The organism is Allobosea thiooxidans (genome assembly GCF_900168195.1).
In the GTDB taxonomy this organism is placed as follows: domain Bacteria; phylum Pseudomonadota; class Alphaproteobacteria; order Rhizobiales; family Beijerinckiaceae; genus Allobosea; species Allobosea thiooxidans.
Window position 1 is genome coordinate 1 of record NZ_FUYX01000006.1, and the last position, 55,158, is coordinate 55,158.

55 protein-coding genes, 1 pseudogene and 1 riboswitch (1 of these 57 only partly in view) are annotated in these 55,158 nt (G+C 67.0%); of the genes and pseudogenes, 34 read left to right on the forward strand and 22 right to left on the reverse strand.

Features of this window, described 5'->3' with window-relative positions; translation table 11 throughout:
* Positions 1–252 precede the first annotated feature (252 nt).
* On the reverse strand, positions 253–1,305 hold the full coding sequence (locus B5Y19_RS12520; RefSeq protein WP_079590925.1) for an IS110 family RNA-guided transposase: 1,053 nt from the start codon (positions 1,303–1,305) through the stop codon (positions 253–255).
* A 62-nt stretch (positions 1,306–1,367) separates the two neighbouring features.
* Between B5Y19_RS12520 and B5Y19_RS12525 the strand changes: the two are divergent.
* Positions 1,368–2,210, forward strand: a pseudogene (locus B5Y19_RS12525) (IS3 family transposase); the annotation flags it as partial.
* Between the two features lie 624 nt (positions 2,211–2,834).
* Here the strand turns inward: B5Y19_RS12525 and B5Y19_RS12530 are convergent.
* The gene (locus B5Y19_RS12530) at positions 2,835–4,652 is read right to left on the reverse strand and encodes a hypothetical protein (RefSeq protein WP_139384376.1); all 1,818 of its coding nucleotides are present in this window, start codon (positions 4,650–4,652) and stop codon (positions 2,835–2,837) included.
* Between the two features lie 212 nt (positions 4,653–4,864).
* Between B5Y19_RS12530 and B5Y19_RS12535 the strand changes: the two genes are divergently transcribed.
* Positions 4,865–5,626 carry a polysaccharide deacetylase family protein gene (locus tag B5Y19_RS12535; protein ID WP_079591545.1) on the forward strand — a complete coding sequence of 254 codons (762 nt, stop codon included), beginning with the start codon at positions 4,865–4,867 and terminating at the stop codon, positions 5,624–5,626.
* A gap of 27 nt (positions 5,627–5,653) precedes the next feature.
* Here the strand turns inward: B5Y19_RS12535 and asnB are convergent, their stop codons facing one another.
* Together asnB and B5Y19_RS12545 are read right to left on the reverse strand one after the other, a co-directional pair.
* Positions 5,654–7,651 (reverse strand): asparagine synthase (glutamine-hydrolyzing), encoded by a 1,998-nt coding sequence (gene asnB / locus B5Y19_RS12540; RefSeq protein ID WP_139384377.1) that lies wholly within the window; start codon positions 7,649–7,651, stop codon positions 5,654–5,656.
* A 64-nt stretch (positions 7,652–7,715) separates the two neighbouring features.
* Complete coding sequence (locus tag B5Y19_RS12545) at positions 7,716–7,940, reverse strand: helix-turn-helix domain-containing protein (protein ID WP_079591547.1); 225 nt, start codon at positions 7,938–7,940, stop codon at positions 7,716–7,718.
* 117 nt (positions 7,941–8,057) lie between these two features.
* Here B5Y19_RS12545 and B5Y19_RS12550 point away from each other — a divergent pair, with 117 nt between their 5' ends.
* The 5 genes from B5Y19_RS12550 to B5Y19_RS12570 all read left to right on the forward strand — a co-directional run bounded on the left by B5Y19_RS12550 (position 8,058) and on the right by B5Y19_RS12570 (position 10,701).
* Entirely contained in the window at positions 8,058–8,363 is a 306-nt protein-coding gene (locus B5Y19_RS12550; protein WP_079591548.1) for a hypothetical protein, read from the forward strand.
* A 185-nt stretch (positions 8,364–8,548) separates the two neighbouring features.
* A complete protein-coding gene (locus B5Y19_RS12555; protein ID WP_079591549.1) occupies positions 8,549–9,289 on the forward strand; it encodes an ERF family protein in 741 nt (246 codons plus the stop codon).
* Between the two features lie 2 nt (positions 9,290–9,291).
* Complete coding sequence (locus B5Y19_RS12560) at positions 9,292–9,915, forward strand: lambda exonuclease family protein (RefSeq protein ID WP_079591550.1); 624 nt, start codon at positions 9,292–9,294, stop codon at positions 9,913–9,915.
* Positions 9,915–10,310 carry a hypothetical protein gene (locus tag B5Y19_RS25690; protein WP_139384378.1) on the forward strand — a complete coding sequence of 132 codons (396 nt, stop codon included), beginning with the start codon at positions 9,915–9,917 and terminating at the stop codon, positions 10,308–10,310. The genes B5Y19_RS12560 and B5Y19_RS25690 overlap by 1 nt, the downstream gene beginning before the upstream one ends.
* A gap of 136 nt (positions 10,311–10,446) precedes the next feature.
* Positions 10,447–10,701: a hypothetical protein gene (locus B5Y19_RS12570; protein WP_079591552.1), complete on the forward strand. Its 255-nt coding sequence runs from the start codon at positions 10,447–10,449 to the stop codon at positions 10,699–10,701.
* Positions 10,702–10,717: 16 nt separating this feature from the next.
* Here B5Y19_RS12570 and terL read toward each other — a convergent pair whose 3' ends face one another.
* The 3 genes from terL to B5Y19_RS12585 are packed head-to-tail and all read right to left on the reverse strand — an operon-like array spanning position 10,718 to position 13,980.
* The gene (gene terL / locus B5Y19_RS12575; RefSeq protein WP_079591553.1) at positions 10,718–12,154 is read right to left on the reverse strand and encodes a phage terminase large subunit; all 1,437 of its coding nucleotides are present in this window, start codon (positions 12,152–12,154) and stop codon (positions 10,718–10,720) included.
* On the reverse strand, positions 12,147–12,542 hold the full coding sequence (locus B5Y19_RS12580; protein ID WP_139384379.1) for a DUF5681 domain-containing protein: 396 nt from the start codon (positions 12,540–12,542) through the stop codon (positions 12,147–12,149). Before B5Y19_RS12580 ends, terL begins: the two co-directional genes overlap by 8 nt.
* The gene (locus tag B5Y19_RS12585) at positions 12,532–13,980 is read right to left on the reverse strand and encodes a site-specific DNA-methyltransferase (RefSeq protein ID WP_079591555.1); all 1,449 of its coding nucleotides are present in this window, start codon (positions 13,978–13,980) and stop codon (positions 12,532–12,534) included. Before B5Y19_RS12585 ends, B5Y19_RS12580 begins: the two co-directional genes overlap by 11 nt.
* A 638-nt stretch (positions 13,981–14,618) precedes the next feature.
* On the opposite strand from B5Y19_RS12585, the gene B5Y19_RS12590 reads away from it, so the two are divergent.
* Both B5Y19_RS12590 and B5Y19_RS12595 read left to right on the forward strand, forming a co-directional pair.
* Positions 14,619–16,283 (forward strand): GMC family oxidoreductase, encoded by a 1,665-nt coding sequence (locus B5Y19_RS12590; protein ID WP_079591556.1) that lies wholly within the window; start codon positions 14,619–14,621, stop codon positions 16,281–16,283.
* Positions 16,284–16,448: 165 nt separating this feature from the next.
* Positions 16,449–16,973: a hypothetical protein gene (locus B5Y19_RS12595; RefSeq protein ID WP_079591598.1), complete on the forward strand. Its 525-nt coding sequence runs from the start codon at positions 16,449–16,451 to the stop codon at positions 16,971–16,973.
* A gap of 11 nt (positions 16,974–16,984) precedes the next feature.
* On the opposite strand, the gene B5Y19_RS12600 is transcribed toward B5Y19_RS12595, so the two are convergent.
* From B5Y19_RS12600 to cobD, 3 genes are all read right to left on the reverse strand, one after another.
* A complete protein-coding gene (locus tag B5Y19_RS12600) occupies positions 16,985–18,205 on the reverse strand; it encodes an MFS transporter (protein WP_079591557.1) in 1,221 nt (406 codons plus the stop codon).
* 15 nt (positions 18,206–18,220) lie between these two features.
* Positions 18,221–19,192 (reverse strand): D-2-hydroxyacid dehydrogenase, encoded by a 972-nt coding sequence (locus tag B5Y19_RS12605; protein ID WP_055729233.1) that lies wholly within the window; start codon positions 19,190–19,192, stop codon positions 18,221–18,223.
* Positions 19,193–19,273: 81 nt separating this feature from the next.
* Complete coding sequence (gene cobD / locus B5Y19_RS12610; RefSeq protein ID WP_079591558.1) at positions 19,274–20,299, reverse strand: threonine-phosphate decarboxylase CobD; 1,026 nt, start codon at positions 20,297–20,299, stop codon at positions 19,274–19,276.
* Between cobD and cbiB the strand changes: the two genes are divergently transcribed.
* Complete coding sequence (cbiB, locus tag B5Y19_RS12615; RefSeq protein ID WP_079591559.1) at positions 20,298–21,275, forward strand: adenosylcobinamide-phosphate synthase CbiB; 978 nt, start codon at positions 20,298–20,300, stop codon at positions 21,273–21,275. The two genes, cobD and cbiB, sit on opposite strands and share 2 nt — an antisense overlap.
* 184 nt (positions 21,276–21,459) lie before the next feature.
* Here cbiB and B5Y19_RS12620 read toward each other — a convergent pair whose 3' ends face one another.
* On the reverse strand, positions 21,460–23,115 hold the full coding sequence (locus B5Y19_RS12620; RefSeq protein WP_079591560.1) for an acyl-CoA dehydrogenase family protein: 1,656 nt from the start codon (positions 23,113–23,115) through the stop codon (positions 21,460–21,462).
* Complete coding sequence (locus B5Y19_RS12625) at positions 23,112–23,732, reverse strand: TetR/AcrR family transcriptional regulator (RefSeq protein ID WP_055729237.1); 621 nt, start codon at positions 23,730–23,732, stop codon at positions 23,112–23,114. Before B5Y19_RS12625 ends, B5Y19_RS12620 begins: the two co-directional genes overlap by 4 nt.
* A gap of 542 nt (positions 23,733–24,274) precedes the next feature.
* Between B5Y19_RS12625 and B5Y19_RS12630 the strand changes: the two genes are divergently transcribed.
* Both B5Y19_RS12630 and cax read left to right on the forward strand, forming a co-directional pair.
* The gene (locus B5Y19_RS12630) at positions 24,275–24,607 is read left to right on the forward strand and encodes a potassium channel family protein (protein ID WP_055729238.1); all 333 of its coding nucleotides are present in this window, start codon (positions 24,275–24,277) and stop codon (positions 24,605–24,607) included.
* Positions 24,608–24,623: 16 nt separating this feature from the next.
* A complete protein-coding gene (gene cax / locus B5Y19_RS12635) occupies positions 24,624–25,730 on the forward strand; it encodes a calcium/proton exchanger (protein WP_055729239.1) in 1,107 nt (368 codons plus the stop codon).
* A gap of 16 nt (positions 25,731–25,746) precedes the next feature.
* On the opposite strand, the gene cobO is transcribed toward cax, so the two are convergent.
* Both cobO and cobU read right to left on the reverse strand, forming a co-directional pair.
* Positions 25,747–26,355 (reverse strand): cob(I)yrinic acid a,c-diamide adenosyltransferase, encoded by a 609-nt coding sequence (gene cobO / locus B5Y19_RS12640; protein WP_055729240.1) that lies wholly within the window; start codon positions 26,353–26,355, stop codon positions 25,747–25,749.
* Positions 26,355–26,867 carry a bifunctional adenosylcobinamide kinase/adenosylcobinamide-phosphate guanylyltransferase gene (cobU, locus tag B5Y19_RS12645; RefSeq protein WP_055729241.1) on the reverse strand — a complete coding sequence of 171 codons (513 nt, stop codon included), beginning with the start codon at positions 26,865–26,867 and terminating at the stop codon, positions 26,355–26,357. Before cobU ends, cobO begins: the two co-directional genes overlap by 1 nt.
* Before the next feature lie 152 nt (positions 26,868–27,019).
* Positions 27,020–27,205, forward strand: a riboswitch (cobalamin riboswitch).
* Positions 27,206–27,242: 37 nt separating this feature from the next.
* Between cobU and B5Y19_RS12650 the strand changes: the two genes are divergently transcribed.
* The 9 genes from B5Y19_RS12650 to cobJ are packed head-to-tail and all read left to right on the forward strand — an operon-like array spanning position 27,243 to position 36,589.
* A complete protein-coding gene (locus tag B5Y19_RS12650; RefSeq protein WP_079591561.1) occupies positions 27,243–27,419 on the forward strand; it encodes a CbtB domain-containing protein in 177 nt (58 codons plus the stop codon).
* Between the two features lie 12 nt (positions 27,420–27,431).
* Complete coding sequence (locus B5Y19_RS12655) at positions 27,432–28,172, forward strand: CbtA family protein (protein WP_055729242.1); 741 nt, start codon at positions 27,432–27,434, stop codon at positions 28,170–28,172.
* A 37-nt stretch (positions 28,173–28,209) separates the two neighbouring features.
* On the forward strand, positions 28,210–28,599 hold the full coding sequence (locus B5Y19_RS12660; RefSeq protein WP_055729243.1) for a DUF1636 family protein: 390 nt from the start codon (positions 28,210–28,212) through the stop codon (positions 28,597–28,599).
* A 4-nt stretch (positions 28,600–28,603) separates the two neighbouring features.
* On the forward strand, positions 28,604–29,659 hold the full coding sequence (cobW, locus tag B5Y19_RS12665) for a cobalamin biosynthesis protein CobW (RefSeq protein ID WP_055729244.1): 1,056 nt from the start codon (positions 28,604–28,606) through the stop codon (positions 29,657–29,659).
* A gap of 9 nt (positions 29,660–29,668) precedes the next feature.
* A complete protein-coding gene (cobN, locus tag B5Y19_RS12670) occupies positions 29,669–33,142 on the forward strand; it encodes a cobaltochelatase subunit CobN (protein WP_055729245.1) in 3,474 nt (1,157 codons plus the stop codon).
* 17 nt (positions 33,143–33,159) lie between these two features.
* Positions 33,160–34,428 (forward strand): precorrin-3B synthase, encoded by a 1,269-nt coding sequence (gene cobG, locus B5Y19_RS12675; RefSeq protein ID WP_176168620.1) that lies wholly within the window; start codon positions 33,160–33,162, stop codon positions 34,426–34,428.
* Positions 34,425–35,057 (forward strand): precorrin-8X methylmutase, encoded by a 633-nt coding sequence (locus tag B5Y19_RS12680; RefSeq protein ID WP_055729247.1) that lies wholly within the window; start codon positions 34,425–34,427, stop codon positions 35,055–35,057. The genes cobG and B5Y19_RS12680 overlap by 4 nt, the downstream gene beginning before the upstream one ends.
* A 3-nt stretch (positions 35,058–35,060) precedes the next feature.
* Complete coding sequence (locus B5Y19_RS12685) at positions 35,061–35,801, forward strand: precorrin-2 C(20)-methyltransferase (RefSeq protein ID WP_055729248.1); 741 nt, start codon at positions 35,061–35,063, stop codon at positions 35,799–35,801.
* Positions 35,798–36,589 carry a precorrin-3B C(17)-methyltransferase gene (gene cobJ, locus B5Y19_RS12690; protein WP_055729249.1) on the forward strand — a complete coding sequence of 264 codons (792 nt, stop codon included), beginning with the start codon at positions 35,798–35,800 and terminating at the stop codon, positions 36,587–36,589. Before B5Y19_RS12685 ends, cobJ begins: the two co-directional genes overlap by 4 nt.
* Here cobJ and B5Y19_RS12695 read toward each other — a convergent pair.
* Positions 36,532–37,296: a cobalt-precorrin-6A reductase gene (locus tag B5Y19_RS12695; RefSeq protein ID WP_055729250.1), complete on the reverse strand. Its 765-nt coding sequence runs from the start codon at positions 37,294–37,296 to the stop codon at positions 36,532–36,534. The two genes, cobJ and B5Y19_RS12695, sit on opposite strands and share 58 nt — an antisense overlap.
* Here B5Y19_RS12695 and B5Y19_RS12700 point away from each other — a divergent pair.
* From B5Y19_RS12700 to bluB, 5 genes are read left to right on the forward strand one after another with little or no spacing between them, the layout of a single operon-like run.
* Positions 37,295–38,542: a bifunctional cobalt-precorrin-7 (C(5))-methyltransferase/cobalt-precorrin-6B (C(15))-methyltransferase gene (locus B5Y19_RS12700; protein WP_055729251.1), complete on the forward strand. Its 1,248-nt coding sequence runs from the start codon at positions 37,295–37,297 to the stop codon at positions 38,540–38,542. The genes B5Y19_RS12695 and B5Y19_RS12700 overlap by 2 nt on opposite strands.
* Entirely contained in the window at positions 38,539–38,931 is a 393-nt protein-coding gene (locus B5Y19_RS12705; protein ID WP_055729252.1) for a cobalamin biosynthesis protein, read from the forward strand. Before B5Y19_RS12700 ends, B5Y19_RS12705 begins: the two co-directional genes overlap by 4 nt.
* Before the next feature lie 13 nt (positions 38,932–38,944).
* Entirely contained in the window at positions 38,945–39,709 is a 765-nt protein-coding gene (cobM, locus tag B5Y19_RS12710) for a precorrin-4 C(11)-methyltransferase (RefSeq protein WP_055729253.1), read from the forward strand.
* On the forward strand, positions 39,706–41,034 hold the full coding sequence (locus B5Y19_RS12715) for a cobyrinic acid a,c-diamide synthase CobB (protein ID WP_055729254.1): 1,329 nt from the start codon (positions 39,706–39,708) through the stop codon (positions 41,032–41,034). Before cobM ends, B5Y19_RS12715 begins: the two co-directional genes overlap by 4 nt.
* Positions 41,031–41,648 (forward strand): 5,6-dimethylbenzimidazole synthase, encoded by a 618-nt coding sequence (gene bluB, locus B5Y19_RS12720; protein WP_055729255.1) that lies wholly within the window; start codon positions 41,031–41,033, stop codon positions 41,646–41,648. Before B5Y19_RS12715 ends, bluB begins: the two co-directional genes overlap by 4 nt.
* Positions 41,649–41,723: 75 nt before the next feature.
* Here bluB and B5Y19_RS12725 read toward each other — a convergent pair whose 3' ends face one another.
* Positions 41,724–43,370 (reverse strand): caspase family protein, encoded by a 1,647-nt coding sequence (locus tag B5Y19_RS12725; protein WP_176168621.1) that lies wholly within the window; start codon positions 43,368–43,370, stop codon positions 41,724–41,726.
* A 405-nt stretch (positions 43,371–43,775) separates the two neighbouring features.
* Here B5Y19_RS12725 and B5Y19_RS12730 point away from each other — a divergent pair, with 405 nt between their 5' ends.
* The 5 genes from B5Y19_RS12730 to B5Y19_RS12750 all read left to right on the forward strand — a co-directional run bounded on the left by B5Y19_RS12730 (position 43,776) and on the right by B5Y19_RS12750 (position 48,605).
* Positions 43,776–44,543 carry an ABC transporter ATP-binding protein gene (locus tag B5Y19_RS12730; protein ID WP_055729257.1) on the forward strand — a complete coding sequence of 256 codons (768 nt, stop codon included), beginning with the start codon at positions 43,776–43,778 and terminating at the stop codon, positions 44,541–44,543.
* Positions 44,530–45,276, forward strand: a complete 747-nt coding sequence (locus tag B5Y19_RS12735) for an ABC transporter ATP-binding protein (RefSeq protein WP_055729258.1) — start codon at positions 44,530–44,532, stop codon at positions 45,274–45,276. The genes B5Y19_RS12730 and B5Y19_RS12735 overlap by 14 nt, the downstream gene beginning before the upstream one ends.
* Before the next feature lie 74 nt (positions 45,277–45,350).
* Entirely contained in the window at positions 45,351–46,556 is a 1,206-nt protein-coding gene (locus B5Y19_RS12740; protein WP_055729259.1) for an ABC transporter substrate-binding protein, read from the forward strand.
* 146 nt (positions 46,557–46,702) lie between these two features.
* The gene (locus B5Y19_RS12745) at positions 46,703–47,590 is read left to right on the forward strand and encodes a branched-chain amino acid ABC transporter permease (protein WP_055729260.1); all 888 of its coding nucleotides are present in this window, start codon (positions 46,703–46,705) and stop codon (positions 47,588–47,590) included.
* A gap of 22 nt (positions 47,591–47,612) precedes the next feature.
* Complete coding sequence (locus B5Y19_RS12750) at positions 47,613–48,605, forward strand: branched-chain amino acid ABC transporter permease (RefSeq protein ID WP_055729261.1); 993 nt, start codon at positions 47,613–47,615, stop codon at positions 48,603–48,605.
* A gap of 41 nt (positions 48,606–48,646) precedes the next feature.
* On the opposite strand, the gene B5Y19_RS12755 is transcribed toward B5Y19_RS12750, so the two are convergent.
* On the reverse strand, positions 48,647–49,180 hold the full coding sequence (locus tag B5Y19_RS12755; RefSeq protein ID WP_055729262.1) for a hydrolase: 534 nt from the start codon (positions 49,178–49,180) through the stop codon (positions 48,647–48,649).
* A gap of 132 nt (positions 49,181–49,312) precedes the next feature.
* On the opposite strand from B5Y19_RS12755, the gene B5Y19_RS12760 reads away from it, so the two are divergent.
* The 3 genes from B5Y19_RS12760 (at position 49,313) to B5Y19_RS12770 (ending at position 52,070) form a co-directional block, all read left to right on the forward strand.
* Positions 49,313–49,756 (forward strand): MarR family winged helix-turn-helix transcriptional regulator, encoded by a 444-nt coding sequence (locus B5Y19_RS12760; protein ID WP_055729263.1) that lies wholly within the window; start codon positions 49,313–49,315, stop codon positions 49,754–49,756.
* Between the two features lie 123 nt (positions 49,757–49,879).
* Positions 49,880–51,373, forward strand: coding sequence for an MDR family MFS transporter (locus B5Y19_RS12765; RefSeq protein ID WP_055729264.1), 1,494 nt, complete (start codon positions 49,880–49,882; stop codon positions 51,371–51,373).
* Positions 51,374–51,509: 136 nt separating this feature from the next.
* Positions 51,510–52,070 (forward strand): DUF1269 domain-containing protein, encoded by a 561-nt coding sequence (locus B5Y19_RS12770; RefSeq protein ID WP_055729265.1) that lies wholly within the window; start codon positions 51,510–51,512, stop codon positions 52,068–52,070.
* Positions 52,071–52,197: 127 nt separating this feature from the next.
* On the opposite strand, the gene dapD is transcribed toward B5Y19_RS12770, so the two are convergent.
* The 5 genes from dapD to B5Y19_RS12795 form a co-directional block, all read right to left on the reverse strand.
* Positions 52,198–53,040 (reverse strand): 2,3,4,5-tetrahydropyridine-2,6-dicarboxylate N-succinyltransferase, encoded by an 843-nt coding sequence (dapD, locus tag B5Y19_RS12775; RefSeq protein WP_079591564.1) that lies wholly within the window; start codon positions 53,038–53,040, stop codon positions 52,198–52,200.
* A 57-nt stretch (positions 53,041–53,097) separates the two neighbouring features.
* Positions 53,098–53,856 (reverse strand): precorrin-6A synthase (deacetylating), encoded by a 759-nt coding sequence (gene cobF, locus B5Y19_RS12780; RefSeq protein ID WP_055729267.1) that lies wholly within the window; start codon positions 53,854–53,856, stop codon positions 53,098–53,100.
* A gap of 53 nt (positions 53,857–53,909) precedes the next feature.
* Complete coding sequence (locus B5Y19_RS12785; RefSeq protein ID WP_055729268.1) at positions 53,910–54,227, reverse strand: hypothetical protein; 318 nt, start codon at positions 54,225–54,227, stop codon at positions 53,910–53,912.
* Positions 54,217–54,501, reverse strand: coding sequence for a hypothetical protein (locus tag B5Y19_RS12790; protein ID WP_055729269.1), 285 nt, complete (start codon positions 54,499–54,501; stop codon positions 54,217–54,219). Before B5Y19_RS12790 ends, B5Y19_RS12785 begins: the two co-directional genes overlap by 11 nt.
* A 154-nt stretch (positions 54,502–54,655) precedes the next feature.
* On the reverse strand, positions 54,656–55,158 hold the 3' portion of the coding sequence (locus B5Y19_RS12795) for a VOC family protein (RefSeq protein ID WP_055729270.1). The gene runs 277 nt beyond the window's last position; 503 of the gene's 780 nt are visible here — the last part of the coding sequence; its start codon lies beyond the right edge, outside the window; the stop codon is at positions 54,656–54,658.

Below are 55,158 nucleotides of genomic sequence, written 5' to 3' on the forward strand. Positions count from 1 at the left end.
CGAAATGTATGGTCCGCTCCGTCATTGCAAGGCGATTTGGAGGGCTGCTGACGATTGACAGTTTGCGTAAATGTATCCGGCCTCTCGCGAGTGGGCTGCTGTTGCAGCCAGGCCATGATGAGATGCGCGCATGCCGTTCCCACTAAGCTGGTTCGGGCGCGGAGCCCGCTTTCGACCGAAGGGCTTACGGCATGCCGATCGACTGTCTCGTCATCATTCTCCCGAGCCTCGCAATCTGCTTCCCGGGCGCTTCTACGGCATGAACGCAGGATCGCGTCGTTCGTAGAGCGCCCCCGGCTTCTGGATGATCACCCACGCAATGCGAGCGATCTTGTTGGCCAAGGCGACAGTCACCTTGTTGATGTGCATGCGCTGCTCCAGCGCATCGAGCCAGGCCCCGAGGGCGTGGCGTGTCCGATCCAGATGCATCAGACAGGATCGTGCGCCGTGGATCAGCAGGCGTCGGACATAGCCGTTGCCGCGCTTGCTGATCCCCAACAGGGTCTGCTTGCCGCCGGTTGAGTGTTCCCGCGGCACGAGTCCGAGCCAGGCTGCGAGGTCGCGCGCCCTCCTGAACTGGACGCCGCGGCCGACGGCCGCCAGGAGCGCGGAGGCGCCGAGGGGGCCGATGCCGGGAACCGTCATCAACCGCCGGGCGACGTCATCGCGCTGAACCAGCGCTTCGATCTCACGTGTGATCTGGGCGATCCGACCTTCGAGGCGCTCCAGGTCTTCGAACAAGCCTGTCACCAATCGGCGTATCGCCGGCGATAGATCATTCTCCTCATCGGCCACGACTCGCGGCAGATCCAGCTTGAAAACACCGGCGCCTTGCCTGATGGCGACACCATATTCGAGACAGAAGCCACGCATCTGGGTGATCAGGCGCGTGCGCTGCATCACCATCTGGTCCCGCACGCGATGCAAAGACTGGACGTCGATCTGCTCGATTGCCTTGACCTCGACGAACCGCATGGATGGGCGCGTCACCGCCTCCGCAATCGCTTCGGCATCCAGCGTGTCCGACTTGTTCGACTTCAGATATGGCTTCACGAATTGCGCAGGCATGATGCGCACGCGATGGCCGAGACCTTGGAGCTTGCGCGCGAGCCACTGCGAGCCAGGGCAGGCCTCCATGCCGACGAGAGCCGGCGCCGCGCGATCGAAGAACGCCAGCAAGGTCTCGCGCCGGAACTTCATCCGCCGCAGGAGCTGACCGCTCTGATCCACGCCGACGACGTGGAAGATGTTCTTGCCGAGATCCACACCGTAGACGGCGGCATCACAAGACTGATGCTGGCTCATGACTCTTCTCCTCCTGGATCGTCACAGCATGACGGTGGGAGACGGAGCGGACCATCCCATTAGCTCTGAGGCCTGGTCGTAAGCGCGAGCTTGTCGGCGCGATATGTGGCGAGTGGCAGGTGTCGATCCGGCGGGCCTGTGCGGTCCTGGAATTCGACACCTCAAGCTATCACTACAAATCGTGCCGGCCCGACCAGGCCCCCCTGGCAGCCCGGATCAAGGCGATCTGCGAGACCCGCGTTCGCTATGGCTATCGTCGTGTCGACGTGCTGCTGCGGCGCGAGGGTTGGCATGTCAATCAGAAGCGGATTCGAAGGATCTACAATGAGTTAGGCTTGCAACTCCGGAACAAGACGCCCAAGCGTCGGGTCAAGGCGAAGCTGCGCGAGGATCGTGCGCCGGCGACACGGCCGAACGATGTCTGGGCGATGGACTTTGTCCACGACCAGCTCGCCACGGGTCGCAAGATCCGGGTTCTGACGGTGGTCGACACCTTCTCGCGCTTCTCACCGGCGGCCGATCCCCGCTTCAGCTACCGGGCCGAGGATGTCGTCGCCACGCTGGAAAGGGTCTGCGCGAAGCTGGGCTATCCGAAGACGATCCGGGTCGACCAGGGCTCCGAGTTCGTCAGCCGCGATCTCGACCTCTGGGCCTATGCCAAGGGTGTCACCTTGGACTTCTCACGGCCGGGGAAGCCGACGGACAATGCCTTCATCGAGGCGTTCAACGGCCGCTTTCGCAGCGAGTGCCTGAACACGCACTGGTTCCTCACCCTTGCGGATGCGGCCGAAAAGATGGAGGCTTGGGTCAAATACTACAACGAGGATCGGCCGCACGGGGCCATCGGCAACAAGCCTCCGATCCTGCTGCAAAATCCCGGCGGCATACCCAGCCCGCCGCCGTGATCGAAGGCCGGAAACTCCAGCCTCCGGCGCTCCAGCAAATGGTCTCGGATCAGGTCCCAGCAAATGGTCTCGGATCACCATGAACGCCGAGCTGACGACCAAACCACGGATGATACCGATAGAGAACCCCTCGGAACGCGGTCCGGTGGGCGTTCTCAAGCCTCGTTGTATAACGAGGATCGGCCGCAGGGGGCCATTGGCAACAAGCCCCCGATCCTGCGGCAGAATCCCGGCGGAACACCTAGCCTACCGCCGTGATCGAAGGCCGGAAACTCCAGCTTCCGGCGATCCAGGGAATAGTCTCGGATCAGCCTATGCTGCAGATATCCTTCGGCCCACAGGGACCGTGCGCATTGAAGCTGCAAAACCCAGTCACGCAACGTCTACCGCTCAACACCGCCGATCCGGAGGCCGCCTCGTAGCTCACTCCGTCCAGATGGCCAGCCAGAACAGCGCCGGCTCTAGTTGGCGTGCCGCGTAGCTGCAAGGCGTTGAAGAACTAAAACGGTGAAATCGGTTCAGAGCGAAGCGGCAGCAGGCATGACGATAATCCTACTCGCGCCAACAGAACCACGACAAGCCTTTCCTAGTCATTCCCTTAAGCCTGGGCTCGGGACCGTTGTATTATTGGCAGTCAAGGCGTTTAGCGACCGCATCGATCGCCCAAATCTGATTGTGATTTTCGGCCGGCGTCGCTGCCCTCCCATAAGCCGCAACCAACGTCGGCGACAGCGCTGGCGACAGCCCGAACTGGCGCAGTGGTGCCGCCGCCATCGGGTAGATCCAGCCTTGCGAGACGAGTTCCGAAACGTAAGCTGGGAACCAGATTGGTGCTGCATCTCTGAAGGTTCGCATGGTGTCGAGGACTGCCCGAACATCCATGGTGCGGTAGCTGATATGTGCAGTACTGGTCCTAGTCTTGTTGCCCTCCCAGGTCGGCGTATTCACGGAAGTCCCTGAAGCCGCGCTCCAACCTTCCTGGCAGGGGCCCGCGCAATATTGCCACACACGCGGGCGGTTCTCTGAGACCTCGGCGGCAAGAAAGGAGGCGGTCATCCTGCGGACAGTGTCCTGAAGATTAGAAGAAATCGGCCTCAGACTGTGCAGTTCGGCCAATCCCTCAATCCAGCCGCTCTGATAGTTCCAGGGCGTATTGGCGCCATCGAGCCAGAAAGGCGCGCCGCGCTTAATGAAAAGCTGCACGCCATCGAGGCGCTCGACCGAACGGTCGAAATTCGTCATTTCCTCTCGTAAGTTGGCCGCCAGGTGATCGTCTGCGAGCAACCCCATCCTCATGGCCCGCCCAACCACCCTGGCCATGCGACCGAGATGAACCATGGAAAGAATATCAACCCGTTCGAGCGAATATCGGCGCGACCAGAACCAGGGCTTGTCAGTTTCGGCGAGGCGCGACCACCAGCCAAGCTCCAGCACAACGCGGCGCCGCATATCCTCGCGCAAGAGGTCGAATCGCGGCTGCGGCAACGCCAGACGTTCAATCACGTCGAGCATACCATCGAGAACATAAACCTGGCCCCAAGGCAATCGGCCTTCGTGGTTGTTCATGCCGAGATAGGTCAAGCCGTGCCCCGGCATGCGCGCGATGTCGCGGCGGAGAAGGGGCGCAATCTCGGCACACGTTTCCAGCGCCAAAGGCTGTCCTGTCGGCGCATAGCCCTTAGGTAGCCAATCCGCCGATACATCCCGGCAGTCGCCAAGCGGCCAGATCGCACAATCCTGGTATATCACCTCACCGGCCGCCGGAGGCGAACGGAAACGGTCGTCATAGTCGAGACGGAACAGGCCGCGCGCCGCGCGGCCGACTGCAACAGCCTCGATCAAGACACGTCCAGTCCAGCCCTCGCCCTTGATCTCCGTGAAAGCGATCTGCCCACTGGCATCTTCGGTAAGCCGCACGCACGCCGACTGCGCACAGAGCAGATGTCCATCCGGCAGCGCAAGATCCTGAAACCGAGCATCCATTCCCGACAAAGTCAGTTTGTCGGCGACCTTCTCCAGGCGGAGCGTGTCACCTGCCGGCATCGCCCGGTAGATATCTACTCCCTCGCGCACGACACGTCCCGAACGCCCTGAAGGCATCGTCTCGTCCACATCGTAGACGACGAGATAGGCGTTCTTGCCTATGTTGAAAGCGTGCAGGAAATAGAGCTTGGCGGCCAGGCTCTCGTCGATGCCGAGCGCTCGATACCCGCCTCCTTGCTCGACAGCGGCGGCAATGCCGTCCCGAAGCGCCCAGCGGCCAATCACGAGATTGCCGCCGGACGAACGCTGCAATAGCGCTTGCGGTATAAAATCTCGCGGCAACGATCTGGGCTGCTCACCCTGCGCCCGGTAAGCAAATTGCCGCCCATCGATCGAAACGAGGAGGGTGGAGTTGTCTGGAGTTTGGGTCAGCGGCGCATCGGCCCAAGGCTGGGCCACTGCTGCAGTTGCAAGCAGACACGTCATTACGAGTGCAGTTAATCGCATTTCCAAATCCGCCTGCCAACCACCGCGCTAGTCCTGCGGCATACAGCCCCAATCCTCTTCTAGCAATCACAGCAGGCCTTCATCGATCCTCGGAATAGATCTCAGCTCTGCGCCCCCTTGCATGGCAGGCCCAGAGCAGCCACAAGGGCGTCGTAGGAGTGGTTATGGCGCGCGATTTCACCTTGAAGGCCTATGCAGGTATTGTCGATGCCGCTTTGGCGGCCGGTTATCACCCTGTGGGGGTCGGCGACTGGCTCGACGGGTTTAGGCCGTGCGAGCCTGTTATCGTGTTGCGTCATGACGTCGACCGGCGGCCCGAGCATGCACTGGCGATGGCGCATCTCGAGGCCTCGCGAGGCATTCTAGCGACCTATTATTTTCGGACAGTCGGCAGCGCGTTCAACCCGGCAATCATTCGCGAGATCGCGACGCTGGGCCACGAGATTGGCTATCACTACGAAGACTTTCACCTCGCGAAGTATGATCCCGCCAAGGCCCATGCGCTGTATCTGAAGAACCTCGGCGCGTTGCGCGAGATCGCTCCGATACGAAGCATCGCTATGCACGGCAGCCCGCTGGCGAAGTACAGCAATATGGAGCTCTGGAACCACCGCTCCTTCAGCGAGAGCGGCGTCAAGGACTGCATTCTCTCGGGGGATTGGTCGCAATTCCTGTTCTTCACCGACACCGGCCGCAGCTTCGACGCGCGACTGACTAATTTGCGAGACACTATCGGCGGCAAGCGTGTGCCAGGCGTCGCCAGTTCCGCTGCCGTCGGCGAGCACCTGCAGACATACTGTCCCCCCTTGGTTCAGCTCAGCGTCCACCCGGAGCGATGGTCAGACAGACTGTGGGCCTGGTCACGCCAGCTCGTCGTCGACACTGCGGCCAACGGCGTGAAGGTCGGCTTGCGAATCCTGCGCTGAGACTTCGCGGCCTGTCGGTGGGACGGTTCAGGCTCCGACCCGGAAGCGTTCGCCCCAGAGGCCCAGATTGACGACCCGCCAGAGCAGGAAGTTGACCGGCTTGCGGCCCTCGAGCATATCCGAGGCGAGCGCGCGCAGGCCATCGGCATTGAACAAGCCGGGATAGCGTGCAACCGCCGCCTCGACGCCTTCGGTCATCACGCCCTTCAGAGGCCCGCGAAACCATACCTGTTCCGGCGTGGCGAATCCGAGCTTGTCGCGCCGCCGCAACACCGTCGGCGGTAGGATGGTTTCCATCGCGCGACGCAGCACCCGCTTGGTGTCGCCACCGACGATCTTGTGGTCGTTACCAAGCGCCAGATTGAACTCGACCAACGGACAGTCGAGAAACGGCACCCGCGCCTCGATCGCATGTGCCATCGAATTTCGATCCTCCCAATGCAGCAGCATCGACAGATTCGAGCCATAGGTCAGGTTCAGGCAGAGGCTCCGTAGGTCCGTGACTGCTGGCAGCCCGAGTTCCGAGCGTGCGCGCTCGAAGGCTGTCTCGCTCGCTCCCCGCTCGCGCAGCAGCTCGCCGCCGAGCCAATCATGTTGGGTCAGCGCTCTGTGCCCGTCCCGCAACAGGCCCGCGAGACCAGGCGGTAGCAGCGCGATCAACGCCTGTTGGATCTGCCGGGAGATCGGCACGCCATGCCAAGCCCGACGCTCCTGCATCGCCCGCAGAACGCCGGCCAATCTGAACTGCTTAATCAACACCGCCAAATGGAAGGAAAAGCTATGATGGTAGCCGCCGAGTTGCTCATCGGCCCCTTGGCCGTCCAGCATGACTTTGATGCCGACGCGCTTCGCCTCCTCGAATACGCACCATTGCGCGAAGATTGAAGTCGAGCCGAAAGGCTCGTCCTGATGCCAGGTGATGTCCGAGGCGCGCTGGAACACGTCGTCGGCCTTCGGGAAGATGTAATGCGGCTCGGTGTGCGCATGCGCAACGACGGCATCCATGAACGGCTTCTCGTCGACACTCTTCTCGGCGTAGCAGGCGGAGACGGTGTTGACCTTGGCCCCGCCAGCTTCGGAGCCCATCATTTGCGCCATCAGGCAGACGATCGAGGAGGAATCGAGCCCTCCCGACAGACAGGAGCCGACCGGAACGTCCGAGCGAAGATGCAGCCGGACCGATTCGGTCAGGAGGTCGCGGAAGCGAGCCGCCGCCTCATCCTCGGACAGGGAAATGTCGCCGGCGGCCGCCGGATACCAGCGGCGCGGCCGCGCTTCGATGGCCGCATCGCGGCTTGCATCGATCGTGACGCATTCGCCGCCGCGGAGCTGAAACACGCCCTCGAACATCGTCTCCGAGGTATGATCGGAGATGCCGGAGGCGAGGAAGTCATGGACCCGGGCGACATTCATGCTACCCGACACGCTCGGAAGCCCCAGAAGCTGCTTGATCTCGGAGCCGAAGGCGGCGCCGCGGGGCGTCGTCACCATATAGAGCGGCTTAATGCCATAGCGGTCGCGGGCGCCGAAGAGTTTCTTGTCGCGATCGTCCCAGATCAGGAAGGCGAACATGCCGCGCAGCCGCGGCAGCGCATCCTCGCCCCACAGCGTGTAGGCACGCAGAAGCACCTCCGAATCGGATTCCGAGACGAAGACCTCACCCTTCGCCCGCATCTCCTCGCGCAGCTCGATGTAATTGTAGATCTCGCCGTTGAAGACGAGCCAATAGCGCCGCGACGCATCGCACATCGGCTGCAGGCCGGCATCGGAGACGTCGATGATGGCGAGGCGGCGATGACCGAGAGCCACCGGCCCCTTGGGGCTCGCATAGGTTTCCCAGCCGCGACCATCCGGCCCACGGTGCGCGACGATATCGATCCGTTGCGGATCTGGCTCGAAGCCGATCGACCCGAATATGCCACACATGCGCCAGCCTCGTTGCTGCGGACTCGAGCGATCTCGTCCGCCAGCACAAACAATCTTGCGCTGCCTTATATTGGCGACACCCCAATCGGTCGAGCCCAACGATTTTTCGTTGCCGCTGCCCTTTCACAGTCAGGCCAGCTCGAAGCCCGGTTGATCAAAGCCTTCAGCGCTCACCCTTCAACGCTACGCATGAATCCTCCGCGCCAATGACCACTCCGCCTTCCTCCAGGGCGAGCTTGATGCCCCGCAGGTTGTTATGGGTCGGCACGCGCCTGGCTTTCTCGAAGTCTCGGATGGTTGAGAGGCCGAGATGGGCAACCTTGGCGAGGTCTTGCTGGCTCCAATCGAGGAGGGCTCGAGCAGCGCGGCATTGTGCGGGTGTAATCATGCTGCCGACATAGCTTAGTCAACCTTTTTCGTCGAGCATCGACTTTTCGAGTTGACTGGTGGCGCCATAGGAAGGGAACCGTCCTCTACCGACGATTTTCGTCGCTGGAGGACGGTTATGACCCTTATCCTGGAGTTCGAGCGCAAGCTCATTTTCTACAAGCCTGGCATTCTCCGCTACGCCATGCGGCAGGCGAGCCCTCGGCTTTGCATGTCTCAAAACGTGGCCGAGCGGCGTCAGCTATTGTCGCTATCGCTGAAGCGCGGATGGGCTGAAGCCAGGGCCGAGCTAGCAGCGCTTCAACGGCTACAGTCCGTCGCATCGGAAGACTGCGCCGGACCGTTTCACAATCGCACGAATATCGCGGCCGCTTCGTCACAGGCGGCCTCCCGGCTCACCCTCGGCTATCGCCAGCTGCATTGAGGGTTCGCCATGCATCGCACTTTGCCCCGTCCGCTGATTGTGTCCCCACAGTCACCGTTCGGCGAGATATCCCTTGATCCCCTGCCCTCGACACCCCGGCTCAGCCCGGCGGAGCTCGCCCAAGCCTACCGAGCCTGGTGGTTCGGAACAAATCGCGCCGGGTCTCTCAACGGGAGGACCAAGCGATGACCAGCGCCCTGCGCCATCGGCGCTCCTCCGCAGGATCTCGGCTCACCGAGCTGCGTCGAGCTCCTACGATCACCCCGTTGAGCCTGTTGAGTTCCGCGCTCGACCGCGGCGCGGACGAGCATGTGTTGTCTCAGCTGATCGGCCTGCATGAACGCAGTCGCGGAGAGGAAGCGCGCCGGTCCTTTGAGGCAGCTCTCGCCGCAGCCAAAGCCGAGCTTCCGGTTATCGCCAAGACGCAGATTGCCAGTATCGGAAGCAAACACTATCGCCACGAGGATCTGGCCGAGATCGCCCGTACGATTGGACCGGGGCTGGCACGACACGGGTTGGCCTATCGCTTCCGCTCGAACAGCGAGGACGAGAAGGTTACAATCGTTTGCGTGATCTCGCATCGCGATGGTCATAGCGAAGAGAACAGCCTCTCAGCCGCTGCCGATCACACCGGCGAAAAGAATGCCATCCAGGCGATCGGATCGACGCTGACCTATCTGCAGCGGATGACACTGAAGGCAGCGCTCGGTCTGGCCGCCGCCGATGACGATGACGGCAAGGCTGCAGGGGCCGGCGAAACCATCACCCGCCAGCAAACCCGGGAGCTCTTGGCGCTGATCGACGACGTCGGTGGCGAGCGCGAGGCCCTGCTGCGCTTCTTCAAGATAAACGCCTTCACCGAACTGCCGGCGCGCCGCTTCCGGCAGGCGCTGGTGATGCTCAATGCCAGGAAGGGACGGGTCTGATCATGATCGAGATCATCAACTGCGTTCAAGGTTCGCCGGAATGGGCGCAGGCTCGCCTCGGCATCCCGACCGCTTCCGAATTCTCCTCGATCCTGACCAAGGGACGCGGCGGCGCCGAGAGCCGAACCAGGCAGACATATCTCTACAAGCTCGCAGGTGAACGCGTGACCGGAGAGGTAATGGAGAGCTTCACTTCTCCGCATATGGAACGCGGCAAGCTGATGGAAGAGGAGGCCCGCAGCGCCTACAGCTTCATCACCGGCCTGGATTGCCAGACCATCGGATTCCTGCGTCGTGGGCGGGCCGGCGCCTCGCCGGATGCGCTGATCGGCAAGGACGGCCTGCTCGAGATCAAGACCAAGCTCCCGCATCTCCTGATCGAAGCGCTTCTCAAGGGCGAGTTTCCGCTCGAGCACAAGGCGCAGTGTCAGGGCCAACTCTGGATCGCAGAACGCGACTGGATCGACTTGGCGATCTATTGGCCGGGTCTGCCGATCGTGATCACCAGAGCATATCGCGACGAGGCTTTCATCAACGAACTCAGCGCGGCCGTCACACAATTCAACGAAGAGCTCGATCGGATCGTCGCGCAGGTCGCCGCCTACGGTCGGCTGGAGGCAGCGTGATGAATGGCCGCCGTGAGTTCACCCGCAACCAGAAGGTAGCCATGCTCAAACGAGCCATGGATGTGCGTGGCTGCATCCGCTGTGAAGGCTGCGGCCTTAATGTCTCCGGCAAGGTCGTCGAGTTCGACCATGTCATCCCGGAAGCGCTGATCCTCGACAAGAACCGAGAGCTTTCCATCGAGGACGGCCGAGTGCTCGGCCGTGACTGCTGTCACCGCGCACCCGGGACCAAGACCGCCCGGGACCTGGCCGCGATCGCCGAAGCCAAACGGCGTGAAGCCCGCCATCTCGGCATCCGCCCGCTTCTTTCGCGCGGTTTCCAAAGACCATCGCCTCAAATGAAGGCCTCCCGCCCTCTCGCCAAGCCAGCCGCCTGGCGCCGCGATGATCATTGATCCTGATTGTTCGATGGAGTTCGCATCCGTGTCTTCGACGACCTGTTGTCCACAACCCCGGCGCAACCGGTGGCCGGTGCTCGCCGCCGCCATCATTCTAGCCAATGCCGTTAGCGCATGCGCCCCGCGTACCGCCATGCGCTTCGACCGCTACGACGGGCGCAGCGATGCCGGAGCAGTCGCCCAGTTCCAGCAGGATGATGCCATCTGCAAGGGCGAAGCCGCCAAGGCCCAGGCCATGGCGGCTCCGATCTACATGGGCCATAGTCTCGCCGATGCGATGGAGGCCGGCATGCTGGAAGGTCAGCGCAACCAGGCGCTGCGCCAGATCATGGTCGGCTGCATGGCCGGCCGAGGTTACAGCATGACCGTCGTGACGCTGCAGCCCTAGCACCAAACGCGTCGTGTCAGCCTTGCGGCCGAACACGACGCTGCGGGCGCACGATCCGCTGCGGACGCTCCCTGATGATGGGCGTTCTCGCGATCAGGTACTTGAGAGCCTGACTGGTCGCATCGACCTGGTCATCGTTGCGCGCCAGCGGGAAGGCCAGGAGCTCACCGAGATAGTCGGCAAGCCAGCTGGCCTCACGCGGCAGGAACACCTGCCCCGCCTCGAAGCGAGCGGCCTGCGCCATCAGCCTGGCCCGCTTATCGATCCGCGACTGCTGAAGCAGCGGATGCAGAGTTCCAGTACGCCGCAGGTCCTGCGACAGCGCCCGCCCGAGCTCGGTATCCTCGACCAGCGTCGCGTCAACCGAGTGGGTCCGAGAGAGGTCGATTATCTTGCGGCGAAGCTCCGGTGCTTCCCAGCGACCTCGGACGAGGTCGATCAGATAATAGGTCTGCCCGATAGCCCCCCAGACCATCCCGACCGACCAATCGGAGTGCTCGGCCTGGGTCGAAGCCGTGTCCCAGGACGCAACCTTCAGATCGAACTCAGCCGGCCGCTCGTCGTAATAGTGCAGCCAATCGCGCTTGATGATCTGCCCTTCGGCTGGCAGCGGGTTCTGCTGGTACTGTGCAGAGAAGTTCAACGCACCGAGATTGCGCTTGATCGCCTCGAAATCTGCAAAGCTATCGCGGCCAACGTGCATGATCTCACCCTGGCGACGCCGATAGATCGCCTCCCGCCCCTGGCCGATGCGGTAGCAGCAATCGTTCGGCGCAATGGCGGGGATCGAGAGCACCTCCCAGTCCTCCTTCTCCAGGACATGCCCGACCAGATCATCCTCGTGCAGTCGCTGCATGACGATGACAATGGCGCCGTTCTTACGGTCGTTCAGCCGGGAGTAGAGGGTGCCATCAAAAAAGGCTTGGACACGACGTCGGGCAGCCGCCGACAAGGCGGCTTCAAGCCCGTTGATCGGATCGTCGATCACAATCAGATCGGCGCCGCGCCCCAACACCGAACCGCCAATCGACGAGGCATAACGATAGCCGTGTTCCGTGGTGCGGATCTCCTGGCCCCGATTGGCTTTTATGGCGAAGTCCGGAAAGGCGCGACGATACCAATCGGAGGTCACCACGCTGCGGAAGGCCGCAGCGTGGGTCAGCGAGAGCTCCTGGGCATAACTAATCGCCATGATCCGCTTGCGAGGATCATGGCCCATCAGCCAGGCAGTGAAGGCGATCGTGACGCAGATCGACTTGGCCGAGCGCGGCGGCACATTGATGATCAGCCGCTTGCACTCGCCGCTCCAGACCCGCATCAGCTGATAGGCAATCGCTTCGATATGCCAGTTGTGCTGATAGGCCGTGCCCGGCTCCAGCGCCACAAAGCTCTGCTCGATGAAGCTCGCTAAATCGCGACGCAGGATGGCTGTGAAGAGGGCCTGGTCAATCATTGCCAGCCCCCATCACCGCCGAACGCCGTGCGAGGAAGCGCTGGATCAGCGCCTCCTCCGCTGCTTCGCTCATGGAGCGTTCCGCCTCGGTCTTGTTGTCGTTGGCCATGTCCAACTTGAACAGCAACGCGAACGCAGGGACGTTGCCTTCCATAGCGATCGCGAAGAGGCGCTCACGTGCGACGTCGCGCTTGGTCATCCAGATCTCTTTGCCAGCGCGTTTCGCCCTGACCTTCTGCGACAAGAACGGCTCCTCATCTTCCTTTCGGGTGATGTTCGACGTGCTCTTGCGGCGCCCGGACGGGTTGCCACTCTGGCCCTTCTGGAAGCGGGTTTTCTCGGGCGGTTTTTTATAGCCTACGGCCTGGGGATCATCCTCACGCGACATGGCCCCCTCCAACGTTCTCGTCCGACACCGTGCTGGTGCTGTCGTCGCGACCGCGCTGTGCCGCCATCTCCGCGAAGGTCAGCCCAGTCTCGGCGTGGCGCGCCTCGGCCTTGAACAGCGTCTCCCAGCGGCGGATCGCGCTATCGACATAGAGCGGATCGAGCTCCATCACGTAGCCGCGGCGCTTGGTCTTGGCCGCGGCGATCAGGGTGGTGCCGGAACCGCTGAAGCTGTCGAGGATGATGCCTTTCGGCTTCGAGCAATCCTTGATCGCGTCCATCACCATGGCGCAGGGCTTCACGGTGGGATGGCTCGCCAGCTCAGCCATCCGGCCCTTGCGGAAGCCGTTCACGCCCGCGTAGCTCCACAGCGTGGTGCGGTAGCGGCCGTGCTTGCCGAGCTCGATATTGTTGACGTGCGGCGCCTTGCCCGTCTTCCAGAGCGTGATCAACTCAGTCTGGCTGCGATAGAGCGAACCCATCCCGGCATTGGGCTTGGCCCAGGTGATCACGGACTTGAGCTCGTCGAAGACGCCATAGCCAGCATTCAACATCTCGTGCAGATGCTGACCGTCGATGCAGCTATAAATCAGCGCGCCGTCCTGCGACGCCTCCGCCATCTCAGCGAAGACTGCGTGCAGGAAGCCGGTGAACTCGAGCTTATTCATCTCGCCCGACGCCATCGCAAACTCGCGGTGCTTGGTCCGGCCGAGACCGCCGACATGGCCGTCGATCTTCACATTGTACGGCGGGTCCGTGAACACCATCTGGGCGAGTTCACCGCCCAACAGCTTCCGATAATCCGCGCGCTCGCGCGCATCACCGCACAAGATGCGATGCTCGCCCAGCAGCCAGAGGTCACCGCGCTGCGTCACCGCGACATCCTGCAGCGCCGGCAACGCGTCCGCCGGATCAACCTTCGCCGCGACCGTCGGGCCAGGATCGAGGAGCACATCGATCTGCGCGGTTTCGAAGCCGGTGATCTCGACCTCGAAGTCGAGCTCGATCAGCTCGCCCAACTCCAGCTTCAGGATCTCGTCGTCCCAGCCCGACAACTCGGCGAGACGGTTATCAGCGATCCGCAACGCCCGGATCTGCTGAGGGCCGAGGTGATCGATCAAGATCACCGGAACCGTCTCCATGCCGAGAAGCATTGCCGCCTGATAGCGACCGTGCCCCGCGACGATCTCGCCATCGATGGTCACCAGGATCGGCGTAGTGAAGCTGAACTCCTTGATGCTCTCGGCGATCAGGTGGATCTGCTTCTGCGAGTGCGTGCGCGCATTGCGAACCGACGCTTTCAGATCAGACAGGCGTCGCTCGCTCACCTGCGGCGCGAAAGCCGCCGCAGCACGCGCGAGTTCGGGATCTTTGGTGGAAGAATTGATGCGCCGGCGAACACGCACCGGTCCCGTACGGGGATAATCGGGGGATTCCATAATCTGACGTCCTTCTCGCGAAGGAGGACAACCGAACCAAACACAACCCGCTCATGGCGCAAATACGCACGCCAGGCCCCTGAGAGCAGTTGAAAGCGCCAATCCCCCGACGAGCTCTTTCAACCTTGGTTAGAGTGCGAAACGATGACCTCGAAATGCGCGCGACGATTCGCGCGCAACGAATCGATTAGCCGGCCGCCGATCCGGCGTCAAGACTATATTCCTAAGGAAGGTAGGGTGTCTTTGTACGCTGACCCCTATGGTCCGAGCTTACGAGACAGACATAGGGCAAGGTTCAACGCTTAAACGCTGCTCCCAGCGTCTTTTCTCAAGCTGTACGCAATCCCTGCTCGTTTGGCGAGAATTCCCTGATCGCCAGTGGAAAATTCCCTGCTTCCGAATACGCCTCAACAGCGAATATCGCCACGCAAACAAGCACCTAAACCGAAATGAGCCTGTCCCTGATCGTCGTCTTAGCTCGAAAATCCCTGAAAATTCCCTGATACCAGGGAATTGGAAGCGGCGTGGACACCAACGAATGGTGCATTTCCGCGCGCTGTCGCCCGTCCCCCAGCTATGCCAGATTGCTGATCGGCCACCGAATATAGGGGCCTCCTGATCGCCCTACCGGATAAACCATGCCCGACCACACCTCATCCGACCGCCGCCTGATCGGCGCTTTCGATTACGTCGTGATCGGGGCGGGATCGGCGGGCTGCGTCGTCGCCAATCGGCTGGCGTCCGATCCGGACACCAAGGTCCTGGTCCTCGAAGCCGGCGGCATGGATGACTGGATCTGGTTCCACATCCCGGTCGGTTACCTCTTCGCCATCGGCAATCCCCGTGCGGACTGGCTGTTCCAGACCGAACCGCAGGCCGGGCTCGGCGGGCGGGCCCTGGCCTATCCGCGCGGCAAGGTCGTCGGCGGCTCCTCCGCCATCAACGCCATGGTCTATATGCGCGGTCAGGCGGCCGATTATGACGGCTGGCGCCAGCGCGGGCTGCCCGGCTGGGGCTGGGACGACGTGCTGCCCTATTTTCTCAGGCACGAGGACCATATCGCGCCGCCGCCGGGCGGCCTGCACAAGGCGGGCGGCGAGTGGCGCGTCGAGCATCCGCGCGTGCGCTGGGCGATCCTCGACGCCATCCGCGACGCGGCCGAGGCGGCCGGCATCGCCAAGATCCCGGATTTCAACACCGGCGACAATGAAGGCTCCTCCTATTTCCAGGTGAACCAGCGGCGCGGGCGGCGCCTCAGCGCCTATCGCGCCTTCCTGAAGCCCCTGCTCGAGCAGAAGGAGCGCAGCAATCTCCGGCTCGAGACGCGTGTCCATGTCGAGCGCATCCTCTTCGAAGACGGTCGCGCGAAGGCGGTCGAGTTCACGCATGGACTCGGCACGCCCAGCGAGGAGAAACTGAGGGTCGAGATCCGTGGCGAGGTCGTGCTCTCGGCCGGCGCCGTCGCCTCGCCGCTCCTGCTCGAACGCTCCGGCATCGGTAGCGGAACGCGGTTGCAGAGCCTCGGCATCGAGACGCTGGTCGATGCACCCGGCGTCGGGGAGAACCTGCAGGATCATCTGCAGATCCGGCCGGTCTACAAGGTCCAGGGCGTCAGGACGCTCAACAGCGACTACGCCAGATTGTGGCGCCGGCCGCTGATGGCGCTGCAATGGGCGGCCCTGCGCACCGGGCCGCTGACCATGGCGCCCTCGCAGGTCGGGGCCTTCGCCAAATCCGCTCCGCATTACGCGACCGCGAACCTGCAATATCATTTCCAACCGCTCTCGCTCGACAGCTGGGGCTCGGGGCTGCATCCGTTCGATGCCTTCACCGCGAGCGTCTGCAATCTCCGGCCGACCAGCCGCGGCAGCATCCATCTGCGTTCGGCCGCTCCGCAGGACGCACCCGTGATCTCACCGAACTATTTCGACACGGAAGAAGACCGGCAGGTCGCGGTCGATGCGCTGAAGCTGACGCGCCGGATCGTAGCGCAGGCGCCGCTGGCGCGCTTCCGGCCGGAGGAATACCTGCCGGGCGAAGCAGCCCAGACGGACGAGGCCCTGCTCGAAGCCGCCGCCAAGCTCGGCACCACGATCTTCCACCCGGTCGGCACGGCCCGGATGGGGAGCGATGACGATCCGGGCGCCGTGCTGGATGCGCGGCTGCGAGTGCGCGGCGTCTCGGGGCTCCGCGTCATCGACGCCTCGGTGATGCCGACGATCACCTCGGGCAACACCGCCAACCCGACGATGATGATCGCCGAGAAGGGCGTTGCGATGCTGAAGGAAGATGCGCGCCGGTAGAGCGGCCGCGCAGCGTCATTGCGAGAGAAGCGAAGCAATCCAGGGGGCCGGCTCGACGCGTTCCGCCCAGTCCCCCCTGGATTGCTTCCTCGCTTCGCTCCTCGCAATGACGGGCGCCGAGCGGCATGGAATTGCCGTAAATCCGGGCTTATGAATCCGGCTGCGATGCCCGACGATCTTCCTCCGCCCATATCGGAGCGCAGCCTGCTTAAGCGGGGGCTGCTCGCGGCGTTGCGTGCCGTGCTCACCGTCTTCATCGTCCTCGACGAACTGCTGCGGCCGCTCTATCGGCCGCTGCTCCGCCGGCTCGCGCGATTGCGCGTCATGCGCAGGCTCGAGGAGGCCGTCGCCGCCCTGCCGCGCCCGCTCGTCCTGCTGGCGCTGGCGATCCCCTTCGCCATCGCCGAGCCGCTGAAGCTGTTCGGCCTGCTGCTGTTCGCGCGCGGGCAGTTCTGGGCCGGGCTCGTCGTCACCGCCTTCGCCCATCTGATGAGCTTCGTCTTCGTCGAGCGCATCTATCACGCCGGTCGCGAGAAACTGCTGAGTTATCGCTGGTTCGCCTGGATCATGGGGCAGGTGGTGCGCGTGCGCGATCATGTGCTCGGCTGGGTCAGAGCCACAGCCGCCTATCACCTGGCCATGCGGACGCGCGACGCCGTGCGCCATTGGTGGCGCATGATGTTCGCCTGAGACTCGGGGGCTCAGGCCGAGCGGCTGCGCGCCAGCAGAACAAGCGCCAGGGCAGCGAGGGCCGAGAAGGCGATCAGCAGCAGCGTCGAGACCGCCACCCCGCCCCGCTCCAGCGCGACCGCGAAGACGAGCGGCGCCGCCGCCTTGATGACGAGGCCGGGCGCCGAGAGCTTGCCCATGGTCGCGCCGAAGCCGACCGGCCCGAAAAGCTGCAGCGGGACGGTGCCACGCACGATCGAGCTCAGCCCCATGCTGATGCCGAAGGCGATGGCGAAGAGCCCCGCGACCACCGGCAGCGCCCCGCCGACCAACAGCAAGGCGAGGCCCAGCGGCATGAGCCAGGCGGAAACCCAGGCCGTCGTGACCGGCGAGACCGAGCGGCCGAACAGCATCTCGGCAAGGCGTCCAGCGACCTGCGAAGGGCCCAGCATGGCACCGATGCCGACCGCCACGGCGGCGCTGAGTCCAAAGCCCTGCAGCAGCGCCAGCATGTGGACGGCCATGGCCGAAACGACGAAGCCCTGCAGCGAGAAAGCCAGGGCCAGCAGCAGGAAGGCGCGGCGGCGGGCATCGCCCGTGAGATAGGCCGTCTCGGGCTCCGGCTGCGGCGGCGATGCGACATGGGCGGCGGACGCCACGATCGGCCGCTTGACCCGCCCCGGCAGGAAGACGAGGTGCAGAGGCAGGCAGACCAGGATCTGCGAGAGGCCATAGAGCCGGTAGACGCCGCGCCAGTCGAGCACGGCGAGCAGGCTGCTGGTCAGCGGCCAGAACAGCGTCGAGGCGAAGCCGCCGATCAGGGTGAGCTGGCTGATGGCGCGCCGCGCCTGGCTGCCACGCGCCTGCGTCAGCGCCGCGAAGGCGGCATCGTAGAAGACCGCGGTGGTGACCGCCTGCAGGGCGACCATGGCGAGGACATAGCTGACGATCCCGCGCGCCTCGGCCAGCGCCAGCAGCGAAAGCCCGGCGAGGCCGGAGCCGACCGTCATCACCAGCCGCGTGCCGTAGCGGTCGATCAGGCTGCCGGTCACCGGGGCGACCGCGCCGCCGAGGAAAAGTCCCGCCGCCAGCCCGCCATAGGTCCATTCCGGCGCCCAGCCGAAGCTCTCGGTGATGCGCGGCGCCAGCACTGTGAAGGCGTAGTAGAGCGCGCCGTAGCCGAAGATCTGCGTGACGCCGAGCGCCACGATCACGGACGGCCCGCCGGGCCGCAAGAGTCTTGGCGAAGCCATGGCCGCCCTGCCCGATCAGACGATCTGGTTGCGCAAACCCGCTTCGCCGCGTCCGAGGCGATCCAGATTGTCGAGGAGGATATCGACCACGTTGCCTTCATAGGCGCGGGTCTCCCCGGCGCTGTGCGGCGTCACGATCACCTGCGGCAGGCGCCAGAAGGGCGAGGCGGCGGGCAGAGGCTCCTCATGGAAGCAATCCAGCCCGGCGCCCGCGATCCGGCCGTTGCCGAGCGCGTCGAGCAGTGCCACCTCGTCGACGACGCGGCCGCGCGCGACATTGATCAGGAAGGCAGTCGGCTTCATCGCGCCGAGGATGCGGGCGTCGATCAGCCCTTCCGTCTCGGGGGTCAGCGGGCAGGTCAGCGCGACGAAATCGGCTTCGGCCACTGCCTCGGCCAGCCTGTCGGGATGGATGACGGCCTCGACATGCGGCTGGGGCTCGGGGCTGCGGCGCACGCCGATGACACGCATGTCGAAGGCGGCCGCGAGCTTCGCCAGCCTCAGGCCGATGCGGCCGAGCCCGACCACGACCAGCGTCTTGCCGCCGAGTTCGTCCTCGCGACGGGCGCGATCGCCGATCATTGGGCGCCAGTGCTGCCTGGCCTGGTTGTCGCGGGCGAGATGGATCTGACGGGTGAGCCCGAGGATCAGCGACATGGCGTGCTCGGCCACGGCCCGTTCGTTGCCGCCCTGGGCACTGGCGAGGCGGATGCCGGCCTGGGCGATCGCGACCTTGTCGAACTGGTCGGTGCCGGCACTGATCGACTGGATGAAGCGCAGCCTGGGCAGCTTTGGCAGCAGATCGTTGCGCCACAGGCCGGAGACGACGAGCACGTCGGCTTCCGGAGCCCTTTCGCGGAGATCGTCGAGGTTGCGGACCTCGAAGGAGCGCGCCGAGCGGCCGCGCAACGCGAATTCGTCGCCCAGCTGATAGGCGGCGTGAGCGAAACCGATCGTCAGTTCGCCTTCCGGCGGCAGGAATGCCATGCGTCTTCTCTCCCCGAATCCTTTTCGGTGGACGTTAGCTGGCGTGCCGGCTCCTGTCCCCGCAGCTGCCGCATGCAAGCTTCACGCTGGCGGCGTTGCTTCCGGCGCATCGTCGGCCAGCGCCGTCCGCAGACGCGACCAGCCGGCCTCGTCGCCCGGCAGGCCGAAGCGCAGCCGTTGCGGCGCATTCTGGAAGCGGCGGACATAGATTCCGTGGCGGCCGAGACGGTCGAAGAGCGCCGGGGCCGCCGGCGTCTCGAGCAGGCGGAACAGGCTGGTGCCGCCGGCGATGCGGCCATGCGGGGCGAGCAGCGCATCGAGGCGGGCGGCGTCGCGGGCGCGTTCAGCACCTGTCACGGCGAGCCAATCGGCATCCGCCAGGGCCTGCGCGCCGACATGGAGGGCGGGCCCGGCGACCGACCAGGGGCCGAGCGCCGCCCTGAGCCTTGCGATCGGATCGACGGCGCCGATGGCGAAGCCGAGGCGCAGGCCCGCGAGTCCATAGGTCTTGCCGAAGGAACGCAGCACGATCGTGCCGGCCGGGAGATCCGGCACGATGCTGGTTTCGGGCGTGAAATCGGCGAAGGCCTCGTCGACCACGAGCAGGCCGCCGCGCTCTGTACAGTGCGCCGCGAGGTCCGCGAGCTCCACCCGCGAGAGCACTCGCCCATCGGGATTGTTCGGATTGACCACGATCACGGTTGCGGCCTCCGCGGGTGTCGGCGCCTCGGTGACCGTGAAACCCGCCTTGCGCCAGGCATGGCCGTGCTCGGCATACGTCGGGCCGAGAATGGCGACGGGGCCAGCCGGCGCCAAGCGTGGCAGCAGCTCGATCAGGATCTGCGTGCCGGGGGCCGCGACGATATCCGCCTGCTGCGGCACGCGATAGGCGCTCCGGGCGGCGGCGATCAGCGCCGCCTCGTCATCGGCACCGGGCAGGCGCGTCCAGAGGCTTAACGGCAGCGCTGGAAGCGGATAGGGGATCGGGTTGATCCCGGTGGAGAGATCGACCCAGGGCTGCGGTGCCTCCGGAAAGAGTGCGCGGGCCGTGGCGAGATCGCCGCCGTGCCAGATACCGTCCTCAGCCACGATTGCGCCTGCCCGCATGAATCTCTCCGCCAGCCTGCCGCTGCTCGTGCTCGCGCTTACGATCGAGGCGGCCTTCGGCTATCCGCAGCGCTTCTATGCTGCAATCGGCCATCCCGTCACCTGGATCGGCCAGCTGATCGGCATGCTCGATCGGGTGCTCAATCGCGAAGCGTCCTCCTTCGTCACCCGCAAGGCGATGGGCGTGGTGGCGCTGGCGTTGCTGTTTGCCATCACCATCGCAGCCGCCGGACTGGCCCAGCGCCTGTGCCTGTCCTTCGGACCGCTCGGCCTCATCCCGCTCGCCTTCGTCACCTCGACGCTGATCGCCCAGCGCAGCCTCTACGAGCACGTCGCACGCGTCGCCGAAGGGCTGGAGCAGGAGGGGCTGGCGGGTGGGCGAAAGGCCGTCGCGATGATCGTCGGGCGCAATCCGCAGACGCTGGACGCGGCCGGCGTCGCGCGCGCGGCCATCGAGAGCCTCGCGGAGAACTTTTCCGACGGCATCGTCGCGCCGGCTTTCTGGCTCGGCGTCGGCGGCCTTCCCGGCATCGCCGCCTACAAGGCGATCAACACCGCCGATTCGATGATCGGCCACCGCACCCCGCGCCATCTCGCCTTCGGCTGGGCTGCCGCCCGGCTGGACGATCTCGTCAACCTGCCGGCCTCGCGGCTGACGGCGCTGCTGCTGGTCGCCTCCGCGGCACTCGATCGGGAGGCGGATGCCGCCGGCGCCTGGCGGGCCGTGCGGCGCGATGCCGGCAAGCACCGCTCGCCCAATGCCGGCTGGCCCGAAGCCGCGATGGCGGGGGCGCTCGGCCTCAGGCTCGCCGGGCCGCGCGTCTATGGCGAGACCCGCGTCGAGGATCACTGGATGGGCGACGGCCGGGCCGAGGCCAGCGCCGCCGACATCCGCCGCGCTCTGACGCTCTACAGGCGTTCCTGCCGCCTGCTCTGGACGCTGGCTGCCCTGCTGGCGGCCGTAGTGCTGCTCTGAGCATCGAACGGGGCCCCATGCCGTCGTTCCGGGACGGCATGGCCGATCGGCGACCGACGAACACACTGCACGTCATGCTCGCCCTTGTGGCGAGCATCCACGTCTTGGACGCTCCCCTTCATCGACGAAGACGTGGATGGCCGGGACAAGCCCGACCATGACGGACAATGTCTCGGATCCGGCCTCAATTCGGAACCGGCACGGCGCGCCGCGCAATCGCCTGGAGATCGGCGCCCACAGGCACCGAGCCGAAATGGCCCGACCAGCCGCCAGCCAGCCGCGAGGCGACGAAGGCGTCGGCGACCGCGTGCGGCGCGTTACGGATCAGCAGCGAGGCCGAGAGCCCCAACGCCATGCGCTCGACGAAGCGCCGCGCCAGATGCTCATGCCTGAGCACGTCGACGAGATCGGTCTCCAGCTCCGCGAGGAAGGCGTCATAGCGCGGGTCGCTGCCGCGCGCAGCGCGCAGTTCGTCGAGCAGGGCCGGCACGCAGTCCGGATAGCGGCGGATCGAGCGCAGCACGTCGAGACAGACGACGTTGCCAGTGCCCTCCCAGATGCCGTTGAGCGGCGCTTCGCGGTAGAGCCGGGCCATCAGATGGTCCTCGATGAAGCCATTGCCGCCATGGCATTCAAGCGCCTCGACCACGACCGGCGTGGCACGCTTGCAGTTCCAGTATTTGGCGATCGGCGCGCCGATGCGGCCGATCAGCTTCTCAGTCTCGCTCTCGCCCTCCCGGTCGAGCGCATGGACGAAGCGGAAGGCAAGCCAGGCCGAGGCCTCAACTTCCAGCGCGAGGTCGGCGATCACATTCGTCATGATCGGCTGGTCGATCAGCGCCTTCTGGAAGGCGCGGCGATGGGCGGTGTGATGCGCCGCCTGCGCTAGCGCATGGCGCATCAGCCCGGCCGAGCCGACGGCGAAATCGAGCCGCGTATAGTGGTTCATCTCCAGCCCGGCGCGGATGCCGTGGCCCGGCTCGCCGATCAGATGCGCGATCACGCCGCGGAATTCGACCTCGGAGGAGGCATTCGACTTGTTGCCGCACTTGTCCTTGAGCCGCTGGATCTGCAGCCGGTTGCGCGAGCCGTCCGGCAGCCAGCCCGGCACGACGAAGCAGGAGACGCCCTCCTCCGTCCGCGCCAGCGTCAGGAACACGTCCGAATGCGGGACGGAGAAGAACCATTTGTGGCCGGTCAGCGAATAGGTGCCATCGGCATTGCGCGTCGCGACCGTCTGTGTCTGGCGCAGGTCCGAGCCGCCCTGCTTCTCCGTCATCGCCATGCCGACCGTGCCGCCGCGCTTCTGCGCGGCCGGCAGCGGACGCCCGTCGTATTCGGAAGAGGTGATCAGCTGGCCGAACTCGGCCCAGCGCGCAGGGTCGCGCTGCAGTACGGGGATCGCCGAGTAGGTCATGCCAAGCGGGCAGCAGATACCGTTCTCGCCCTGGTTCCAGAGATAGGAGACCGCCGCACGCGCCACCTGTGCGCCGGAGCGCGGCCTGGTCCAGCACAGCGAATGGAACTCGTCGCGCATGGCGAGCCCCATCAATTCGTGCCAGGCCGGGTGGAACTCGATCTGGTCGACACGCCGGCCCCAGCGATCATGGGTGCGCAGTTCCGGCAAGCTGCGATTGGCCTGCCGTGCCAGGTCCTGCACCCGTTGCGAACCGACATGGCCGCCGACGACGCTCGCCTGCTCACGGAACCAGCCGGCATCGAAGGCATCGAGGATGCGTCCGAGCGCGGGATCGGCCGCAAAGGCGTCGTAGTCCGAAAGCGCCGGGGCCTGGTTCAGCACCTCATGGGTATCGTAGCCGTAAGCGTCGAGCGCGGTCATGCGGCCTGTCCTTCACGGGAGATCAAAGCGGCGAGGGAGAGATCGGCGAGCGCTGCGGCGATCTCGCGGCCGCGCTCCGGCGTGATCGGCCGCTCGGGCGAGAGCGGTCCGATCAGCGCTTCCATGAAGCCGCCGACGATCATTGCGGCAGCGGCGTCGGGATCGACGGAGCGGAAGGCACCCTGCTCGCCACCCTCGACGACGAGGGCGCGGAAGATGCCGGCGATCTCGCGGCGATAGTCGAGCCGCGTCGCGTCGACCGCAGGGTCGGCGGGCTCGGCGATCATCGACCAAGCCAACCGGCGATTGGCGAAGGCGCGCCGGGCGAAGGCCTCGACGGCGGCAGTCAGACGCTCGGCAACCGGCGCATCGCTCGATGCGATCTCTCGCAGCACGGCGAGCTCGCGCGCCGAGACGGCGGCGACGATCTCGGCCATCAGCTCGGCCTTGGAGGCGAAATAGGAATAGACGCTGCCGGTCGAGACGCCGCTGGCCGCGGCAACGGCGGCGATGGAGGTCTCCTGGAAGCCGACCTCCGAGACGATCCCGCGCGCGGCGGACAGGATCGCCTCCCGTTTCCCGGCCTTGCGCGGTTGCTTCGGAGTCGTTTCGGGCATCGGCGGCCTCAAAATTGAATCTGAATTCAAATTCAATCTGGGAGTAAAACTGACCGTCGTCAAGCGTTCCGAGCGTGGTCGGGAAGTACCGCGACGGGATGGTTCGGAACCGCACCTCCCATCGCGAGCCGACGCGCATTCCCCGTCGCAACAGGCCCGCCACGTCCAGACCAAACCGATCAGTCCGATCGAACGGGTGAAGAGTGCAACAGCGCGATCAAACCAACACCTGACCATGTCGGACGGACGCAACGCCGTGCCATGCCAGCACATGACACGGCAATGATTGTCCCCAAGGACAATAGGCATCGGGCACGCCTGCATACGCTACTGGCAACACAACCGGAGAGCCGGAACGCGTCGGCCAGATCCCGCCAGATAAAGGGGCTATCCCGGGAGGCGGCCCGATCCGAACTGCATGAAGCCTCTCCTCTTGCCGTTGCGACCACCGGGAGACACGAGGCTTGTCTTGAATCGCGGAGGGCTGGCGCGATCGGCGCAGCATCGTAGCTGATTGGCCTCACCCACGGAGACGGACCGGGATGGACCACAAAGAGAAGAGACGGACCTTTTTCTTCGCTCTTGTGCGGCAAATCCAGGTGATATGGCCGATTCTGTCCGGGGTCCTCGTCGTCATGGTCGGGCTTGGATTGCTGATCGGCCGCATAGAGGATTGGCGGGTCGGCGAAGCGCTCTACTTCACCTTCGTGACCGGCCTCACGATCGGCTACGGGGACTTCGCGCCGCGACATCTCAGTTCGCGCATGCTGGCCCTGATCATCGGCTTCAACGGCATCGTGCTGACCGGCCTGGTTGCGGCGATCAGCGTTCAGGCGCTGCGCGCGACGGAGACTGATAGGACCGAAAAGAAGTAACCAAGGGCATCCCGCCATGACGGCAGGTCTTTCCACACTGTTCCGGGAAATCCGCGGCAACGTCGTGCTGTGGCTCCTGGCCGTCGTGCCTGTCGTATTCGCCGTCAAGCTGCGGCATCCCGAAGCCTACACGCTGCTCTTCGTGCTTTCGGTACTGGCGCTCGTGCCTCTGGCCACGCTGCTAAGCCACGCGACGGAGTCCGTCGCGGCCAGGACTGGCGACGCGGTGGGCGGCCTGATCAATGCCACGCTCGGCAACCTGACCGAGCTGATCATCGCGCTGGCTGCATTGCGCGCCGGACAATACATGCTGGTGAAGGCGTCGATCGCCGGAGCGATCGTGACCAATACCCTGTTCATGCTGGGGGCGTCGTTCCTGATCGGCGGCCTCAGGCATCATGTGCAGGAATACAACCGGGTCAGCGCCCGCCTCCAGACGAGCCTGCTGTTTCTTGCAACCATCGCCATGCTGGTCCCCTCGATCGTCCCCGATGCCGATTTCGCGGCGTCATCGACCTTCACGCAGCAATTGAGCGTCGGCCTGTCGGTGCTGCTCATCGGGACCTATGCGCTCGGCCTGGTTTTCTCGCTCAAATCCCATCGCGAATTCTTCGGCAGCTCCGACCCGGCGGAGCATGGCGAAGCGGCGCTGCCGCTCGGCATGGCCCTGGCGACCCTGGCTGGCGTCACGGTCCTGGTGGCATTGGTCAGCGAAGTCTTCATCGAATCCGTCCAGGAGGCCGCCGTCACGCTGGGGCTGACCTCCGCCTTCGTCGGCTTCATCGTCGTGGCGCTGGTCGGCGGCGCTGCCGAAATGGCCGCCGCCTTCGCCGGCGCGCGCAAGAACCGGCTCGATCTGAGCGTGGGCATCGCCCTGGGAAGCGCATCGCAGATCGCGCTGTTCGTCGCTCCGGTTCTCGTCCTGCTCAGCTATGTCCTCGGCCCGACGCCGATGAACCTCCTATTCTGGCCGGGCGCGGTCGTCATGATGCTGATTTCAACGCTGACAGCCTTCCTGATGACCAGCGGCGGACGCTCGGCCTGGTTCGTCGGCGTGCTCCTGCTGATGGTCTATCTGATCTTCGCGATGACGCTCTATCTTCTGCCGCCCGCCGGGCAATAGGCGGCGATCTCGCGCCCTAGAACTCGATGCCTTCCTGCGCCTTCACCCCGGCGGCGAAATGATGCTTCACCAGCGTCATCTCGGTGACGAGATCGGCCGCCTCGATCAGTTCCGGCTTGGCGTTGCGGCCGGTGACGACGATGTGCAGGTCAGGCCGGCGGGCGGCCAGCGTCGCGACAACCTCAGCGAGCGGCAGATAGTCGTAGCGCAGGGCGATGTTGAGCTCGTCGAGCACCAGCAGCCTGATCTCGGGATCGGCCATCAGCTCCTTCGCCTTGGCGAAGGCGCGCTCGGCGGCGGCGATGTCGCGGGCCTTGTCCTGCGTCTCCCAGGTGAAGCCCTCGCCCATGCTGTGCCAGCTGACCTGATCGCCGAAAGCCGCCAGCGCCCTGCGCTCGCCGGTCGACCAGGCGCCCTTGATGAACTGCACCACGCCGATGCGCCAGCCATGGCCGAGCGCGCGCAGCATCAGGCCGAAAGCTGCCGTCGACTTGCCCTTGCCGGGGCCGGTATTGACTATGAGCAGGCCCTTTTCGAGCGTCTTGGAGGCGACTTCGGCGTCCTGCACCGCCTTGCGCTTCTCCATCTTCGCCTTGTGGCGGGCAGCGTCTTCGATCTCGGTCATCACTTCACTCGCATCGGCAATCCGGCGACCATGAAGACCACGCTGGCCGCCCGCGCCGCAAGCGCCTGATGCAATCGTCCGGCCTCGTCGCGGAAGCGGCGGGCCAGCGCATTCTCCGGCACGATGCCGAGGCCGACCTCGTTGCCGACGAGCACGATGGGGGCAGAGACGCGCTCGCAGGCGGCGACGAGAGCCGCGCGCGCAGCCGCAACGTCACGCTCGGCGAGAATCAGGTTGGTCAGCCAGAGCGTCAGGCAATCGACCAGGATCGGCCGGCCCACCGGCTGGGCGGCGATCGCCTCAGCCAGATCGAGCGGGGCGTCGACGGTCTCCCAGCCCGCCGGCCGGCGTGCCCGATGCTCGGCGATGCGCTCGCGCATCTCGTCGTCATAGGCCTGGGCGGTCGCGACATAAGTCCAGGGCGAGGGCAACGCCTCGATCAGCGCCTCGGCATGACGGCTCTTGCCGGAGCGGGCGCCGCCGAGGACGAGGGTGAGATGGGGCAGCTCCATTCCAAAAATCCTCTGCCGTCATGCTCGGGCTTGACCCGAGCATCTCTATCCGAAGGAGGCACCGGAGCCTCCTCCGACGAGAGATTCTCGGGTCAAGCCCGAGAACGACGCCCTTGCGACGCAGCCTGCATTGCACAGCCGCCCTGCGATGGCTAATGATGATCGCCGACGGTGCCTCCGCGAGGAGGTGAAAAGGGAACGCGGTGCGAGACCGCGGCTGCCCCCGCAACTGTAAGCGGATGTCCTTCGCCATCGGCCACTGGAGCGCTCGCTCCGGGAAGGCGGCAAGGGGCGCCAAATCCGCGAGCCAGGAGACCTGCCGTCGACCCGCAGAGATCCAACCGGCTGCCGGCGGGGCGGCCACGGAGAACGCATATGAACACCGTTTCGGTTTCCACCCCCACACTCAGCGTTTCGGAACGCGTCAAGGCGGTCACTGCTGCGCTCGTGATCGGCGTCGCGCTGATCTACACGACCGGCTTCGCGGCCTCGACCAATGTCCACAACGCCGCGCACGACACCCGTCACGGCCTCGCCTTTCCCTGCCACTGAGGGAAAGCATCCATGGTCACGCGTGTTCTCACGGTCAGCATCCTGGCCGGGCTTCTGGCTGGCTTGATCGTCGCCGCCCTGCAGCATGTCACCACCACCCCGCTGATCCTCAAGGCCGAGACCTACGAGGCGGCGCTGGCGCTGAAAGCGCCGACGCTGGCCGCTTTCGACGGCGAGGCAAAGATCATCCTCGCTCATGGCCCAGCCGGCGACACCCCCGGCCACGACCATGCCGAATGGAAGCCGCAGGACGGCCTCCAGCGCACGCTCTTCACCAGCGCCGTGACGATCGCGACCGCAATCGGCTTCGCGGCGCTGCTGCTCGCGGGCATGATCGCGGCCGGCCAGACGATCGACCAGCGCAGCGCCCTGGTCTGGGGCGCCTGCGGCTTCCTGGCGCTCGGGCTCGCACCTGCGATGGGGCTCGCTCCGGAACTGCCGGGCGCGGCCTCCGCGGCTCTGGAACAGCGCCAGCTCTGGTGGCTCGCCACCGCCATCGCCACGGCGCTCGGGCTGTTCCTGTTCCTGCGCTTCGAGCAGCCCTGGCTCAAGCTCGCCGCCGTCGTCGTGATCCTGCTGCCCCATATCGTCGGCGCCCCGCATCCGGCCGCGCCGGAGAGCAAGGTGCCGGCCGAGGTCGCGGCGCATTTCGCGGCGCTCTCGCTTGGCATCCAGGCCGCGCTCTGGCTGGCGACGGCCTTCATGGTCGGCGTGCTCTGGCCCTGGGCGAGCCGCCGCGCGGCCATGGCTTGAGGAGGGCGGAGCCTCAGGGCTCCGCGAAAGGCAAGCCATGTCCGAGGGCGACCTCATCATCCATGTCTGCACGGCCTGCAGACGCGCACGCGCCGATCTCCCGGAGGGCTACGACCAGCCGGGACTGGCGCTCGCCGAGGCGCTGGCCGAGCGCCTCCTCGCCAAGGGCAGCACCATCCCGGTGGTACCCGTCGAATGCCTCGCCGTCTGCAAGCGGCCCTGCACCATCGCGCTCAGCGCCGATGGCAAATGGACCTATCTGATCGGCGATCTCGACACCGACACCCATCTCGACGAGATCGTCGGCGCAGCGGAGGCCTATGCCACCAGCGCCAACGGCATCGTTCCCTGGAAAGAGCGGCCGCAGTCCTTCCGCAAGGGCGTGGTCGCGCGCGTGCCGCCTTTGCCGGCGCGCCAGCAAGGATGACATCATGAACGCTCCGCAGACCGCAAACCTTGGCAAGACGCCCTGCACGATCATCACCGGCTTCCTCGGCGCCGGAAAGACGACGCTGGTGCGCCACCTCCTGGAGAACGCGCAGGGCAAGAAGCTGGCCGTACTTGTCAACGAGTTCGGCGATCTCGGCTTCGACGGCGAATTCCTGAAGAGCTGCGGCATCGCCGGCTGCAGCGACGAGGATGTCGTCGAATTGCCGAATGGCTGCATCTGCTGCACCGTCGCCGACGATTTCGTGCCGGCGCTGGAGAAGCTGCTGAACCGGCCGAACCCGCCCGAGCACATCCTGATCGAGACCTCAGGCCTCGCCTTGCCGAAGCCGCTCGTCACGGCCTTCAACTGGCCGGCGATCCGCGCGCGCGTCACGGTCGACGGCGTCATCGCCGTGGTCGACGGGCCGGCGGTGGCCGAGGGCCAGTTCGCCGATGATCCGGAGGCGCTCGCGGCGCAGAAGGCCGCCGATCCTAACGTCGAGCACGACAATCCACTGGAGGAGGTGTTCGAGGACCAGATCCTCTGCGCCGACCTGATCCTGCTCAACAAGAGCGACCTCGTCGACGAGGCCGGCCGTGCGCGGGTCAAGGCCGAGATCGCCGAGCATCTGCCGAAAGCGATCAAGATCGTCGAGACCGCCCATGGCAAGGTCGAGCCGGCGCTGATCGTCGGCCTTGGCGCCGCGGCCGAGAGCGACCTCGCCGCCCGCCCCTCGCATCATGGCGAGGGCGAGCATGATCACGACCATGACGATTTCGACTCCGTCGCCCTGCCGCTGCCGGCCGGGCTCACGCCGGAAGAGCTCACGGCGCGCGTCGCCAAGGCGGCCGAAGCCGAGGGCGTGCTGCGGCTCAAGGGCTTCACCGCCGTTCCGGGCAAGCCGATGCGGCTGGTCGTGCAGGGCGTCGGCCGGCGCGTCGGGCATCATTTCGACCGGCCCTGGGGGACGAGCGAGCCGCGCGACGGCCGCCTCACCGTGATCGGCCTCAAGGGCTTCGACCTGAAGGCCGTGGAAGCGGCCCTCGCCGGGGCGTAGCCTCCTCCGATGCACCTGCTCCCGACCAGCGAGATCAGGCTCGACGACGGCGAGGACGCCGTCGATCTCGCCCTGCCGCCGGGAGATGTGCTCGTCCTGTCCTTCACCGACAGCGACCTCTCGGCGCTGGCGGTGGCGGCTCGCACGCATGAAGAACCGTTCCCGTCATGGTCGGGCTTGCCCCGACCATCCACGTCTTCCTCTATCGAGGGTGGCGTTCAAGACGTGGATGCTCACCACAAGGGCGAGCATGACGGAGAGAGGCTGTCCGTGCGGCTCGCTCCGCTCAGGAAACTCAAGCACCCGCTCTCGGTGGATTTCCTGATCGAGAAGACGGCGGTGCAGTCCCGCTTCGTCCTGCTGCGCTGCCTCGGCGGGCTCGACTACTGGCGCTACGGCATCGAGCAGCTCGGCACAGCCTGCCGCGAGCGCGGCATTCCGCTCGCGATCCTGCCCGGCGACGAACGCGACGATCCGCGGCTGGGTGAACACGCGACCGTTCCGGCGGAGTTTGCGGCCGAGCTGCTGGCCTATTTCCAGGCGGGCGGCGGCACCGAGAACATGCGGCGGCTGCTGGGGCGGATCACGCAATACCTGACGGATGAAGGCCGGCGCGAGGTTTCCGATCTCGCGCCCCTGCCCGTCCCGCCGATCTTCGCGCTCGGCCGCAACGGTGCCTCCCTGCCCTGGCGCGAGGCGCTTGCTGCCTTGCCCGCCGACCGGCCAATCGTTCCAATCCTGCTTTACCGCTCCGGCGTCGTTGCGGGCGACATCTCGATGGGCGAGGCGATCGCCACCGCACTCGCAGCACGTGGTCTCGCGGCCCTTCCGCTGGCGCTGACCAGCCTGAAGGACCCCGCCGTCACGGCCGATCTCGCGGCCCTGGTCGCAATCCGCAAACCGGCGCTGATCGTCACCGCCACCGCCTTCTCCGCCCGCGAAGGCACCGATTTCGTGCTCGACGGAGCCGATTGCCCCATCCTGCAGGCCATGCCCGTCGGCAGCCTGCGCGAAGCCTGGGAAACCTCCGCACGGGGGCTTTCCGCCGCCGATCTCGCCATGCAGGTCGCCCTGCCAGAGTTCGACGGGCGCATCGGCGCGATCCCGGTGGCCTTCAAGGCGGAGCAGACCGACCCGGCGACCGGGCTCGGCATCCGCCGGCTCGTGCCGGATGCGGACGGTATCGCCGCGCTCGCCGATCTCGCGGCCGGCTGGATCGCGCTGGCGCGGAAGCCCGCAGCCGAGCGAAGGCTTGCGCTGGTGATGTCTGACTACCCTGCGCGCGGCGGCCGCGCCGGCTTCGCCGTCGGGCTCGACACACCGGCGAGCGTGACCGCGATCCGGGATTTGCTGGCACAGGCTGGATACTCCGTTTCCTCATCCTCGTCTGTCATCCCGGGCGACCGAAGGGAGACCCGGGATGACGGCGGACGGATGGATGAAGGCCGGGGGTTGATGGCAGCCCTCACAACCGGCCCTGCCGTCCTGACCGTCTCGCTATCCGCCTATAGCGACTGGCTGGCGACCATTCCCGCGGCCGCCCGCGAAACCCTATTGGCCGCGCATGGCGCGCCCGAATCCGATCCGGCCTGGCGTGATGGCTCCTTCCATTTCCGCGCCGCGCGTTTCGGCAACCTCACCGTGGCCCTGCAGCCGCCGCGCGACGCGACGCCCGACCGAAAGGCGCGGTATCACGACCCCGACGCCCCGCCGGGGCACGGCTACCTCGCCTTCTATCTCGCCCTGCGCCGAGCCGAGGCGATCGACGCGCTGATCCATCTCGGCACGCACGGCACGACGGAGTGGCTGCCGGGCAAGGCCGTGGCCCTCTCGGCCGGCTGCTGGCCGCGGCTCGCGGTCGACGGGCTGCCGGTGATCTACCCCTATGTCGTCGACGATCCCGGCGAGGCGGCGCCGGCCAAGCGGCGGCTCTCGGCCGTCACGCTCGGCCATCTGCCACCACCTCTGGCCGAAACGGAGGCCGCCGGTGAGACCGCGCTCCTGCGCGATCTCGTCGAGGAATTCTCGCAGGCGCAGGTGCTCGACCCGCGCCGCGCCGACATCGTCGCCGCCGAAATTCGGGCGCGTGCCCAGGCGAGCGGGCTCGCCGCCTCCTGCGGTGTCGCGCCCGGCATGGAGATGAACGAGGCGCTGACGCGGCTCGACGCCCATCTCTGCGACATCGCCGAGCTGCCCTTCCGAGACGGACTGCATGTCTTCGGCCAGTCCGAGATCGATCCGGCCTCCGCCCGCAACGAGCGCGCGAACCTCCTCGCCGCATTGGATGGCCGCTTCGTTCCGCCTGGACCTGCCGGATCGCCACATCGCGGCCGACCCGACGTACTGCCGACCGGACGCAATCTCTCGACGCTCGATCCGCGCGCCATCCCGACGCGCGCCGCCACCCGTCTCGGCAAACTGGCGGCGCAGGCCGTGGTGTCGCGCCATCTGCAGGAGCATGGCGACTATCCGCGCCGGATCGTCATGGACCTCTGGGCCTCGCCGACGCTCCGCTCAGGCGGCGAGGACATCGCCCATGCACTGGCGCTGATGGGCGTCGAGCCGCTGTGGGACAATGCCTCGACCCGCGTCACCGGCTTCAGCATCGTCCCGCAGCCGAAGCTCAGTTTTCCACGGCTCGACGTCACCACGCGCATCTCCGGCACCTTCCGCGACACCTTCCCCGGCCAGATCGCACTGATCGACCAGGCTGCGCGGGCAGTCGCGGCGCTCGACGAGCCGGACGAGTGGAACGAGCCTGCCGCCGCCCGCCGCCGCGGCGAGTCTGGCGCACGCATCTTCGGCGCTGCGCCAGGCCGCTATGGCGCAGCGATGGCCGACCGCGCGCTTGATGGCGACTGGACCGAGCGGGTCGAGCTCGGTGCCGCCTATCTCGCCGCCTCCGACCATGCCTATGGCGGACCGGAAGGCATGAGCGTGGTCGATACCGGCTTCGCCCAGCGAGTACGAAGCTCCGACGCCTTCATCCATGTCAGCGACACGGCCGGGCGCGACATCCTCGAAGCGACCAGTGCCGCCGACGTGATCGGCGGTCTCGCGGCAGCGGCCAAGGCGCTCGGCGCCCATCCGGCGCTCTACAGCCTCGACAGCTCGAACCCGGAAGCCCCGAAGGCGCGCACCCTGGCCGAGGACATCGCCCGCATTGTCCATGGCCGGCTGACGCATCCGCGCTGGATCGCCGCCCAGCTCGCCCATGGCTGGCGTGGCGCGGCGGAACTCGCCGAGGCCGTCGACACGCTCTTCGTCTTCGCCGCGAGCACCGACGCCGTCACCGACGGGCTGTTCGATGCCGTCTTCCAGGCCTATTGCGCCGATCCGCAGATCTGGGCTGCGCTCGAAACCGCCAATGCGCCAGCTGCCGCCTCGATCCGTGCCCGATTGGCCGAAGCGGCGCGACGCGGGCTCTGGACGAGCCGACGCAACTCGGTCGGGGCCTTCCTGGCGCGGGAGGCGGCTGAATGAACGCCCTTCCCAAGGAAGTGCTGCGGCGCGGCTGGTGCCCGAGCACGCTACGGCCGATGGAAACCGGCGATGGCTGGCTGGTGCGTCTGCACCCGCCGGGCGCAAGGCTGGCACCGGCGCAGCTGCGGCGGATCGCAGCCCTGGCTGCCGAGCATAGCAACGGGCTGATCGAGATCTCGGCTCGCGCCAATCTGCAGATCCGCGGCGTGACGCCGGAAAGCCATCCGGTACTGGTCGAGCGCCTGCTGGCGGAGCAGCTCATCGACGAGCATGGAGGCGACGGACCACAGCGGCTGACGCTGATCTCGCCACTGGCGCGCAGCGACCCGGGCGGGCTGATCGACACGGGCGCGCTGGCCGGGCAGATCGAGGCGCGTGCCCGCAGGATTTCCGGGCTGCCGCCCAAGCTCGGTATCGTCATCGATGATGGTGGTCCGCAGGCCCTGGATGGGTTTTCCGGCGACGTCAGGCTCATCGGCATTGGTCCCGGGCGCATGGTGCTTTGCCTCGCGGATCGATCCTGGCGCGGACCCGTCACCGAAGCGGAAGCCGCGGCAGAGGTCGAAACCATCCTTCGTCGCTTCGCCAGGCTCCGCGACGCCGCGCCCGATCGCATCCGTCGCCTGCGCGACCTGCCGCCCGAGATGCTGGCCGGCCTGAGCGCTCTGCCCGAGACAATCGCTCCTGCACGACGCCCCTCGCCCCGGCGGGTGGGTCTGTTCGCCCTGGGAGAGGATCGCTTTGCAGCGCTCATCGGCCTGCCTTTCGGCCGCTGCGATGCGGCCACGCTCGACAGGCTGGGCGCCAATATTGAACCGGGCCAGGCCGAGATTCGGCTTTCGCCCTGGCGAGGGCTGGCTTTCTGCCATCTCGCCCGTGCGGAAGCCGAACGCCTGCTAACGCTGGCCGGCGATCTGGGGCTGATCGCGCACGACGACGATCCTCGTCTCTCGGTGCAGGCCTGCGCCGGCAGCCCCGCCTGCTCGCGCGCCGAAGCGCCGACCATGGCGGATGCGGGGGCGCTGGCCGAGGCCTCGGCCGATCTGCTCGCGCAGGGCCTGACGCTGCATGTCTCCGGCTGCATTAAGGCGTGCGCCCACCCCGCCGCCGCCGATCTCACGCTGGTCGGACGGCAGGGGCGCTATGACGTCGTGTTCGGCGGCACGACGCGGGACAAGCCGGCCGCGACGCTTGACCTTTCGACGCTCGAGGCGCGATTGCAGCCGGGACAGGACATCCACGCGCAACTGGCCAAGGCCGTGCGCCGAACAGGACCGCGCGGTTGAGCAGGGCATACGATTACATCCAGGACGGCGCGGCGATCTATGAGCGCTCCTTCGCCATCATCCGGGCGGAAGCCGATCTCGCGCGCTTCAGCGGCACGGCCGAGCGCGTCGTGGTGCGGATGATCCATGCCTGCGGCATGACCGACCTGCCCCGCGACGTCGCGATGTCCGCCGATTTTGCGGAAGCGTCGCAGGCGGCGCTCAAGGGCGGCGCGCCGATCCTGTGCGATGCGAAGATGGTCGCCAATGGCGTGACGCGCGCGCGCCTGCCGGCCGGCAACGAAGTCCTCTGCACGCTGGACGACCCGCAGGTTCCGGCGCTCGCGGCGCAGATGGGCACGACCCGCTCCGCCGCCGCGATGGAGCTGTGGAAGCCCCGGCTCGCGGGCTCCGTCGTCGTGATCGGCAATGCGCCGACCTCGCTGTTCCGGCTGCTGGAAATGCTCGATGCCGGCGCGCCGAAACCTGCCGCCGTGATCGGCATCCCCGTCGGCTTCGTCGGCGCGGCGGAATCGAAGGCGGCGCTGGCGAAGGACGGACGCGTGCCCTTCCTCGTGGTGCATGGGCGCCGCGGCGGCTCGGCCATGGCGGCGGCAGCCGTCAACGCGCTGGCACAGGACAAGGAATAACCGATGAGCGGGACAGCAAGAACCCTGCTCTACGGAGTCGGCCTCGGACCGGGCGCGCCGGATTTGATGACGGTGCGGGCTCGCGAGATCATCCTCTGCGCCGACCGGCTGGTGCATTTCTGCAAGCGCGGCCGGCGCGGCAATGCCCGCACCACCGCCGATACCATCGTCGCGCCCGATCCGGCACGCGAGATCGAGCTCGCCTTCCCGGTCACGACCGAGGCCAGCGTCGGCGAGCCCGATTATGACGGGCCGATCGCGACCTTCTACGAGGCGGCCGCCGAACAGCTGGCCGCGGAGATGCAGGCCGGGCGGACGCTCGCCGTGCTCTGCGACGGCGACCCGTTCTTCTACGGTTCCTTCATGCATCTGTGGCGGCGACTCTCGCCACGCTTCCCGACCGAGGTCGTGCCCGGCGTCACCGGCATGACGGGCGCCTGGGGCGAGGCGGGCGCGCCGATCACCTGGGGCGACGATGTGATGACGGTGCTGCCCGGCACGCTGCCGGAGGCGGAACTGGCGCGGCGCCTCGCCGACACCGACGCCGCCGTGATCATGAAGCTCGGCCGCAATCTGCCCAAGGTGCGCCGTGCCCTGACCGCCGCAGGACTTGCCGGCCGCGCCATCTATGTCGAGCGCGCGACCATGGCACGGCAGGTGGTGGCGCGGCTCGCCGATAAGACCGACGACGAGGCGCCCTATTTCGCGATGGTGCTGGTGCCCGGCGAGGGGCGCAGGCTGTGACCGGCACGCTTACCATCGTCGGCCTCGGCCCTGGCACGCCGGAATGGATCACCCCGGCCGCGCAGGCCGCAGTCGATGTCGCCACGGATATCGTCGGCTACGGCCCCTATGTCGATCGGGTGCCGGAACGGGATGGGCGGACCAAGCACGCCTCCGACAACCGTGTCGAGGTCGAGCGCGCCTCCCATGCACTGCGGCTGGCGGCGCAAGGCCGCAAGGTGGCGGTCGTCTCGGGCGGCGATCCCGGCGTCTTCGCCATGGCGGCGGCGGTGTTCGAGGCTCTCGAAGCGGGCCCGACGGAATGGCTGGCGATCCCGATTGCGGTCGAGCCCGGCATCACCGCGATGCTGGCTGCGGCGGCACGAGCCGGCGCCCCGCTCGGCGGCGATTTCTGCGCGATCTCGCTCTCCGACAACCTCAAGCCCTGGGAGGTGGTGACCAGGCGGCTCGAAGCGGCGCTCGCCGCCGATTTCGTGATCTGCCTCTACAACCCGATCTCGAAGGCGCGGCCCTGGCAACTCGGCGCGGCGCTGGAGCTGGCGGTGAAGCAGCGCGAAGCCGCGACGCCCGTGCTGTTCGCCCGCGCCATCGGCAGGCCAGACGAGAATCTGCGCGTGCTGACGCTGGCGGAGGCCGTGGCGGCCGCCGGCACGGCCGATATGGCGACACTGGTGATGATCGGGGCTTCAAACACGCGGCTGGTCGCTCGCGAAGGCGGGCGGCCTTACGTCTATACGCCGCGCTCGGTGACGAAGAGCCCCTGCGCCACCAGCCAGGGCAGGACCTGATCGATATGGTCGACGGTCTCGACATCGGGCTTCAGCGGCCGCTCGACCATCACCACCGGCAGCGACAGCCGGCGCGCGGCCACGAGCTTGCCGACCGTGGCCGGACCGCCGGAATTCTTGCTGACCAGGATCTCGACGCCCTCGCGGCGCATCAGATCCTCCTCGTCATCGGCGTCGAAGGGGCCTCGCTGCTGGATGACGTCGACATGCGGCACCGGCAGCCGATCGCCGATCGGCTCGATGGCGCGCACCAGATAGCGGTGCTGCGGCGCATCGGCAAAGGCGGGCAATTCGAGCCGGCCCACGGTGAGAAAGACGCGGCGCGCCTCGCCGCCGAGCGCCTGCACCGCCGCGTCGATATCCGGCACCGATTTCCAGCGGTCGCCGGGGCGCGGCTTCCAGGAATCGCGCCTGATGGCGAGCAGCGGCACACCCTCGGCCTTGCAGGCATGCTCGGCATTGAAAGGCATGATGGCCGCGAAGGGATGGGTGGCGTCGACGACGGCGACGATCCCCTCCTCGACGAGATATTGCCTCAACCCCTCGACGCCGCCGAAGCCGCCGACGCGGACAGGCAGGTTCGTCGGTCGGGGATCGACGGTGTGCCCGGCCAGCGAGATAATGGCACGAATGTCCGGAGCCTGATCAGCGAGAAGCTGGTCGAGCGCCGCAGCTTCACTCGTTCCGCCAAGGATGAGGACGGTCATGGCAGCAGTGTTACGTGAATCGGATGTTCTGTCGAGCCGGCCGGCGGAGCCCTGGCTCTCGCTGGTCGGCCTCGGCGAGGACGGGTCGGCAGGCCTCAGCCGCGAAGCGCTCACCGTGCTGAACGAGGCAGAGATCGTCTTCGGCGGCGATCGCCATATCGCGCTGGTCGGGAAGGTGCCGGGTGAGCTCAGGCCCTGGCCGCAGCCCTTCCGCAATGCCCTGCCGCAGATCCTCAAGGAGCGCGGCCGCAAGGTCTGCGTGCTCGCGACGAGCGACCCGTTCCATTACGGCATCGGCAACAGCCTGAGCCGCGCGATCCCGGCGGAAGAGATGCGGATCATCCCGCAGCTCTCCTCCTTCTCGATGGCCTGCGCGCGGATGCGCTGGCCGCAGGAGGAATGCGCGCTGGTCTCGCTCCACGGCCGCACGCTCTACCGGATCGTGCCGCATCTCCAGCCCGAGGCGCGCATCCTCGCCCTGTCCTGGGACGAGACGACACCGCGCGCCGTCGCCGAACTCATGACCGCGCGCGGCATGGGCGCGAGCCGCATCGTCGTGATGGAATCGCTCGGCGGGCCACAGGAGCGCATCCGCGAGACGCGCGCCGACGCCTTCGCCCTCGACAATGTCGTGCCGCTCAACCTGATTGCGATCGAGGTTGCCGCTACCCACGACTCGCGCATCCTGCCGCTCGCGCCCGGGCTCGACGAGGAATGGTTCGCCCATGACGGGCAGATCACCAAATCCGAGATCCGCGCGATCACGCTTTCCGCGCTGGCGCCGCGCGGCGGCGAGCTGCTCTGGGATGTCGGCGCCGGCTCCGGCTCGGTCGCAGTCGAATGGTGCCAGCGTCACGTCCGTAATCGTGCCGTCGCCTTCGAGGCGAAGCCGGAGCGGGCGGAGCGGATCAAGCGCAACAAGCTCGAGCTCGGCGGACTTTCCGTCGAGGTGGTGGGCGAGGCACCGGCGGGCTTCGTCGGGCGCGAGGCGCCGGATGCGGTCTTCATCGGCGGCGGGCTGACCGAGGAGGGCCTGTTCGACGCGGCTTGGGCGGCGCTGAAGCCGGGCGGGCGGCTCGTCGCCAATGTCGTGACCATCGAGGGCGAGGCCAAGCTCGCCGCACTTCATGCCGAACATGGCGGCTCGCTGCGCCGCATCTCGATCGACCGGCTCGCCCCCGTTGGCGGCAAGCATGGCTGGCGCCCGGCCATGCCGGTGACGCAATGGCGGGTCGAAAAGCCTTGAGCGCCGGCCACCTCGTCGCCGGCATCGGGATCAGGCCCGGCACGGATGCCGCCGACATCCTCGCCTGCCTCGACCAGGCCCTGGCGATCGCCGGGCTTTCCGGCAGTGCCACGCCGCGTTTCGCGACGCTCGCAAGCCGCGTCGCCGAAGCCGGCATGATCGCGGCCGCAACCGATCGCGCGGCCGAGCTCGTGGCCATCCCCGACGAGGCGCTGAAGGGCTTCGAGGCCGCCTGCGCGACGCGCTCGACCCGGATCGCCTCGCTCTATGGCGTCGGCTCGGTGGCGGAGGCGGCCGCGCTTGCTGCGGCGGGGCCGGGCGGCGAGCTGGTGCAGCCGCGGATCGCGACCGCCCGCGTCACCTGCGCTCTGGCCAGGACGACATCATGAAATCGCTTCACGCATGACTATCCATTTCATCGGCGCCGGCCCTGGCGCGCCCGATCTCATCACGCTGCGCGGGCGCGACCTGATTGCCGCCAGCCCGGTCTGCCTCTATGCGGGATCGCTGATCCCCAAGATGATGCTCGACTGGTGCCCGCCGGGAGCACGCGTCGTCGACACTGCCCCGCTCGCGCTCGACGCCATCATCGCCGAAATGGAGGCCGCGGATCTGGCGGGGCAGGACGTGGCGCGGCTGCATTCCGGCGATCTCTCGATCTGGAGCGCCTGCGGCGAACAGATGCGCCGGCTCGACCGGCTCGGCATCCCCTATACGGTGACGCCCGGCGTGCCGGCTTTCGCAGCCGCCGCCGCCGTGCTGAAGCGCGAGCTCACCCTGCCCGGCGTGGCGCAGTCGCTGGTGCTGACCCGCACCTCCGGCCGCGCCTCGGCCATGCCTTCGAGGGAAAAGCTCGCGACCTTCGCCGCCTCCGGCGCCACGCTCGCCATCCATCTCTCGATCCATGTGATCGAGCAGGTCGTGGCGGAGCTGACCCCGTTCTATGGCCAAGACTGCCCGGTCGCGGTGGTGTTCCGCGCGACCTGGCCGGATGAGACGGTGCTGCAGGGCAGGCTCGCGGACATCGCCGCAAAGGTACGGGCGAGCGCGCTCGAGCGCACGGCGCTGATCCTGGTCGGGCCCGCGCTGGCAGCCGATGATTTCGGCGAGAGCGCGCTCTATTCGATCGACTATGACCGCCGCTTCCGGCCCCGGGGCGGAGAATGAATGCGCACGGCCTGCTCATCGCCGCGCCGCGTTCCGGCTCGGGCAAGACCACGATCACGCTCGGGCTGCAACGCGCATTGACGCGGCGCGGCCTCACCGTGCGCGGGCTGAAATGCGGGCCCGATTATATCGACCCCGCCTTCCACGCCGCCGCGACGGGCGCACCCAGCGCCAATCTCGATTCCTACGCCATGCCGGACGGCCTGCTCGGGCGGATCGCCGGCGAGGCGGCCGAGGCCGCCGACATCGTCATCGCCGAAGGTTCGATGGGGCTGTTCGACGCCGTGCCGGGTCCGGAAGGCCATACCGGAGCCAGCGCCGATATCGCGGCGCTGACCGGCTGGCCCGTCATCCTCGTCATCGACGTCTCCGGAGCGGCGCAATCGGTGGCGGCGGTCGCGCTCGGCTGCAAGGCCTATGATCCGCGCATCCGTGTCGCCGGCATCATCCTCAACAAGGTCGCAAGCGCTCGCCATGAGCGGCTGGTACGGCAGGGCATGGAGCGCATCGGGCTGCCGGTTCTCGGCGCGCTGCCGCGAGAGGCGAGCCTGATCCTGCCCGAGCGCCATCTCGGACTGGTCCAGGCCGGCGAAACGGCCGATCTGCACGCCAGGCTCGATGCGCTGGCGGAAGCCGTTTCGGCTGCGGTCGATCTCGATGCGGTCATCGCGGCAGCCGGGGCCACGGCGCTTCCGGCTGCCATGGGTGGCGATGCTCCGCCCCTGCCCGCCCCGGGACGGCGGATCGCCATCGCCCGCGATGCCGCCTTCTCCTTCGTCTATCCGCATGTCGAGACAGGGTGGCGTGCGGCGGGGGCCGAGCTGCTCGCGTTCTCGCCGCTGAAGGACGAGGCACCGCCCGAGCATTGCGACGCCTGCTGGCTGCCGGGGGGCTATCCCGAACTGCATGCCGGCAGGATCGCGGCCGCCAGCCGTTTCCTCAAGGGCCTGCGCGCCTTCGCCGAAACCCGCCCCGTCCATGGCGAGTGCGGCGGCTACATGGTCCTCGGGCGCAGCCTGACCGACGCCGACGGCGCGGTCCACGTCATGGCGGGGCTGCTCTCGGTCGAAACCTCCTTCGCCAGGCGGAAGATGAATCTCGGCTATCGACGCGCCGTGCTGGAAGCCGACGGTCCGCTCGGCCGCGCCGGCGCGACATTGACCGGGCACGAATTCCACTATGCCAGCATCGTCGCGCAGGGCGAGGATCCGCCTTTCGCCACGGTGCGCGACCCGCACGGCTCGCCGCCCGCCCCCGCCGGAAGCCGGCGCGGGCTGGTGACGGGCTCGTTCTTCCATGCCATCGCCACGGCAGGCCCGGCGTGAGCCAGGGGCCGGTCTTCGACGAAGCCTTCGCCCGGCAATTCGAGGAGTTGCTGCGCTGGCGGCGCGACGTCCGGCGGTTCCGGCGCGACCCCGTCCCGGCCGCGCTGGTCGAGGAACTTCTCGCCCAGACCCGGCTTTCGCCCTCGGTCGGGCATTCGCAGCCCTGGCGCTGGCTTGCCATCGACGAGCCGGCCCGGCGCGAAGCGGTGCAGGCGAGCTTCCAGCGCTGCAACGCCGACGCGCTGGCCTCCTATGAGGGCGAGCGCGCCGCGCTCTACGCCCGCCTCAAGCTCGAAGGCCTGCGCGAGGCGCCGGTCCAGTTCGCCGTGTTCTGCGACCATGGGACCGAGCGCGGCCATGGCCTTGGCCGGCGGACCATGCCGGAGATGCTCGACTACTCGGTCGTGGCGGCGATCACCCAGTTCTGGCTGTCGGCGCGCATCCACGGGCTGGGCGTCGGCTGGGTCTCGATTCTCGAGCCGGCGGAGATCGCGGCGGCACTCGGCGCGCCATCCGACTGGAAGCTGATCGCCTATCTCTGCATCGGCTGGCCGGAAGCGGACTGCGCCGAGCCGGAGCTGGTCAGGGCGGGCTGGGAGACGGGGCGGGGATGACGGTCGCGCCGGCGCCCAAAGAGAAGAGCCGGCCCCCAGGGCCGGCTCTCGGTGAATGGTGGCAGGCTGGTCGGGTCAGCGCCCGAGGATGCCGCCCATGATCGCCCCGCCGATGATCGAGCCGATCGCCGCGGCGCCCGCATTGTTGCCGGCATCCTCGGTGCGATTGCGGACCCGCCCCTGATAGCCGGTGCTGGTCGTGCCGGGACGCGCGGGACGCGCAGTGCCGGAGCCCTGATAGGCGACGCCGCGCTCGCGAGCGAGATCGCGCTGGTACATCTCGTCGCCTTCATAGGTGACGTTGCGCGTGGCCTTGCCGGCCGGCTGGCCCTCGCCCGCCACCTTGCGCTTCTTCTCGGCAGCCGCCTTCTCCTCGGCGAGCGCGGCCTGATAGGCCGTCTCGCTCTGGGCGCGCAGGGCGCTCGCCTGCATCGCCGTCAGGAAACCCGTCTCCTGAATGCCGCGCGACTTCTGCCATTCCTGGATCGCCTTGCGCTGGCTCGGCCCGAAATTGGCCGCGGCCTTGCCCGGCTGGAAACCGCTGACGCGCAGGCGGGTCTGCAACTCGCGCCTGTCCTTGACCGCGAGCTTCATCGCCGCCTCGGTCTGCACCGTGCCGATCTCCTTCTTCAGCGCCTCGTCGGTGACGCCGGGTGGCGTCTCGAGGAAGCCGGCGGCCGGCTTCGCCGCCTCCAGGCTCGCCAAGCGATTGCGCGCGAAGCTGGCGAACTGGCCGGTCGGGAACGCGTCCAGATAGGCGCGGTAATCGGCGGCGGAGTTGCCGCGCTCGGCGACCTCCCAGGTCTTGACGTCGATCTGGGCGCGGTCGAACGAGGGCGCCGCCGGCATGGCGGGGACCGGCACCGCGGCATCGATCGTCTTGGTCGCGGCCACGGAAGGATCGACCGAGGCGAGCTTCAGCGACGGATTGAGCCTGAATTCGCCGATGATCGAGGAGTTGGTCCAGGGCTTCTGCTTCTTGCCTGTCGCCTCCCAGACATCGGCCCGCACGCGATCCATCACGGTCGTGATCGACACCTCGGGCGTCTCGATATGCTTGAGCAGGGCCGCGGTGAAGGGGCTGTTGCCGTCCTTCTCGCCGTCGAGCGCGGTGGCGCGCGGATCGGTGGCGAAGGCGATCAGGATGCCCGAGGCCGTCTGCGTCTCGATCGCGGTCAGGCCGCGGGTGACGGCGCGCGACTTCGCCGCGAGCTGGGCGGCGAAGGGATTGTCGCGGCAGGCGTCGAGAATCAGGATGTTGACGCGCTCGTCGCGCTGCATCTGGCGCAGCACGAGCTGGACGTTGACCGCCTTGAAGTCGAGATCGGCTTCCGAACGCAGCGAGGCGTCGACCGGGATGAGATAGTTCTCGTCGCCCACCGCGATGCCGTGGCCGGCATAGTAGACGAGACCGGCCTTGGCGCCGTCGAGCTTCTGCGCGAATTCGCGCACCACACCGGTCATCTCCGCCATCTTGAGGTCGTAGCCCTCGACCACGTCGAAGCCCAGGCGCTTCAGGGCGGCGGAAACGCCCTTCGCATCGCGCTGCGGATTGGCCAGAGGCGGCACCGCCGTATAGGCGCTGTTGCCGATCACGAGCGCGACGCGGCGCTCCGGCACGGCGGCGGCGCCGGGCGCAGCCAGGACAACGACACAGAATGCAAGCGCAAGAGCCGCGGCCATCCGCGCCTGAAGCACCGAAATCCGAGACGCGAAGCTCACGACAATCTCCCCCAATTCAGCGGCACAGCCCCAGCGCCCGCGAAGGTCCATGCACAGGGCACCGCACGATCAAAAACCGACAACAATATACGAAAGCCAACAGGCATGTTTAGCGCATCGCTTTCCAATGGTAAACCGGGCTTCCCTTTGGTCGCACGAGACCAGTCACAGGTTCAAAGCCACGGTCGGACAGTCGCGCGACCGGCAGCATCGGCGCCATCGCGGCGACGCGGCATCCTTCGTTCCGATGACAGGAGGCATACGACAAAAGGATGAGATCGCGCGTCCCAAGGCCATTTCCGCGCTAGCGCGCGTTGACTTATGCCGCGAGCGCGGTGCAGCATGACTTACAAGGGGAACCGCACAAACAAAGAAAGACAAAGCTGATGAGGGCTGCCGTTGGGAATGCCTGAGGACACTATTCTATCGACATCAGGTCTTACCAAAGAATTTGCCGGCTTTACAGCTGTGAACGGGGTGGATCTGAAGGTTCGCCGCGGGTCGATTCATGCTTTGATCGGCCCGAACGGAGCCGGCAAAACGACCTGCTTCAATCTTCTGACCAAATTTCTCGCGCCGACGCGCGGGACGATTCTCTATAACGGCCGCGACATCACGCGCGAGAAGCCGGCGGAGATCGCCCGGCTCGGGCTCGTGCGCTCGTTCCAGATCTCGGCGGTGTTCCCGCAGCTCTCGGTGCTGACCAATGTCCGCATCGCGCTGCAGCGCAAGCGCGGCGACAACTTCGATTTCTGGCGCTCCGAGCGGACCCTGAAGAGCCTCGACGAAGATGCCAGGCGTCTCGTCGAAGCGGTCGGCCTGTCATCCTTCCAGGCACTCACAGCCGGCGAACTCAGCTATGGCCGCAAGCGAGCGCTGGAGATCGCGACGACGCTGGCGCTCGATCCAGAGATGCTGCTGCTCGACGAGCCGATGGCCGGCATGGGCCGCGAGGATGTGGAGCGCATCGAGGCGCTGATCCGCAAGGTCTCGAAGGACCGGACCATCCTGATGGTCGAGCACAATCTCTCGGTCGTGGCCTCGCTGTCGGACCGCATCACCGTGCTGGCGCGCGGGCAGGTGCTGGCCGAGGGCGACTATGCCGCCGTCTCGAAGGATCCGCGCGTGGTCGAGGCCTATATCGGCTCGGGAGGCGGCCATGGCCACCACTGAAGCCCTGAAGTCTTCCGCCGCCGGCCAGGCCGCCGCGCCGCTGCTCAAGGTGCGCGGGCTCGAGGCCTGGTACGGCGAATCCCATGTGCTGCACGGCATCGACTTCGACGTCGCGCCGGGCGAGGTCGTGACGCTGCTCGGCCGCAACGGCGCCGGCAAGACCACGACGCTGAAATCGATCATGGGCGTGATCGGCAAGCGCAAGGGCTCGGTCGAGATGGAGGGCAAGGAGACCATCGCCCTGCCCTCGCGCGCCATCGCCAAGCTCGGCATCGGCTTCGTGCCGGAGGAACGCGGCATCTATTCCTCGCTCAGCGTCGAGGAGAATCTGATGCTGCCGCCGCAGGTCAGGCCCGGCGGGCTTTCGCTCGACGAGATCTTCACGCTCTTCCCGAACATCAAGGAGCGGCTGCGGAGCCAGGGCACCAAGCTCTCGGGCGGCGAGCAGCAGATGCTCGCCATCGGGCGCATCCTGCGCACGGGCGCGCATCTGCTCCTGCTCGACGAGCCGACCGAAGGGCTGGCGCCCGTCATCATCGAGCAGATCGGCCGCACCATCGCCAAGCTGAAGCAGGAAGGCTTCACCATCATCCTGGTCGAGCAGAACTTCCGCTTTGCCCAGACGGTCGCGGACCGGCACTATGTCGTCGAGCAGGGCAAGGTGATCGACATGATCCCCAATGCCGAACTCGACGCCAACATCGACAAGCTGCACCGCTATCTCGGGGTCTGACGCGCCCCGCGCAGACCCCGGCACCGGCCAAGAACGCGGCGAAAACGCCGCCAACCTCAGCAGGGAGAACGACGATGAAGCTCAAGGCGATTCTGGCGACGACGGCGCTCGCGGCGCTGATGGCGAGCCCGGCACTGGCCCAGCAGATCTCGGTCAAGGCGGGCGTGCTGAACGACCGCTCCGGCCTCTATGCCGACCTTTCCGGCGAAGGCTCGGTCATCGCCGCGCGCATGGCAGTCGAGGACTTCAAGGCTGCCGAGAAGGGCATCAAGGTCGAGATCGTCTCGGCCGACCACCAGAACAAGCCCGATGTCGGCTCGACCATCGCCCGGCAGTGGTACGACCAGGACGGCGTCGACCTCATCCTCGACGTGCCGACCTCCTCAGTCGCGCTGGCGGTGAGCCAGATCACCAAGGAAAAGAACAAGATCCTGATCAATTCGGGCGCCGGCACCTCGGACCTCACCGGCAAAGCCTGCAGCCCCAACACGATCCACTGGACCTACGACACCTATGCCCTCGCCCAGGGTACCGGCGGCGCCATGGTGAAGGCCGGCGGCGATACCTGGTTCTTCATGACCGCAGACTACGCCTTCGGCCACGCGCTGGAGCGCGACACCTCCGCCGTTGTCACCAAGGCGGGCGGCAAGGTGCTCGGCACCGTCCGCACCCCGTTCCCGGGCACCGACTTCTCCTCCTTCCTGCTGCAGGCGCAGGCTTCCAAGGCCAAGGTCATCGGCCTCGCCAATGCCGGCGGCGACCTGATCAACTCGGTCAAGCAGGCGAGCGAGTTCGGCATCACCCAGGGCGGCCAGAAGCTCGCCGGTCTGCTGACCTTCATCAGCGACGTCCATGCGCTCGGCCTGCAGGCGGCGCAGGGCCTGGTCCTGACCGAATCCTTCTACTGGGACCGCGACGACCAGACCCGCGCCTGGTCGGAGCGCTTCGCCAAGCTCAACGGCGGCAAGAAGCCGAGCATGGTGCAGGCCGGCGTCTATTCCGGGCTGCTGCACTATCTCAAGGCGGTCGAGGCGACGAAGGGCAAGGACGCCGCCACGGTCATGGCCAAGATGAAGGAAATGCCGACCGAAGATCCGATCTTCGGCAAGGGCTCGATCCGCATCAACGGCCGCAAGCTGCACGACATGTATCTCTACGAGGTCAAGAAGCCGTCTGAGTCCAAGGGCCCGTGGGACTACTACAAGCAGATCGCCGTGCTGTCGGGCGAGCAGGCCTTCCAGCCGCTCTCCGAGAGCGAGTGCCCGCTCGTCAAGAAATGAGCCTACGCCGGGGCGGACATGCCGGGTACCCTCCAGTGTGCCCGGGATCGTCCGCCTGACGGTTCAAAGCCCCTGCTCCCCCTCGCCGCACGAGCCTGCCTGCTCGCGCGGCGGGGCGAACCCCAAGCCACGAAGCAGCCAAGACCATGTTCGAGCTTCTCGGAATTCCGCCCCAGGCGCTGTTCGGCCAGGTTCTTCTCGGCCTGATCAACGGCTCGTTCTACGCCATCCTCAGCCTCGGGCTGGCGGTGATCTTCGGGCTGCTCAACATCATCAACTTCACCCATGGCGCCCAGTACATGATGGGCGCCTTCGTCGCCTGGATGTGCCTGAACTATCTCGGTATCAACTACTGGGTCGCGCTGGTGCTGGCGCCGATCATCGTCGGCGCGACAGGCATCGCGATCGAGCGGCTGCTGCTGAAGCGCATCGCGCATCTCGACCATCTCTACGGCCTGCTGCTGACCTTCGGCCTGGCTCTGATCATCCAGGGCCTGTTCCGCAACCAGTACGGCTCCTCCGGCCTGCCCTACGCCATCCCGCCGCAGCTCGCGGGCGGCCAGAATCTCGGCTTCATGTTCCTGCCGAACTATCGCGCCTGGGTGATCGTCGCCTCGCTGGTGGTCTGCCTCGGCACCTGGTTCCTGATCGAGAAGACCAAGCTCGGCGCCTATCTGCGGGCCGCGACCGAGAACCCGACCCTGACCCAGGCCTTCGGGATCAACGTGCCGCTGCTGGTGACGCTGACCTACGGCTTCGGCGTCGCGCTCGCCGCCTTCGCCGGCGTGCTCGCCGCGCCGATCTACTCGGTCAACCCGAATATGGGCGGCGACCTGATCATCGTCGTCTTCGCCGTGGTCGTGATCGGCGGCATGGGCTCGATCATGGGCGCCATCGTCACGGGCTTCTCGCTCGGGCTGATCGAGGGCCTGACCAAGGTGTTCTATCCGGAGGCGGCGGCAACCGTGATCTTCATCATCATGGTGCTGGTGCTGCTGGTGAAGCCCGCCGGCCTGTTCGGGCGCCCGGCCTGACGCGCAAGGAGGGAACGACGACATGACCAACCTTGCCTCGACGACCGACACACCCGCCGCCGCCGTTCTCACCGAGACCGACGACGGCGCAGCGCGCCTGCACCGCAACCTGTTCATCGCCATCGCCGCGGTGCTCGTGGTCGCGCCCTTCGTCGCCTATCCGGTCTTCGTGATGAAGGTGCTGTGCTTCGCGCTGTTCGCGCTCGCCTTCAATCTTCTCCTTGGCTATGGCGGCCTGCTCTCCTTCGGCCACGCCGCTTATTTCGGCATGGCGAGCTATGTCTCGGCCTATACCGCCAAGAATTGGGGCCTGACGCCGGAGCTCGCCATCCTGCTCGGCACGGCCGTCGCCGCCGTGCTCGGCACCGTCTTCGGCGCGCTCGCCATCCGCCGCCAGGGCATCTATTTCGCCATGATCACGCTGGCGCTAGCCCAGATGGTGTTCTTCTTCTCGCTGCAGACGCCGCGCTTCACCGGCGGCGAGGACGGCATCCAGGCGGTGCCGCGCGGCAAGCTCTTCGGCCTCGTCAGCCTCGCCGACGACCGCGTGCTCTACTGGCTCGTCGCCGCCATCTTCATGGGCGGGCTGCTGCTGATCTACCGCATCATCCACTCGCCCTTCGGCCAGGTCTGCAAGGCGATCCGCGACAACGAGCCCCGCGCCATCTCGCTGGGCTACCGCGCCAACCAGTACAAGCTGATGGTCTTCGTGCTCTCGGCGACGCTTGCGGGCCTCGCCGGCGCGACCAAGGCGATCGTGTTCCAGCTGGCGTCGCTGACCGACGTCTACTGGACGATGTCGGGCGAGGTCGTGCTGATGACGTTGGTCGGCGGCCTCGGCACCGTCTTCGGCCCGATCGTGGGCGCCATCGTCATCGTCGCGATGCAGAACTATCTCGCCACCCTCGGCGCCTGGGTCACCGTCGTCCAGGGCGTGGTCTTCGTGGTCTGCGTCCTGCTCTTCCGCGAAGGCATCGTCGGCGTCATCGCCAAGGCGATCAAGAAGCCGCTCTGAGCGGGCGGCTCTCCGCGCCCGCACCTGCTCCACCAGCGGCTCTAGCGGATCAGCTTCGAGACCGCCCTGAACTGCGTATGGGTCGCCGTTCGCAGCCATTCGAACAGGACCATCTCGGTGGTGACGATCTCGGCGCCATGCGCGGCCATGCGGCTGATCGCGATCTCGCGCGATTCCGGAGCGCGTGAACCGATCGCATCCGCCACAACGATCACCCGCCGGCGGTGTTCGAGCAGGCTCAGTACCGTCTGGCCGACGCAGACATGCGCCTCGCAGCCGCAGATCACCAGTTCGCGATCGCCGGCGATCGCATCGAGGAATGCCGCTTCGGCACAGGCGTCGAAGCTCATCTTGCTGATGAGCGGGCCGGCCGTCCCGGCGAGCTCTGGCACTGTCGGCCCGAGGCCGCGCGGATTCTGCTCGGTCAGCACCGCCGGGATCTCGAGCAGGCGCGCCGCCTCGGCGAGACGCCCGGCATTGAGCAGGACCTTGTCCCCGGCATGGATCGCCGGCATCAGCCTTGCCTGAAAGTCGATGACGACCAGCATGGCGTTCCTGGCGATGAGCAAGGGCATGGTGAGACTTTCCTCTCCCGGGGTTCCGACGAACCACCATAACCGGCGCCGGCCCGTTTCCTATCCGTACCCTGCAGCCGGCGCTCGACTTCTCGGCTTGACTCGGCCGACGCCACTCAACATGCAAACAGGATGGACGAAGCAGTCGTTCCCTTCACGACGACGCTGCATGTGCGCGATCATTGCCTGTGCCTGCACGCGCAGCGCGCGGCGCGCGCGCTGGCGCGCCGCTTCGACGCGGCGCTGCGCCCGGTCGGGCTGACCAGCGGGCAGTTCTCCCTGCTGATGGCGCTCAACCGCCCGCAGCCGCCCTCGCTCAAGCCGGTGGCCGAGCTCCTCGCCATGGACCGCACCACGCTGACGGCGGCGCTGAAGCCGCTCGAACGGCGCGGCTTCGTGCAGATCGTCCCGGACGCAGCGGACCGCCGTAGCCGCCTGCTCGTCCTGACCGCAGCGGGGCGGGCCGTACTGGCCGCGGCGGTGCCGATCTGGCAGAGGACGCATGAAGCGATCGAAGCTGGCCTGCCCGGAGAAGCCGCCCAGACGCTGCGCACGACGTTGCGCGGGCTGCGCTGAAGGCGTGGAACGGCGACAGCCCCGTTGCCATCGCAGAGCCGTCCCGACACTGCGCCCATGGCGCATGACGCAAGGCATCACTAACGTCCGCCATTCCAAAAACGCAGAGACGAATACGGTTCCATGGACAAGCGGCTCGAGACCCCAAACCAGGCCGCGCCGCTGACGCCCGCGGATATCCGCGCGATCCTGATCGGCGTGATGCTCGCGATGTTCCTGGCCGCGCTCGACCAGACCATTGTCGCGACCGCGTTGCCGACGATCGGGCGCGAGTTCGCCGACGTGGCGCATCTGTCCTGGATCGTCACGATCTACCTGCTGGCCTCGACCACGGTCACGCCGCTCTACGGCAAGCTCGCCGACATCCATGGCCGGCGGGTCGTGCTGCTCTCCGGCATCGTCATCTTCGTGATCGGCTCGATCGCCTGCGCGCTGGCGCCATCGCTGTGGCTGCTCGTCGTGGCGCGCTTCATCCAGGGCCTGGGCGGCGGCGGGCTGATCGCGCTCGCCCAGACGATCGTCGCCGATATGGTGCCGCCCAAGGAGCGCGGCCGCTACCAAGTCTACTTCGCCAGCGTCTTCATGTCCTCCTCGCTGCTCGGCCCCGTGCTCGGCGGTTTCCTGGCGGAGAAGCTGCACTGGTCCGTGATCTTCTGGATCAACCTGCCGCTCGGGCTCGGCGCCTACTGGATGACGAGCGCGGCGCTGAAGCGGCTGCCGCGGCACGAGCGCCCCCACCAGCTCGACGTGCTCGGCGCCATGCTGATGACGCTGGCGACGATGTCGCTGCTGCTGGCCCTGTCCTGGGGTGGGACCGCCTATCCCTGGCGCTCCCTGCCGATCGCCGGGCTGATCGGCGCGGCGCTCCTGCTCGGCGCACTCTTCGCCTGGCGGCTGCGCCGGGCGCAGGAGCCGCTGATCCCGCTCGACATCCTGGCCAACCGCGTCGTGCGCCGCGGCACCGTCGCCGCCGGCTTCGGCATGGGCACCTTCATCGGCCTGACCATCTATCTGCCGCTCTATTTCGAGACGGTGATGGGATTGAGCGCCACCCATTCCGGGCTCGGCCTGCTGCCGCTGACCTGCGGCACCGTCGTCGGTGCCACCAGCTCCGGCCGAGCGATGTCGCATCTGACCCATTACAAGCGCGTGCCGCTCGCCGGGCTCGCCGTGGCGCTCTGCGGCGCCGCCGTGCTGGCCGCCTTTTCGGGACGGATCCCGCTGCTGCCGTTCTGCGCGATCCTTGCCGTGGTCAGCATCGGCTTCGGCACGCTACTTCCGGTCGCGACCGTCGCGATCCAGAACGCCGTGAAGACGCATCAGCTCGGCACCGCGACGGCGGTGGCGAACTTCTTCCGCCAGATCGGCGGGGCCCTGATCGTCGCGATCTTCGGCGCGATCGTGCTCGGCGGCGTGGGCGGGGCGGCGGAGCAGCTTTCGCCGGAGGCGCTGAAGCTCGGCACGGTCGATCGCGAAACCATGGTGACCTTGTTCCGCTACGTCTTCGCGGCGGCAAGCCTCGGCTTCGCCCTCGCCCTCATCTCGCTGGCCCGCATGGAAGAATTGCCGCTACGCGGCCGGGCGGTCGAGGCGGCCAAGGCCATCGGCGGCGAATAAGCCGGTTCCGAGCGGGCCGGAACGATCCGATCAGCCGCGGCTCCCGCAGCGGAACCGGTGGCTGCGACCGTGCGTTGCCTTGAGCCTGTCATCCGTACGGGCCAGCATGCAAGCATCCGCAGCAGGAGTTCCCGCCATGTCCGATCTCGTCGTCATCGTGTATTCGACCGAGGCTCGCGCCGAGGAGATGCGCCAGAAGCTCATCGGCCTGCAGAAGGAATATCTGATCGAGATCGGCGATGCCGCCATCGCGGTGATGCAGGAGGGCGGCAAGGTCAAGCTGAACCAGCTGCTCAACACCACGGCGATGGGCGCGGTCTCGGGCTCGTTCTGGGGCCTGCTGATCGGCGCGATCTTCCTGATGCCCGTCTTCGGGGCGGCGCTGGGTGCGGCGTCGGGCGCGCTCGGCGGCGCGCTGACCGATTACGGCGTCGACGACAAGTTCATGAAGGAGCTGTCGGGCAGCCTGCAGCCCGGCAATGCCGCGCTGTTCGTGCTGGTCAAGAAGGTGACCGGCGACAAGGTGCTGGAGGCGATCCGCGGCAGCGGCGGCACCGTGCTCAAGACCTCGCTCGACCACACGCAGGAACAGAAGCTGCGCGACGCGCTGGCCGACGTCCATGGCGCGGCGCCGGCCCCGGCGGCAGATGCGCCGTCTGCGGCACAGGGCACGGGCGCGCCCTCGCCGGTGGGTTGAGGCATCCGCGGAGCGTCATTCTCGGGCGAAGCGAAGCTTCGACCCGGGAATCTCCTCCCGGGAGAGGCGCTTTTCGGCATGAGATGCTCGGGTCAGGCCCGAGCCTGACGCTTCATGACCGAGGCGATCAATCCCTGAGCAGTTCGTTGATGCCGGTCTTCGAGCGGGTCTGCGCATCGACCGTCTTGACGATGACGGCGCAGGCGAGCGCCGGGCCCGGCGTGCCGTCCGGGAAGGGCTTGCCCGGAAGCGAGCCCGGCACCACCACCGAATAGGGCGGCACCTTGCCGATATGGACCTGGCCCGTGGCACGGTCGACGATCTTGGTCGAGGCCGAGATGAAGACGCCCATCGAAAGCACCGAGCCCTCGCCGACGATCACGCCCTCGACCACCTCGGAGCGGGCGCCGATGAAGCAATTGTCCTCGATGATGGTCGGGTTGGCCTGCAGCGGCTCGAGCACGCCGCCGATGCCGACGCCGCCCGAGAGATGCACGTTCTTGCCGATCTGGGCGCAGGAGCCGACCGTGGCCCAGGTATCGACCATGGTGCCTGAGTCGACATAGGCGCCGATATTGACGAAGGACGGCATCAGCACGACGTTCGGCGCCAGGAACGAGCCCTTGCGCGCAGCGGCCGGCGGCACGACGCGGAAGCCGGCGGCGCGGAAGCGGTTCTCGCCCCAGCCCTCGAACTTCGACGGCACCTTGTCCCAGAACACGCCCTCGCCGGGGCCGTTGGCGATGATCATGTTGTCGGTCAGGCGGAAGGAAAGCAGCACCGCCTTCTTCAGCCATTGATGGACGATCCAATCGGCGCCTAGCTTTTCGGCGACACGGGCCTGGCCGGCATCGAGCATTTCGATCGCCTGCTCGACCGCCTCGCGGACGGCGCCCTTGGTGGAGACGCCGATCTCGGCCCGGTTCTCCCAGGCGGCGTCGATGGTCTGGCTAAGATCGGCGAGGGACATCGGGCGGCTCCAGCGCTTAGAAGGTCGCGGGAGCGATGGCGGATGCGGGCGCCTGCGTCAAGCTGGGCGACGGCGCAGCAGGTAGGTGTCCATGATCCAGCCATGCCGGGCGCGCGCCTCGGCCCTCACGCTCGCGATCTCGGCGGAGCGCTCGGCGAGCGGACCGGCGATCAGGATCTCGTCCGGCGTGCCGAGATAGGCGCCCCAATAGATGTCGAGTTCCGCCGGATCGAGCTTCGTGAAGGCCTGCTCGCCGTCGAGCATGACGACGACGCTGTCCTGATCGGCCGGGACCCCCTCCGCCAGCCGGCGGCCCGTGGTGATCAGGATCGGCGCGCCGATCGTATTGAGCGGGATGCGGTGGCGCGCGGCCAGCACCTGGACGCTGCTGATGCCGGGATAGACCTGCCAGTCGAGGGCGAGGCCGGAGGCGGCGACCCGTTCCATGATGCGCAGCGTCGAGTCGTAGAGCGCCGGATCGCCCCAGACGAGGAGCGCACCGGTCTCGCCTTCGGCCAGCTCCGTTTCGAAGAGGGCGCGGTAGCGCGCCGCGATGCGCTCATGCCAGTCGTCGACCGCACCGTGATAGTCGCTCCCGGCCTCGGCGCGGCGCGGAATATCGACGGGAACGGTGCGGTAGTCCGGCCTGCGGATGAAGCGGGCACAGATGGCTTCACGCAGGGCCCGCAGCGCTGCCTTCTCCTCGCCCTTGTCGGGGATGAACAGGGTGTCGGCGCGGTTCAGCGCCTCGATCGCCTCGACCGTCATGTGGTCGGGATTGCCGGCCCCGATGCCGATGATGAGGATGTTGCGCATGCCGCTCCGCCGATCCACGGCGCCTTAGCACGGCCTGCGCCCCGGATGCGAGGTCAGGCCCGGCCGAGCACGGGCATGCGGGCGAGATCGCCCGCTGGAACCGGCACCGTGCTCAGCGCCAGTGCCGCCTGACGCGCCTCCAGATCCGCCGCGAAGTGCGGGCGCCAGCCGCAAGGGCATGGCCGATCACCGCGATGAGCATCCGCCACTTCTCCATAGATCGAGCCGACCGCCCCTGCCGCCAGTTCGAGCAGGGTGAGCGGTGGCAACCGAGTATCGCGGAGCGCAGCGCAAAAAGCCGTCAGCACCGCGTGCCGGATCTCGGCCCGGGCGGTCTCCAGCGATTCGGCGCTCCCCTGATCAGGCGGCACGATCGATGCCCTTGATGGCGGCATGGAGGCGGGTCGGTGGCCCTTGCTCGGGCCTGGGTCCCTGTTCGGGCAGGGCGACACCGAGCAGGTCGACGAGGCGCTGCATGCGCGGCGGCAGCGCCGCATCGGCGCCGAGATCACCCGGCCCCTTGGCAAGCGCGAGCGCGCGGCGAAGCTCCGGCCGGCTCGCGCCGGTCCGGACAATTTCATGAATGATGATCTCGTCGATCCGGCCGATCGCGGCCGCGACATCGACCTCGGTGACTCCACCCATTCGGTTTCTCCGTCGGCTGATTCACTGATCGCCCGCAGAGATAGGCAGGACCGAGATTCGTTGCAAGCCCTTGTTATTAATACAGAAATAGAACGATTCGAAGGTAACGGGCCACTCTCGCCCCCAAGCGTGACCGGAAAATGACGTCGCCGGCTCAGAGCTCGCGGACGATTTCCAGAGGCGCGCCATGGGTAAGGCCGATGTCGAGCGGCGCATCCTCCGGCCCGTAGAAGGAGATGGCGTAGGCGCCCTGGCCGCGGGCGACGAGATGCGCCGACGAGGCGGCTGCAGCGGGCTCGCGCGGCTCGACCAGCGAGAGGGTCTGCCGCCCGATGCGGAACTGGACGAGGCCGAAACCGAGCCCGGGGACGCCGCCCCTGGCCACCGGCTCGCGGCCGAGCAAGGCGCGATAGCGCGCCGTCGAACTCACGAGATCCTGAACGGCGACGGTGACGCCCGCCACCCCGGTGACCCCGTTCGGGTGACGGCGTGCCGCACCGGCCGGAACGCGCAGGTCGCGCGGGGTGACGTCGGTGACGAGGAAGGGGATGTCGGGCTCCGGCGGGCGGGCCGAGCGCCAGGCGAGGCGCGCACCGTCGGGCTGGAGGCGGCCACCCTCGATCGGCCCGTCCATGACGATGCCGGCGGCGCGGGCAC

Coding starts and splice junctions, on each gene's coding strand:
- cobF (WP_055729267.1), bottom strand. CDS start 53,856: ATGCGCAACATCCTCATCATCGGCATCGGGGCCGGCAATCCCGACCAC.
- B5Y19_RS12650 (WP_079591561.1), top strand. CDS start 27,243: ATGAACACCGTTTCGGTTTCCACCCCCACACTCAGCGTTTCGGAACGC.
- B5Y19_RS12685 (WP_055729248.1), top strand. CDS start 35,061: ATGAGCGGGACAGCAAGAACCCTGCTCTACGGAGTCGGCCTCGGACCG.
- B5Y19_RS12745 (WP_055729260.1), top strand. CDS start 46,703: ATGTTCGAGCTTCTCGGAATTCCGCCCCAGGCGCTGTTCGGCCAGGTT.
- cbiB (WP_079591559.1), top strand. CDS start 20,298: ATGAATCTCTCCGCCAGCCTGCCGCTGCTCGTGCTCGCGCTTACGATC.
- B5Y19_RS12520 (WP_079590925.1), bottom strand. CDS start 1,305: ATGAGCCAGCATCAGTCTTGTGATGCCGCCGTCTACGGTGTGGATCTC.
- B5Y19_RS12605 (WP_055729233.1), bottom strand. CDS start 19,192: ATGGCATTCCTGCCGCCGGAAGGCGAACTGACGATCGGTTTCGCTCAC.
- cobM (WP_055729253.1), top strand. CDS start 38,945: ATGACTATCCATTTCATCGGCGCCGGCCCTGGCGCGCCCGATCTCATC.
- B5Y19_RS12735 (WP_055729258.1), top strand. CDS start 44,530: ATGGCCACCACTGAAGCCCTGAAGTCTTCCGCCGCCGGCCAGGCCGCC.
- B5Y19_RS12580 (WP_139384379.1), bottom strand. CDS start 12,542: ATGTCGCGTGAGGATGATCCCCAGGCCGTAGGCTATAAAAAACCGCCC.
- B5Y19_RS12625 (WP_055729237.1), bottom strand. CDS start 23,732: ATGCCCGAAACGACTCCGAAGCAACCGCGCAAGGCCGGGAAACGGGAG.
- B5Y19_RS12740 (WP_055729259.1), top strand. CDS start 45,351: ATGAAGCTCAAGGCGATTCTGGCGACGACGGCGCTCGCGGCGCTGATG.
- terL (WP_079591553.1), bottom strand. CDS start 12,154: ATGATTGACCAGGCCCTCTTCACAGCCATCCTGCGTCGCGATTTAGCG.
- B5Y19_RS12765 (WP_055729264.1), top strand. CDS start 49,880: ATGGACAAGCGGCTCGAGACCCCAAACCAGGCCGCGCCGCTGACGCCC.
- B5Y19_RS12770 (WP_055729265.1), top strand. CDS start 51,510: ATGTCCGATCTCGTCGTCATCGTGTATTCGACCGAGGCTCGCGCCGAG.
- B5Y19_RS12715 (WP_055729254.1), top strand. CDS start 39,706: ATGAATGCGCACGGCCTGCTCATCGCCGCGCCGCGTTCCGGCTCGGGC.
- cobO (WP_055729240.1), bottom strand. CDS start 26,355: ATGACCGAGATCGAAGACGCTGCCCGCCACAAGGCGAAGATGGAGAAG.
- B5Y19_RS12600 (WP_079591557.1), bottom strand. CDS start 18,205: ATGGCTTCGCCAAGACTCTTGCGGCCCGGCGGGCCGTCCGTGATCGTG.
- cobN (WP_055729245.1), top strand. CDS start 29,669: ATGCACCTGCTCCCGACCAGCGAGATCAGGCTCGACGACGGCGAGGAC.
- B5Y19_RS12750 (WP_055729261.1), top strand. CDS start 47,613: ATGACCAACCTTGCCTCGACGACCGACACACCCGCCGCCGCCGTTCTC.
- B5Y19_RS12620 (WP_079591560.1), bottom strand. CDS start 23,115: ATGACCGCGCTCGACGCTTACGGCTACGATACCCATGAGGTGCTGAAC.
- B5Y19_RS12555 (WP_079591549.1), top strand. CDS start 8,549: ATGACCAGCGCCCTGCGCCATCGGCGCTCCTCCGCAGGATCTCGGCTC.
- B5Y19_RS12570 (WP_079591552.1), top strand. CDS start 10,447: ATGCGCTTCGACCGCTACGACGGGCGCAGCGATGCCGGAGCAGTCGCC.
- B5Y19_RS12595 (WP_079591598.1), top strand. CDS start 16,449: ATGCCCGACGATCTTCCTCCGCCCATATCGGAGCGCAGCCTGCTTAAG.
- cobD (WP_079591558.1), bottom strand. CDS start 20,299: ATGCGGGCAGGCGCAATCGTGGCTGAGGACGGTATCTGGCACGGCGGC.
- dapD (WP_079591564.1), bottom strand. CDS start 53,040: ATGTCCCTCGCCGATCTTAGCCAGACCATCGACGCCGCCTGGGAGAAC.
- B5Y19_RS12550 (WP_079591548.1), top strand. CDS start 8,058: ATGACCCTTATCCTGGAGTTCGAGCGCAAGCTCATTTTCTACAAGCCT.
- cax (WP_055729239.1), top strand. CDS start 24,624: ATGACGGCAGGTCTTTCCACACTGTTCCGGGAAATCCGCGGCAACGTC.
- B5Y19_RS12545 (WP_079591547.1), bottom strand. CDS start 7,940: ATGATTACACCCGCACAATGCCGCGCTGCTCGAGCCCTCCTCGATTGG.
- B5Y19_RS12760 (WP_055729263.1), top strand. CDS start 49,313: ATGGACGAAGCAGTCGTTCCCTTCACGACGACGCTGCATGTGCGCGAT.
- B5Y19_RS12660 (WP_055729243.1), top strand. CDS start 28,210: ATGTCCGAGGGCGACCTCATCATCCATGTCTGCACGGCCTGCAGACGC.
- B5Y19_RS12655 (WP_055729242.1), top strand. CDS start 27,432: ATGGTCACGCGTGTTCTCACGGTCAGCATCCTGGCCGGGCTTCTGGCT.
- B5Y19_RS12730 (WP_055729257.1), top strand. CDS start 43,776: ATGCCTGAGGACACTATTCTATCGACATCAGGTCTTACCAAAGAATTT.
- cobU (WP_055729241.1), bottom strand. CDS start 26,867: ATGGAGCTGCCCCATCTCACCCTCGTCCTCGGCGGCGCCCGCTCCGGC.
- B5Y19_RS12630 (WP_055729238.1), top strand. CDS start 24,275: ATGGACCACAAAGAGAAGAGACGGACCTTTTTCTTCGCTCTTGTGCGG.
- B5Y19_RS12535 (WP_079591545.1), top strand. CDS start 4,865: ATGGCGCGCGATTTCACCTTGAAGGCCTATGCAGGTATTGTCGATGCC.
- B5Y19_RS12790 (WP_055729269.1), bottom strand. CDS start 54,501: ATGGGTGGAGTCACCGAGGTCGATGTCGCGGCCGCGATCGGCCGGATC.
- B5Y19_RS12700 (WP_055729251.1), top strand. CDS start 37,295: ATGGCAGCAGTGTTACGTGAATCGGATGTTCTGTCGAGCCGGCCGGCG.
- B5Y19_RS12590 (WP_079591556.1), top strand. CDS start 14,619: ATGCCCGACCACACCTCATCCGACCGCCGCCTGATCGGCGCTTTCGAT.
- B5Y19_RS25690 (WP_139384378.1), top strand. CDS start 9,915: ATGAATGGCCGCCGTGAGTTCACCCGCAACCAGAAGGTAGCCATGCTC.
- cobW (WP_055729244.1), top strand. CDS start 28,604: ATGAACGCTCCGCAGACCGCAAACCTTGGCAAGACGCCCTGCACGATC.
- B5Y19_RS12560 (WP_079591550.1), top strand. CDS start 9,292: ATGATCGAGATCATCAACTGCGTTCAAGGTTCGCCGGAATGGGCGCAG.
- B5Y19_RS12695 (WP_055729250.1), bottom strand. CDS start 37,296: ATGACCGTCCTCATCCTTGGCGGAACGAGTGAAGCTGCGGCGCTCGAC.
- B5Y19_RS12585 (WP_079591555.1), bottom strand. CDS start 13,980: ATGGAATCCCCCGATTATCCCCGTACGGGACCGGTGCGTGTTCGCCGG.
- B5Y19_RS12755 (WP_055729262.1), bottom strand. CDS start 49,180: ATGCCCTTGCTCATCGCCAGGAACGCCATGCTGGTCGTCATCGACTTT.